At 34.9% G+C, this 50856-nt stretch carries 49 protein-coding genes; 17 read left to right on the forward strand and 32 right to left on the reverse strand.

What is annotated here, in order from left to right; genetic code table 11:
* On the reverse strand, window positions 1–513 hold a 513-nt coding region (locus AACZ92_RS08775), incomplete at its 3' end, for a short-chain dehydrogenase (protein WP_339699889.1).
* Between the two features lie 203 nt (window positions 514–716).
* Here AACZ92_RS08775 and rlmF point away from each other — a divergent pair.
* On the forward strand, window positions 717–1574 hold the full coding sequence (gene rlmF / locus AACZ92_RS08780; protein WP_339699892.1) for a 23S rRNA (adenine(1618)-N(6))-methyltransferase RlmF: 858 nt from the start codon (window positions 717–719) through the stop codon (window positions 1572–1574).
* 7 nt (window positions 1575–1581) lie between these two features.
* Here rlmF and AACZ92_RS08785 read toward each other — a convergent pair whose 3' ends face one another.
* Together AACZ92_RS08785 and AACZ92_RS08790 are read right to left on the reverse strand one after the other, a co-directional pair.
* Complete coding sequence (locus tag AACZ92_RS08785; protein ID WP_339699895.1) at window positions 1582–3135, reverse strand: DEAD/DEAH box helicase family protein; 1554 nt, start codon at window positions 3133–3135, stop codon at window positions 1582–1584.
* A 99-nt stretch (window positions 3136–3234) separates the two neighbouring features.
* On the reverse strand, window positions 3235–4032 hold the full coding sequence (locus tag AACZ92_RS08790; RefSeq protein WP_339699898.1) for a glycerophosphodiester phosphodiesterase family protein: 798 nt from the start codon (window positions 4030–4032) through the stop codon (window positions 3235–3237).
* A gap of 501 nt (window positions 4033–4533) precedes the next feature.
* On the opposite strand from AACZ92_RS08790, the gene AACZ92_RS08795 reads away from it, so the two are divergent.
* Window positions 4534–4668: a hypothetical protein gene (locus AACZ92_RS08795; RefSeq protein ID WP_255592594.1), complete on the forward strand. Its 135-nt coding sequence runs from the start codon at window positions 4534–4536 to the stop codon at window positions 4666–4668.
* A gap of 55 nt (window positions 4669–4723) precedes the next feature.
* Here AACZ92_RS08795 and AACZ92_RS08800 read toward each other — a convergent pair whose 3' ends face one another.
* From AACZ92_RS08800 to AACZ92_RS08850, 11 genes are all read right to left on the reverse strand, one after another.
* Window positions 4724–4981 (reverse strand): phosphopantetheine-binding protein, encoded by a 258-nt coding sequence (locus AACZ92_RS08800; RefSeq protein WP_339699905.1) that lies wholly within the window; start codon window positions 4979–4981, stop codon window positions 4724–4726.
* Complete coding sequence (locus tag AACZ92_RS08805; RefSeq protein ID WP_339699908.1) at window positions 4978–6258, reverse strand: beta-ketoacyl-[acyl-carrier-protein] synthase family protein; 1281 nt, start codon at window positions 6256–6258, stop codon at window positions 4978–4980. The genes AACZ92_RS08800 and AACZ92_RS08805 overlap by 4 nt, the downstream gene beginning before the upstream one ends.
* A complete protein-coding gene (locus AACZ92_RS08810) occupies window positions 6248–6712 on the reverse strand; it encodes a hydroxymyristoyl-ACP dehydratase (RefSeq protein ID WP_339699910.1) in 465 nt (154 codons plus the stop codon). The genes AACZ92_RS08805 and AACZ92_RS08810 overlap by 11 nt, the downstream gene beginning before the upstream one ends.
* On the reverse strand, window positions 6712–7488 hold the full coding sequence (locus tag AACZ92_RS08815; protein ID WP_339699913.1) for an SDR family oxidoreductase: 777 nt from the start codon (window positions 7486–7488) through the stop codon (window positions 6712–6714). The genes AACZ92_RS08810 and AACZ92_RS08815 overlap by 1 nt, the downstream gene beginning before the upstream one ends.
* Window position 7489: 1 nt before the next feature.
* Window positions 7490–8542 carry a 3-oxoacyl-[acyl-carrier-protein] synthase III C-terminal domain-containing protein gene (locus AACZ92_RS08820; protein ID WP_339699915.1) on the reverse strand — a complete coding sequence of 351 codons (1053 nt, stop codon included), beginning with the start codon at window positions 8540–8542 and terminating at the stop codon, window positions 7490–7492.
* Complete coding sequence (locus tag AACZ92_RS08825) at window positions 8539–9255, reverse strand: methyltransferase domain-containing protein (protein ID WP_339699918.1); 717 nt, start codon at window positions 9253–9255, stop codon at window positions 8539–8541. The genes AACZ92_RS08820 and AACZ92_RS08825 overlap by 4 nt, the downstream gene beginning before the upstream one ends.
* Before the next feature lies 1 nt (window position 9256).
* Entirely contained in the window at window positions 9257–10378 is a 1122-nt protein-coding gene (locus AACZ92_RS08830; protein WP_339699921.1) for an NAD(P)/FAD-dependent oxidoreductase, read from the reverse strand.
* Window positions 10379–10468: 90 nt separating this feature from the next.
* Window positions 10469–11182, reverse strand: coding sequence for an OmpA family protein (locus AACZ92_RS08835; protein WP_339699924.1), 714 nt, complete (start codon window positions 11180–11182; stop codon window positions 10469–10471).
* Complete coding sequence (locus tag AACZ92_RS08840) at window positions 11182–11661, reverse strand: lipocalin family protein (RefSeq protein ID WP_339699927.1); 480 nt, start codon at window positions 11659–11661, stop codon at window positions 11182–11184. Before AACZ92_RS08840 ends, AACZ92_RS08835 begins: the two co-directional genes overlap by 1 nt.
* Window positions 11662–11707: 46 nt before the next feature.
* Window positions 11708–11869, reverse strand: a complete 162-nt coding sequence (locus tag AACZ92_RS08845; protein WP_117160067.1) for a DUF1328 domain-containing protein — start codon at window positions 11867–11869, stop codon at window positions 11708–11710.
* 98 nt (window positions 11870–11967) lie between these two features.
* A complete protein-coding gene (locus AACZ92_RS08850; RefSeq protein WP_339699931.1) occupies window positions 11968–13974 on the reverse strand; it encodes a dehydrogenase E1 component subunit alpha/beta in 2007 nt (668 codons plus the stop codon).
* 123 nt (window positions 13975–14097) lie between these two features.
* Between AACZ92_RS08850 and AACZ92_RS08855 the strand changes: the two genes are divergently transcribed.
* From AACZ92_RS08855 to AACZ92_RS08870, 4 genes are read left to right on the forward strand one after another with little or no spacing between them, the layout of a single operon-like run.
* Window positions 14098–15048, forward strand: a complete 951-nt coding sequence (locus AACZ92_RS08855) for a 2-oxoglutarate and iron-dependent oxygenase domain-containing protein (RefSeq protein ID WP_339699934.1) — start codon at window positions 14098–14100, stop codon at window positions 15046–15048.
* A 3-nt stretch (window positions 15049–15051) separates the two neighbouring features.
* On the forward strand, window positions 15052–15375 hold the full coding sequence (locus AACZ92_RS08860) for a translation initiation factor (protein ID WP_339699937.1): 324 nt from the start codon (window positions 15052–15054) through the stop codon (window positions 15373–15375).
* A complete protein-coding gene (locus AACZ92_RS08865; RefSeq protein WP_339699940.1) occupies window positions 15372–16241 on the forward strand; it encodes a nucleoside phosphorylase in 870 nt (289 codons plus the stop codon). Before AACZ92_RS08860 ends, AACZ92_RS08865 begins: the two co-directional genes overlap by 4 nt.
* Window positions 16238–17095: a substrate-binding domain-containing protein gene (locus AACZ92_RS08870; RefSeq protein ID WP_339699943.1), complete on the forward strand. Its 858-nt coding sequence runs from the start codon at window positions 16238–16240 to the stop codon at window positions 17093–17095. Before AACZ92_RS08865 ends, AACZ92_RS08870 begins: the two co-directional genes overlap by 4 nt.
* A 246-nt stretch (window positions 17096–17341) precedes the next feature.
* Here the strand turns inward: AACZ92_RS08870 and ung are convergent, their stop codons facing one another.
* Window positions 17342–18007 (reverse strand): uracil-DNA glycosylase, encoded by a 666-nt coding sequence (gene ung, locus AACZ92_RS08875; RefSeq protein ID WP_339699945.1) that lies wholly within the window; start codon window positions 18005–18007, stop codon window positions 17342–17344.
* A 51-nt stretch (window positions 18008–18058) separates the two neighbouring features.
* Here ung and AACZ92_RS08880 point away from each other — a divergent pair, with 51 nt between their 5' ends.
* The 3 genes from AACZ92_RS08880 to AACZ92_RS08890 all read left to right on the forward strand — a co-directional run bounded on the left by AACZ92_RS08880 (window position 18059) and on the right by AACZ92_RS08890 (window position 22883).
* On the forward strand, window positions 18059–20248 hold the full coding sequence (locus AACZ92_RS08880; protein WP_339699948.1) for a DNA mismatch repair protein MutS: 2190 nt from the start codon (window positions 18059–18061) through the stop codon (window positions 20246–20248).
* A gap of 172 nt (window positions 20249–20420) precedes the next feature.
* Window positions 20421–20828 carry a thiol-disulfide oxidoreductase DCC family protein gene (locus tag AACZ92_RS08885; RefSeq protein WP_339699951.1) on the forward strand — a complete coding sequence of 136 codons (408 nt, stop codon included), beginning with the start codon at window positions 20421–20423 and terminating at the stop codon, window positions 20826–20828.
* 186 nt (window positions 20829–21014) lie between these two features.
* Complete coding sequence (locus tag AACZ92_RS08890; protein ID WP_339699954.1) at window positions 21015–22883, forward strand: mucoidy inhibitor MuiA family protein; 1869 nt, start codon at window positions 21015–21017, stop codon at window positions 22881–22883.
* Window positions 22884–22897: 14 nt separating this feature from the next.
* Here AACZ92_RS08890 and AACZ92_RS08895 read toward each other — a convergent pair whose 3' ends face one another.
* The 8 genes from AACZ92_RS08895 to AACZ92_RS08930 all read right to left on the reverse strand — a co-directional run bounded on the left by AACZ92_RS08895 (window position 22898) and on the right by AACZ92_RS08930 (window position 31358).
* Window positions 22898–24061 (reverse strand): flavohemoglobin expression-modulating QEGLA motif protein, encoded by a 1164-nt coding sequence (locus AACZ92_RS08895; protein ID WP_339699957.1) that lies wholly within the window; start codon window positions 24059–24061, stop codon window positions 22898–22900.
* 1 nt (window position 24062) lies between these two features.
* A complete protein-coding gene (locus AACZ92_RS08900) occupies window positions 24063–24893 on the reverse strand; it encodes an N-formylglutamate amidohydrolase (RefSeq protein ID WP_339699960.1) in 831 nt (276 codons plus the stop codon).
* Window positions 24893–25921: a glutathione synthase gene (gshB, locus tag AACZ92_RS08905; protein WP_339699963.1), complete on the reverse strand. Its 1029-nt coding sequence runs from the start codon at window positions 25919–25921 to the stop codon at window positions 24893–24895. The genes AACZ92_RS08900 and gshB overlap by 1 nt, the downstream gene beginning before the upstream one ends.
* A gap of 95 nt (window positions 25922–26016) precedes the next feature.
* Window positions 26017–26808, reverse strand: coding sequence for a hypothetical protein (locus AACZ92_RS08910; RefSeq protein ID WP_339699966.1), 792 nt, complete (start codon window positions 26806–26808; stop codon window positions 26017–26019).
* 99 nt (window positions 26809–26907) lie between these two features.
* The gene (locus tag AACZ92_RS08915; RefSeq protein ID WP_339699969.1) at window positions 26908–27789 is read right to left on the reverse strand and encodes a hypothetical protein; all 882 of its coding nucleotides are present in this window, start codon (window positions 27787–27789) and stop codon (window positions 26908–26910) included.
* A gap of 132 nt (window positions 27790–27921) precedes the next feature.
* Window positions 27922–29223 (reverse strand): dicarboxylate/amino acid:cation symporter, encoded by a 1302-nt coding sequence (locus AACZ92_RS08920; RefSeq protein ID WP_339699972.1) that lies wholly within the window; start codon window positions 29221–29223, stop codon window positions 27922–27924.
* A 55-nt stretch (window positions 29224–29278) separates the two neighbouring features.
* The gene (gene aroC / locus AACZ92_RS08925) at window positions 29279–30343 is read right to left on the reverse strand and encodes a chorismate synthase (protein WP_339699975.1); all 1065 of its coding nucleotides are present in this window, start codon (window positions 30341–30343) and stop codon (window positions 29279–29281) included.
* 148 nt (window positions 30344–30491) lie between these two features.
* Complete coding sequence (locus AACZ92_RS08930) at window positions 30492–31358, reverse strand: hypothetical protein (RefSeq protein ID WP_339699978.1); 867 nt, start codon at window positions 31356–31358, stop codon at window positions 30492–30494.
* Window positions 31359–31492: 134 nt separating this feature from the next.
* On the opposite strand from AACZ92_RS08930, the gene AACZ92_RS08935 reads away from it, so the two are divergent.
* Window positions 31493–32368, forward strand: coding sequence for a UDP-2,3-diacylglucosamine diphosphatase (locus AACZ92_RS08935; RefSeq protein WP_339699981.1), 876 nt, complete (start codon window positions 31493–31495; stop codon window positions 32366–32368).
* Here AACZ92_RS08935 and AACZ92_RS08940 read toward each other — a convergent pair.
* Window positions 32355–35273, reverse strand: a complete 2919-nt coding sequence (locus tag AACZ92_RS08940) for an FAD-linked oxidase C-terminal domain-containing protein (RefSeq protein ID WP_339699983.1) — start codon at window positions 35271–35273, stop codon at window positions 32355–32357. The two genes, AACZ92_RS08935 and AACZ92_RS08940, sit on opposite strands and share 14 nt — an antisense overlap.
* 142 nt (window positions 35274–35415) lie before the next feature.
* Here AACZ92_RS08940 and AACZ92_RS08945 point away from each other — a divergent pair, with 142 nt between their 5' ends.
* Both AACZ92_RS08945 and AACZ92_RS08950 read left to right on the forward strand, forming a co-directional pair.
* The gene (locus AACZ92_RS08945; RefSeq protein ID WP_339699986.1) at window positions 35416–35913 is read left to right on the forward strand and encodes a hypothetical protein; all 498 of its coding nucleotides are present in this window, start codon (window positions 35416–35418) and stop codon (window positions 35911–35913) included.
* Window positions 35914–36047: 134 nt separating this feature from the next.
* On the forward strand, window positions 36048–37502 hold the full coding sequence (locus tag AACZ92_RS08950) for a membrane dipeptidase (protein ID WP_339699989.1): 1455 nt from the start codon (window positions 36048–36050) through the stop codon (window positions 37500–37502).
* 144 nt (window positions 37503–37646) lie between these two features.
* On the opposite strand, the gene AACZ92_RS08955 is transcribed toward AACZ92_RS08950, so the two are convergent.
* From AACZ92_RS08955 to AACZ92_RS08985, 7 genes are all read right to left on the reverse strand, one after another.
* Window positions 37647–38096: a protease complex subunit PrcB family protein gene (locus tag AACZ92_RS08955; RefSeq protein WP_339699992.1), complete on the reverse strand. Its 450-nt coding sequence runs from the start codon at window positions 38094–38096 to the stop codon at window positions 37647–37649.
* Between the two features lie 38 nt (window positions 38097–38134).
* Complete coding sequence (gene bshA / locus AACZ92_RS08960) at window positions 38135–39265, reverse strand: N-acetyl-alpha-D-glucosaminyl L-malate synthase BshA (RefSeq protein WP_339699995.1); 1131 nt, start codon at window positions 39263–39265, stop codon at window positions 38135–38137.
* A gap of 16 nt (window positions 39266–39281) precedes the next feature.
* The gene (locus AACZ92_RS08965) at window positions 39282–42200 is read right to left on the reverse strand and encodes a glycoside hydrolase family 3 N-terminal domain-containing protein (RefSeq protein ID WP_339699997.1); all 2919 of its coding nucleotides are present in this window, start codon (window positions 42198–42200) and stop codon (window positions 39282–39284) included.
* A gap of 18 nt (window positions 42201–42218) precedes the next feature.
* On the reverse strand, window positions 42219–42704 hold the full coding sequence (locus AACZ92_RS08970) for an ABC transporter ATPase (protein WP_339699999.1): 486 nt from the start codon (window positions 42702–42704) through the stop codon (window positions 42219–42221).
* Between the two features lie 42 nt (window positions 42705–42746).
* Window positions 42747–43397 (reverse strand): hypothetical protein, encoded by a 651-nt coding sequence (locus AACZ92_RS08975; RefSeq protein ID WP_339700001.1) that lies wholly within the window; start codon window positions 43395–43397, stop codon window positions 42747–42749.
* Window positions 43398–43485: 88 nt separating this feature from the next.
* A complete protein-coding gene (locus AACZ92_RS08980; protein ID WP_339700003.1) occupies window positions 43486–44433 on the reverse strand; it encodes an aldo/keto reductase in 948 nt (315 codons plus the stop codon).
* Window positions 44434–44498: 65 nt separating this feature from the next.
* Window positions 44499–44711 carry an adenylosuccinate synthetase gene (locus AACZ92_RS08985; protein WP_339700005.1) on the reverse strand — a complete coding sequence of 71 codons (213 nt, stop codon included), beginning with the start codon at window positions 44709–44711 and terminating at the stop codon, window positions 44499–44501.
* Between the two features lie 135 nt (window positions 44712–44846).
* Between AACZ92_RS08985 and AACZ92_RS08990 the strand changes: the two genes are divergently transcribed.
* The 5 genes from AACZ92_RS08990 to AACZ92_RS09010 all read left to right on the forward strand — a co-directional run bounded on the left by AACZ92_RS08990 (window position 44847) and on the right by AACZ92_RS09010 (window position 50073).
* A complete protein-coding gene (locus AACZ92_RS08990) occupies window positions 44847–45713 on the forward strand; it encodes an RNA polymerase sigma factor RpoD/SigA (RefSeq protein ID WP_116693672.1) in 867 nt (288 codons plus the stop codon).
* Window positions 45714–45782: 69 nt separating this feature from the next.
* Complete coding sequence (locus AACZ92_RS08995) at window positions 45783–47606, forward strand: SLC13 family permease (protein ID WP_339700013.1); 1824 nt, start codon at window positions 45783–45785, stop codon at window positions 47604–47606.
* 27 nt (window positions 47607–47633) lie between these two features.
* Window positions 47634–48527 carry a mechanosensitive ion channel family protein gene (locus AACZ92_RS09000; protein ID WP_339700015.1) on the forward strand — a complete coding sequence of 298 codons (894 nt, stop codon included), beginning with the start codon at window positions 47634–47636 and terminating at the stop codon, window positions 48525–48527.
* Window positions 48528–48688: 161 nt separating this feature from the next.
* Window positions 48689–49531, forward strand: coding sequence for an OmpA family protein (locus tag AACZ92_RS09005; protein WP_339700018.1), 843 nt, complete (start codon window positions 48689–48691; stop codon window positions 49529–49531).
* Between the two features lie 173 nt (window positions 49532–49704).
* Window positions 49705–50073, forward strand: coding sequence for a hypothetical protein (locus tag AACZ92_RS09010; RefSeq protein ID WP_339700021.1), 369 nt, complete (start codon window positions 49705–49707; stop codon window positions 50071–50073).
* Window positions 50074–50153: 80 nt separating this feature from the next.
* Here the strand turns inward: AACZ92_RS09010 and AACZ92_RS09015 are convergent.
* Window positions 50154–50856, reverse strand: a 703-nt coding sequence (locus AACZ92_RS09015) for an SDR family oxidoreductase (protein ID WP_339700023.1), incomplete at its 5' end; no start/stop codon positions are given.

Genomic DNA, 50856 nt, shown 5'->3' on the forward strand with positions numbered 1-50856 from the left:
CGCCATACTAGTAATTGAAAATGGGATGGGTAATAAAGCACCTACAATAATTAAAAAACCTCCCCATTTACGAACATTTTTAAGGTGTTTTTTCATGCGCACTTCAACATAATCGTATACGGATGGAATTTGTAAAATCCACTTTCCAATAAAATAGCTACAGATTCCGCCAAGGTATGATAAGCCTGCTAGAAAAGATAAGTAAACAACAGGGTCTGACATTTTGCTTGACCAAGCAATGAAAATTTCAGGTGGAATTAACCCTAGTAATGTTTCACTAGCAAAAAAGACTAGCAAAACACTTAACGGTGGATACGTTTCAGTTACATGTGTGAAAAATGCACTAAAATCAATTAATAGCCAATCCACTAAAAATAATACTCCTACAAATAAAAGTATAGGAATAATACTTTTCTTTAAGCTTTTACCTACAAAAGAGTAAAACCCTGTGAGGCTGTAATATTTGTGCATTCGCTTTAAGCCATTTTCTTTTTTCTGCTCTGTCTTTTCCATACGTCGTCTTCCTTGTCTTATAATATAAATACTTTTATTATTAAACGTTGCAAATATAATGCTAAAAAAGCTTTTTGAAATTATAAATATCTCTTAGATTGGTTAAACTTTGTTAATAAATAACAGTCTAATTATGTAAGTGTTTGTACGTATTACATAGTTTTATAACATACACTAATTTTAGAAAATCTAACTAACAAAAAATGCATCCAAAAAATAAACATAATAAATCTTACAATTTTCCAGCTTTAAGTGAATCTCATCCTGAATTATTTCCTCATATTTTTATTAATGGATATGGTATTAAAACAATAGATTTTTCCGATAGAGAAGCCGTCTTTCATTTAAATAAAGCCATATTAAAACGAGATTATAATATCCAAGATTGGCATATCCCGAAAGATTACCTGTGTCCACCTATTCCCGGAAGAGCAGATTACATACACCATATAAACGATTTAATTTCAGAAAAGAGTACCGAAAGCTCTATTATTGGATTGGATGTAGGGGTAGGCTCTAGCTGTATTTACCCTATTTTAGGAACACGCCTTTACAATTGGAATATGGTAGGCTGCGATATACATGAAAATTCAGTTAAAGCGGCATTACAAAATATTGAAGCTACACCGGATCTAAAACATAAAATTAAAGTACTACACCAAAAAAATAATGCCGCTATTTTTGAGGGCATTATAAAAAGTGACGAGTATTATCATTTTTCTATGTGCAATCCGCCTTTTTACAGTTCAGAAAAAAAAGCGGTTAAAAAAGCAAAAGAGAAAATGGAAAACCTGAAGTATTCTACAACAAATACCTCAAACTTTGGTGGTCAAGCAAATGAGTTATGGTGTAATGGTGGGGAAAAACTTTTTATAAAAAGGATGATTAAGCAAAGCGTGGGTTTTAAAAATCAAGTAGGATGGTTTACCTCTTTGGTTTCAAAAAGTAGTAATCTACCTAAAATAGAGAAGTACCTAAAAAAGGCAAATGCTACTCACAAAATTATTGATATGTCACAGGGAAATAAAAAAAGTAGAATTGTAGCTTGGACATTTAAATAAAAACAAATTACTCTTCCGGTGGATGTCCGTGGATTTCTTCAAAAATCTGATCAAAATTCTCTCGTAGATACGAACGCAACTTTAATCGGTAATCATTTTTTAACCAGCTTACAAAGTTGTGAGTACTTTTACTAATACACTTGGTATATCGTTCAATACGATGGTCTATGTCGTCTCCTAACTCTTTAGCAAGAATTAGTGCATCAAACACATCCTCACTGTTTTCAATACATATCTTAGCGTGATGCTCAATAGAACGTTCTAAAATAACTTTGGTGGATTCACCATTTTTAACTGATTCTATGTATGCCCGTTTAACGTTGAAGTAAACATCATCAGAATTCGAAAACTGTTCGCGCAACTCATCAGGCATTTCATACTTAAAATTACTTTCAAGCTCTTCGTCATCAATTAAGTTATCTAAGAAATATTTTGGCGACTTAAAAATACGCTGCCAATCTAAGTCTTCTCCCCAAGCTCCAAAGCGGTAAAAGTTATTACCTAAGTCAATTACATTAAAAGTGGATTTATTATTGGTAACTCGCGATCCACGCCCAATCATTTGATAGTATAAGGTTAGTGATCTTGTAGCTCTATTTAAGATAATAGTATCTACCGTAGGTTCATCAAAACCTGTTGTTAATATACTTACTGAAGTTAAAATAGCATCTGGCGTTTCCCGAAACCATTTTAATATCATTTTACGTTCTTTTTTTGAAGCAGTATTATCCAAGTGCATAACAGGATATCCAGCTCGCTTAAACGTATCATAAACATATAGTGAGGTATTAATACCGTTGTTAAAAATCAATGTTTTCTTGCCTTTGCTACGTTCTTCATACGCTTGAAGCAAACGACTTAACATATCGGTTCCTGTATAGAGATCGTCTGAAGATTGTACGGTGTAATCACCATTAGAACCAACTACCAAAGAGGTTAAACCTACATTATATGAATAGTTAAGAGCGCGCGCCAAAAATTCGTTTTCAATTAAGGATGGAATACTTTCTCCCACAATAAGCTCATCATAATTATCCTTCATAGGAAGCTCAATATTCGAACTTAACGGAGTTGCGGTAACACCTAATAAAAATGATTTTTCAAAGTATTTAAATAACTTAGTAAAAGAATTGTAGTGAGCCTCATCAATAATAACCAACCCAATATCTGAAATATCTAGCATATTATCACGCAAGCGGTTATTAAGGGTCTCCACCATTGCGACAAAACAGCTGTATTGATCTTGGTCATCAAGATTGGCAGTGCTGTTTATTACTTTATTAACCACACCAAATTCGGTTAACATTTTCGATGTTTGCTTGCAGAGCTCAATCCGGTGTGTTAATACCAATACTTTTTTATTTCGAGTACGAAGGTATTCTCTAACTATTTCAGAAAAAATAACCGTTTTACCACCACCAGTTGGTAATTGGTACAATAAGTGGTAATCTTCTGGAGCTTCTTCAAAACTCTTAAAAATCTTGCTTATAGCTCCTTTTTGGTAGTTATATAGGTCTTTATCAGTCTTCTTTTCTTTTAAAACAGTATTGTTGCTCGCCATGGTAATTTATATTCCTTTCTGAAAATGAGGTTGCAAAAATAAGGCCTTTTAAGCGTTTTAAAGGAATATTTTGGAAGAATTCTGATATAATTTTTTTACTTAGTTGGTAATAGTACTTGCTTCTCGTATTTTCATGCTTCTTTTTGGGTAATCTGTGGCAATACCATCTATACCACTATAAATTGCAGCTTGTATTTCTTGGGAGGTATTTATAGTGTAGGAGATTATTTTTATATTCTTACTATGCGCTTTTTGAACTTGTACGTATGTTGGGACTCCCGAGGGACCAATATATTCTCCCCCAATACTTATAATTTTTTCAATCTCAGCCTCTCCCCAATTTCTTCCTACTAAATATTTAACCGAAATGGAAGAATCTAATTCTTTTACCTTCTTAAGTTCATTAAAGTTAAACGCTATTACCAAAACTTCATGCTCCATATCTAATTTTTTAATTAAAGCTACAACATCTTTAGCCATGTTCGTATCCTTAATCTCAATTTCAACTTTTATCTTTCCTTTAGCTAATTCTAAAACTTTTTTTAATGTTGGGATATGCTCATTTCTATACCTATCACCAAATCTATCAGGATACCCTGCATCGATTTTTGAAACTTCATTATAGGTTTTTGAAGAGAGTAAACCAACATCATTAGTCGTTTTATCAAGCGTACTATCATGCAGTGTTACTATTTTTCTATCTTTTGTGTAACGAACGTCACACTCAAAATAATCAGCTCCCACATCAATAGCCTTTTTAAAAGCACTTAATGTATTCTCAGGAGCAATACTTGAATATCCGCGATGAGCACTAACAATAAATTGTTGTTTAACCGGTGCATACTCAAATGACATAACTCCTACTACTACTATTATTAATAATGATACCTTTTTCATGGTTTTAATTTTCTATGAAAATAGAAACCATATATAACTTTAGCGTTATTTCAAAGTTACCCTACTTTTATTGTATTTCACTTAAAATTAAAAAATGAATTAATTAGAACCTGTTGTAACTTTATTTTGTTAAATATCTGTTAAATTACTACTTTGCAATACATAGTACTGTAACAAAACGAATAGTACGTCGTCTATTTAATATAACCCGATAAAAACTATTTATTATGAGAACGTTAGACAGCAATCAAATTTCAGAAAGATTACAAAATTCCAACAGCTACGCTTGGAACCAAAAAAGAAGATATCGATAACAATCGATAGATATTAAAAAGTATAAATTAAAAATTCATTATCAATTACATAAAACAAATTATCATGAGAACATTAGACAGCAATCAAATCACAGAACGATTACAGAACTCAAACAGCTACGCTTGGAACCAAAAAAGAAGGTACCGATAAGTGGAGGTCATCATCAATCAATAAAAATCAACTACCATGAAAATTCAAAGAAACGTTAGAAAAAGGCTGATAAGTGCTGCTAGAAAACAGCATTCCTTCTTCCCTTTTAGAGAAAACACCCACACGTATGAAGATCCTTATTTTGAAGAAACAAACCGTTACGCGTACTAAAGTGCGGTTAGTTAAAACGTAAAAAGCTGAAATTTAAAGTAATTTCAGCTTTTTTTTATGATGTTGTTTCCAACTTCTCTTTTATAATTTTAATTGCATCATTAATTGTACGTAGGTTTTCCATATCGGCATTGGCAAATTCTATATCAAATTCATCTTCTACATCGAGCACCACATCTACTAAATGTGCTGAGTTTATATTCAATTCGCCTGTAAGATCTTTATCTGGCGTTACTTCTTCTTCTGAAACATCTTCCGGTAAATACGTTTTTACAATAGGAAGCAATTTTGCATAAATTTGTTCAGTAGTCATAGTTTAATTTTTCTTCTAAAGATAAAACACGCATTCACGTCACCAAAACCGAAACTTGCTTTTATCGCGGTTTGAATATCTGTTTTAATTATTTTCTTCGGAATCCTTTCTACTGCGACCAATTTTTCAATTTCTGGATGTACCGTCTCACAGTTAATATTCGGAAACACAAAGCCTTCTTTAAGCTGAAGTATAGTTGAAACTGCTTCAATACTGCCACTCGCAGCCAAACAATGCCCCGTCATTCCTTTCAAAGAATTTATATATGGAAAATCAGTTCCTTTTCTTCCCAAGGCTTCACTCCAATTTTGTATTTCCAAAGCATCTTTTGTAGTTGCGGTAAGATGGCCATTTATATAATCGATTTCTGAAGCTTCAATTCCCGCCTGATTTAAACTCTCGGTAATACATCGTTGTACCGCAATGCTATTTGGGGCAGTCATGCTACCTTCTCCCCTTTGTCCGCCGCTATTTACATTTCCGCCTAAAATTTCTGCATAAATAGTCGCACCTCTTTGGTGAGCGCTTTCTAGTGATTCTAAAACCAAAGCTCCAGCACCACAGCCTGGGACAAATCCGCTGGCATCTTCACTCATAGGTTTAGAAGCAGCCGTAGGGTTTTCATTGTATCGATGCGGTAGTATTCGCATGGCATCAAAACCACCCCAAACGTAGGGTCCGCCATCGTTACTACTTCCGCAAAGCATTTGAGTTGCTTTTCCCGAAGCAATATGATCATACCCCATTACAATCGCTTCAGTTCCGGTGGCACAGGCCGAAGCATTACCCGTAACACGGTTTCCAGCACCAATCATTCCTCCTAGATATGCCGCCACGCTACTCGCCATAGTCTGAGCAACACTCGTACTTCCCAATCGGCGAACGCTGCCATCGTCAATTTTGTAAAAGGATTCCCTAAATTTTTCTACGGAACTATTTCCTGAGCCAAAAATAACGCCGAAATTCCATAGTGGTTCATTGTCTTTAGCTGCTGGTTGTATTCCAGCATCTTTTAACGCATCCATTCCAGCAATAACGCCATATAAAATATTGTCGCTATTGAAATTTTTAAGTTGAAGATCCGAAAAGTATTCCTTTATTTTTTCTTCTGAAATGTTCGGAACACCACCAATTTGGCAAGAAAATTTTAATTCTTTTAATTTTGGATGAAATGAAATCCCCGATTTTCCATTTTTAATTGAATTTGTAAAGTCTTGCAATCCCACTCCATTGGGAGCCACTACGCCAAGCCCAGTAACGACTACCCTATTCTTCATCTTCTGAAACTTTAATCATTCCACTAATGGTTCCTTTACAAATAACTTCATCTTTACTATTCAGCATTTTTACAGCACATTTCAGCTTATTAAACCGAAAATATTCTTTTTTAGAAACTACAGTAACCGTTTCTCCGGGATAAACTGGCTTTAGAAAATCGATATCCGTATTGCTTAACGCTACTTGTAAGTTTTCTATGTGTTTTTCAGAAGTTGTTTTTGAAAGTAAATAAATACCGAGGCATACCAAACCAATTTGCGCCATGCATTCAGTAAGGATAACACCGGGTGTTACAGCCATTTCTTTAAAATGTCCTTTATAAAAATATTCTTCTGGGCTAAACGTATAAGTTCCTTCTACTTTTTCTTCAGAAATAAAATTGAGTTTCTCCACAAAAAGAAAAGGTGTTTGATATGGTAGTGCATTTAATATTACTTCGGTTTCTTTTTTCATTACTGTAAACTTTCTCCTCCGTCAACTGTTAAAACAGTGCCGTTAATCCAATTTGCTTCGTCTTTACACAACAAATAGACAGCATTTGCAATATCTTCAGGTACTGTCAACCTATTAAACGGACTCCTTTTTACTGCTTTTTCAGTTAGAATTTCACTTCCTGGAATCAATTTAAAAGAAGGTGTTAACGTAGTTCCAGCTTGTATGCAATTAGTTGTAATTTTTAGTGGCGCCAACTCTACAGCCATTTGTCGCATTAAGGCTTCCAACGTAGCTTTAGCAGCTGAAACTGCTCCATATCCTGGCCAAACTCTTGTATTCCCTTCACTAGTAAAAGCAATATTTCTTGCGTTTTCACTAAAAATATTTTTGGTAATTAATGCTTGCGTCCATTCGTACCAACTAGTGGCCATTCCGTGTAGCGTAATATCAAGGTCTGTGATAGAAAGCATATTTAGTTGTGCGGCTTGCATTGTTTTTAAACTCCCTTTGGCGATACTATGCAGCAATAATTTACATTGATTTTTAGGTATAGACGCAAGTACAGATTTGATAGTAGCTTCTTTTAAGGCATCTTTATTAAAATCAATCACTTCGACCCCACAATCCTTCATTTTTTGCAACTCTTGATTCAATTCTGCCATATTGCTTTTCCGAGTACGATGCACGACACAAATATTCATACCGTACATAGCGAGCTTTTGAGCGGTCGCAAGACCTAAGCCGCTACTGCCGCCTAAAATTAATGCCCATTGATTGTTAAATTCTTTTTTCATATTAAAATTCTAAAAGGATTCGTTGCGCTGAAAAGCCAGGTCCAAAACTTAACATGAGTCCTAAATCACCTGAATTTGTCTTATTATTCAAAAACCGTTCTAGCACAAAAAGCACAGTTACACTACTCATGTTACCATACAATTTAAGAACTTCTTTGGTATCATCTATGTTTTTTCCTAAACTTCCGAAGAGTTCCTCTACGGTTTGTACTATTTTCTTTCCGCCAGGGTGGAAAATTAAATGCTCTACATCTTCAATTGTTTTATCATTTTGTTTCAAAAATGGATGTACAATATCAGGAAAATGGTTAGCTATAGTTTGTGGCACCTCTTTATCTAAAATCATTTGCAAACCAGTATTTACCAGCTTAAATCCCATTAAATTAGTTGCATCGTAAAAATGATACATGGCTTCATCTAGCAAAGTAGGTCCAGAGTCTTCTTTGTTAGAGGATAGTAATACACAGGCCGCTCCATCTCCAAAGATAGCGGCACTCACAATATTAGCCATCGAATAATCATCCAGCTGAAATGTTGCCGTGGGTGCTTCTATCGCAATAACGGCTGCACGTTTTCCAGGATTGGCTTTTAGAAAATTTTTAGCATAAATCATTCCTGAAACACCTGCTGCGCATCCCATTTCAGTAACTGGTAAACGTACTACATCTTGCCGAAGTTGCAATTCGTTGATTAAATATGCATCAACAGAGGGAATCATAAAACCAGTACAACTTACAGTGATAATGTAATCAATATCTGTTGCTTTCCAATTAGCTTTATTAAGCGCTTTTTCTAAGGATTGCTTTCCTAATTTTTTTACTTCTCTTACGTAAATTTCGTTTCGAGATTCAAAATCGGAATGTGTAAAAACCTCTTCTGGATCCATTATAGAATAACGCCGATCTACACCTGCTCCTTCAAAAATTTTTATCACCTTTCGTTGGAAGCGAGACTCCTGACCTTCTAACCACAATTTAACAAGTGGCAAGGTTTCTTGTGTAGTTTGTGAGAAAGGGGGAAGTTGCGTAGCTACCGATTTAATTTTTACGCTCATACATTATTTTTTAAAATCCATTGATAGCGAAACGCCCATTTCCAACGAATTAGAGATTGTTGATTGTCGATGTTTTTTGATAGGTTTTCCAATTCTTCTTTTTTAAATCCTCTTGCTACCGACACCAATCCATCGTGACGAGCAATTTTGGTTTTCAAAAACACACTACTAAACCCTCTAAATAAGGTAAAAGCCACTTTGCTCCTATGAAGGTCGTTTACCACCACACCTAATTTCGAATTTTGTATTAAGTTTTGAAGTATGTTTACAATATCATCATTTTTAAAGTGATGTAAAAACAAATTACATACGGCAATATCTGCTTTTGGAATTTGTTCTTTCGAGGAAATATCAACAGTCTTAAAGGTAACGTTTTCAAAATTCTTGGAACGAACTCTAGCTTCAGAAATAATATTTGCGTTGGCGTCTACGCCAACTAAATTAAAAGTATAGCCATTTTTTTTTCCGAAGCGAGCACATTTTCGGAGCATTTCGCCGTCTCCACATCCTACATCAATAATGGTAATTGGTTTGTTTTTAGGACATTTAGCTAACAGTTTTTTAATTCCTTTTAATGTTATACTTGCTCCCCCCAATAAACTACTAACGGTTTTTAAATCGGTTAACACCGCTTGCATTTCTTTGCCTTGCAAGTTGAAATCATCCATAATTTCAACTTCGGTTGAGCGATGTTTTGATGAGTATTTAGGCATTTTATATCGGGTTTCCGTGTGTTTTTTTAATAATTAAATTCAGCATACTTGGAAATTTGTTTAATAATGAAAAACCAACACTGGCAGTAGTTTCATTCATAAGCAGTCTCTGAATATATCTCCCTGTTTTTATACGTTTTGAAAACTTGTTATTCCACTGTTTTTCATATTCTTTCTCCAAGATAGTTCTATTTATATTTTTAGTTTCGTATTGTTTCAGAAATAATTCAGAAAACAACTTTGCACTATGGATAGCCATAGCCATTCCATTGCCACACAAAGGATGAATTAAACCGGCGCTATCCCCAATCATAAAAATATGGTGTTCTACTGGTTTTTTGGGTTGAAATGAAATCTGTCCAATCGTTAACGGCGAATCAAACAGCGGAGCGGCTTCAGAAAAGAATTTATTCAAAAAAGGGTTTTCACTCATATTGTTCTTTTGAAAATCCTCTATATGATTATATTTCTTGAAAGCAGAATAGGTTGTTAGGTAGCAAGCGTTAACTGCCCCTGTTTCAGTTTTTGAAAGTCCACAATAGCCGCCTTTAAAGGTGTGCAAAGCAACTGTATTTGCTGGAAAATCGTAGTTATAATGTTTTTTGACAGCCAGCCAAGTAGATTTCTTTTCAATAAAATCTCTATTCAATTTTTTATCGATATTTGATCGTTTCCCGTGAGCACTTACTACATACTTTGTTTTATACTCTGTTTTATCTTGTGCTGTAACCGTGAATTTTTCAGAAATAAACTCAATTGCTTCCACTGTTTTGAAAACAACATCACACGTTTCATTTACTTTTTTAAACAACAAGTTGTCGAAATAATAACGGCTCATCCCGAAACCTCCTAAAGGTAAGGTAGATTCAATTTCTTTATGATTATAATTTGAAATTTTAAGTTTTGAGATGGGTACAGCACCTTCAGCTAAGGGATCAATGCCAAGTGAATTCAAATAAGGCAACACTTCATTTGAAACATATTCGCCACATACTTTGTGATGTGGAAAAGTGTCTTTCTCTATTAAAAGAACATCAATACCTTGTTTTGAAAGATGCAATGCACAAGTTAGCCCAGCCAAACCACCTCCTACTACTATAACATCATAAATTTTATTTTTCATCACTAGGTAAAGAAACCGTGAATTTTTCACATAAAAAAATCCTGCTTTTATATAAAAGCAGGATTAGTTGTGTATCAGTGTTGGGGACTATTAATTTCCTCCTTGCGCTTCCTGTTCGGCTTCGTCAACCATTTTTTCATTAGGAACGATTGCAACATTTACACGACGGTTTTGAGCACGACCAGCTTCAGTACTATTGTCTGCAACTGGAGTTTGTTCTCCAAACCAATTAGTAGTAAATCTACCACTACTTAACCCTTTAGTTTGGGTAAAGTAATTGGTTACAGATTGTGCACGTTGTTTTGAAAGTGTCATGTTATACGCTTCAGCCCCTGAGCTGTCGGTATGTCCAACAACTAATACATCTGTATCTGGGTATTCACGTAATACATTCGCTAATTTATCTAACGTTGCTTGTGATGCAGCATTAATATTATATTTTTCAGTATCAAAATAAACACCACTATTCTCATCAAAAGTTACTACAATACCATCATCAACACGTTCTACTTGCGCTCCAGGTATTTCAGTTTCAATTTGCTGAGCTTGTTTATCCATTTTATTACCAATAATAACTCCAGCAGCTCCACCTGCAACACCGCCAATTACGGCTCCAAGTTCTCCATTACCACCTTTACCAATATTGTTACCTAAAATGGCTCCTAATACAGCTCCTCCAGTAGCACCAATTACAGCACCCTTTTGCTTGTTATTTGCATTTTTAACAGCTTCACAATTAGTAAATGCAGTTAAAAAAAGAGCAGTTAAGCCAATTATTGATATTTGTTTAAGTGTTTGTCTCATTATTCATTAATTTTAGTAAAGTTCATATTTATTGTAAAAGGAGATCCTTCTAAGTTAACTGTTTGCTCCCAACGCATTGTTGACTCATTTAACTGTATCAATTGTAAGCGGAAACCGGCATTATCAGCAGATTTTCCTTTTGCATTGGTGGGTTTTAATAAGAAATCATATAACCCTGTAGTAGGATCTATTTCTTGTATTGTAAAGATGAAATTTCTATCTCCAGTAGGGCAATCAGAATTGTTTATAGTATAAACCCCTGTATTGTTATTAGGAATGAATCTCCACGTGCTACCTTCAAAACATTCTTTTGAAGTGTCTCCTAATAAAGAAACATTAAACTCTCCAGATTCACTATAAGAGATGTTATCTAAAGCCCAATATCCTTTTATTATTTTTCGAGATTCTGTAACTGTCTTGGGGGTACCGCAAGACAAAGCGGTCATAGCCACTACGGCTAATACAATTAGTTTTTTCATACTTGGTAATTTTTAAATTTTAAAGGTTAGTAATTTTAAAATAATTTTATCTTCTAAAAAGTCTAGATAATAAGGATAGTACAAGAAGTACTAAAAATATCCAAAAAATAATCATTGCGATATCGGTTGCACCTTCTGCAATGCCTCCAAATCCAAATACTGCCGCAATTAATGCGATTACTAAAAAAATAACGATCCAACGTACCATAATTTATAAGTTTTAATGATTAGTATATCACTAAGGTACGTAACAATCATTCTTGAAATGGAATGTTTACAATAAGTTTAACAGCAAATGTTAACATTTTAATAAGCCACTAATGAACCCAATTCTTCCTTAAAGCGTTCCTTAGGAAGGTACTGCTTTTCAAGGTTTGCAGCAAATGGCACAGGTGTTTCCATACTTGCTACTCGTTTAATTGGAGCATCTAAATGTTCAAAACAGTTTTCAGAAATTAACGCTGAAATATCTGAAGCTAATCCCCCAAACATGGAATCTTCTTGAAGAATAATAACCTTATTTGTTTTCTTTACGGAAGCAAAAATAGTTTCAGTATCTAACGGTGAAAGCGTACGTAAATCAATTAAATCTGCTGAAACTTTAGGCATCTCATCTAAAGTTTCCAAAGCCCAATGCACACCTGCGCCATATGTTACGATAGTAATATCGGCTCCCTCTTTTAGTAAGGAAGCTTTTCCTAGCGGTAGGGTGTAATAATCTGTTGGCACCTCTTGGCGAATACTTCTATATAACGCTTTGTGTTCGAAAAATAATATCGGGTTTGGATCTTCAATTGCTGTGGCCAATAATCCTTTTGCATCATATGGAAAAGCTGGATACACTACCTTCAGTCCAGGCGTATGTGTAAACCAAGCTTCGTTTGTCTGACTGTGAAATGGTCCTGCCCCCACTCCTGCTCCACAAGGCATACGGATAACTACATCTGCCTTTTGGTTCCAGCGATAATGACTTTTTGCTAAATAATTAACGATAGGATTAAAACCAGAAGTGGCAAAATCACCAAATTGCATTTCCATTACTGATTTAAAACCATTAATAGAAAGGCCCATACTTGCAGAAATTATTGCCGACTCACAGATAGGTGTATTTCGTACACGGTCTTTACCAAATTCTTCTACAAAGCCATCGGTAATTTTAAAAACGCCGCCGTATTCGGCAATGTCCTGTCCCATTATCACCAAGTTATCATGCCGTTGCATAGATTGTTTTAAACCTTGGGAAATAGCATCAACTAGACGTATTTCTTCTTTATTTGAATTTTTTTTAACTTCTTTATAATCAAAGTTTTCAAACAAATCATGTAATTCATTAGTTTTAGTTGAAGTTATAATTTCTTCAGAAAAAGCTAAATCAAGATTTTCATTTATTTCAGCGATTATGTCTTCTTTAAACTCAATATTTTCTTTTTCAGTAAGTATGTTTTCATTCCGAAGAAATTCAGCAAAATTTTCTAAAGGATCTTTAGCTGCCCATTCATCCATCAGCTCCTGTGGAACATATTTAGTACCACTAGCCTCTTCATGGCCTCGCATTCTAAAAGTTTTAAACTCTAACAAAACAGGACGTGGATTTTCTCGTATATCTTCAGCAAGCTCTTTCACTTTGGTATACACCTCCAGAATATTATTACCCTCAATAATATGCGCTTCCATTCCGTAACCTTTGCCGCGATCTGCTAGATTTTCACAATTGTACTGTTCATTAGTTGGTGTAGAAAGTCCGTAGCCATTATTTTCAATGCAAAACAAAACAGGCAACTGCCAAACAGAAGCTACATTCAACGCTTCGTGTATATCACCTTCGCTGGTTCCTCCTTCACCTGTAAATACAGCGCAAACCTGTTTGTTGTTTTTTAATTTGTTCGCTAGAGCAATTCCGTCCGCTACGCCAAATTGGGGTCCTAAATGCGAAATCATCCCAACTATTTTAAACTCTTGGGTTCCGAAGTGAAAACTACGGTCGCGGCCTTTAGTAAAACCGTTGGCCTTGCCCTGCCACTGTGAAAATAATCGATACAAAGGAATATCACGGGTAGTAAAAACCCCCAAATTTCGGTGCATAGGGAGTATATATTCTTCTTTATCTAAAACTGAAGTAACCCCTACTGAAATAGCTTCCTGCCCAATCCCGCTAAACCATTTGGATATTTTACCTTGTCGTAATAAAATAAGCATCTTTTCCTCTATTAATCGAGGTTTCAACATTCTTTTATATAATGAAATTAAGGTATCGTCATCAATAGTGCTACGATCGTAATCAAATTGAATAGTAGGTGCAGTTTCGGAACTCATAGTTTGTTTTTAGTACTTTCAAATGTAGAAAAATTTGCTGTGTAGTAAAGCGTTTAATTCACTTTTTTAACTTCGGAAATGAGCGCTATATTTGGTATATTTGTATTTTGAAAATAAAAACTTATGAATAATATACCTAGCGTGGATCTTGCAGACTTCTTGTCTGATGACCCAAAAAGAAAACAAAAGTTTGTAGATGAAATTGGTACCGCTTATGAAGAGATAGGCTTTGTATCTTTAAAAAATCACTTTCTAAGTGACGATTTGGTAGAAAACCTATATAAAGAAATTAAGGCTTTCTTCGCATTACCAGTTGAAGACAAAGAAAAATATGAAATTGAAGGTTTAGGCGGGCAGCGCGGTTATGTTTCTTTCGGAAAAGAACATGCAAAAGGTAAAAAAGAAGGTGATCTTAAAGAGTTTTGGCATTTTGGACAAAAACCTGATGCAGAAGCTAATTTACCAGAGGAATATCCTGAGAATGTTGAAGTAAAAGAGCTTCCAGATTTTAACCCTACTGGAATGGAAGCCTATAGAATGCTTGAAAAAACAGGAATCTATGTACTTCGTGCTTTAGCGCTTTATATAGGTATTGAAGAAACCTATTTTGATAAATGGGCCACCAACGGAAATAGTATTTTACGCCCTATACACTATCCACCAATTACCGAAGAACCTAAAGGTGCTGTTCGAGCTGGAGCTCACGGGGATATTAACCTAATAACCTTATTAATGGGTGCTTCGGCCGGAGGACTGCAAGTATTAAGAAAAGACGGGGAATGGATTGATGCTATTCCGCAAGAAGACGAGTTGGTAATTAATGTTGGCGATATGCTAGAACGCCACACTAATAATAAATTACGCTCTACTATTCATAGAGTTGTAAACCCTCCAAAGGAAGATTGGGACAACCCACGATACAGCATTCCATTTTTTATGCACCCGCGTAGCGATATGAAATTAAACTGCTTAGAAGAATGTGTCGATGAAGAGCACCCAAAAGCATTTCCAGATATTACCGCGGGCGACTTTTTACACCAACGTCTAGTTGAAATTGGATTGATTAAAGAGTAACTTATGGATTTAAAAGATCAATTAAAAGACCTATTTCCCGATCACGAAGGGCCTGAAGAACCCAAAGAAGAAAAATCGAATGTTTGGCTTCAAGACGATCCGTTACATTGTAAGTACGAAAAACGCCGTGGCAAACCTATTACCATTATTGATAATTATAATGGAGCACAAAGTGATTTTAAGCAACTAGCGAAAGAACTTAAAAAGCTGTTAGGTGTTGGTGGCAGTTTCAAAAACGAACAGATTATCATCCAAGGTGATTACCGAAAAGAAATTATGGAGTTTTTACAAGATAAAGGCTTCAACGTAAAACGTGTTGGTGGATGAAAATAGCTGAATCTGAATTGATTTTAAACCCTGATGGTAGCATTTATCACCTTAATTTAAAACCTGAAGACCTTGCGCAAACTGTCATTACAGTTGGTGATCCCGATCGCGTAGAGAGTATTTCCAAGCATTTCGATGCCATAGAGGTTAAAGTTCATAAAAGAGAGTTTAAAACACATACCGGCACCTATAAAGGCAAGCGAATTTCAGTAATTTCTACTGGAATAGGAACCGATAATATCGATATTGTGTTCAACGAATTAGATGCCTTAGTCAATATTGATTTTGAAACAAGAAGTGTAAAAAAAACCCATACACAGCTCACTATTATTAGGGTGGGAACCTCTGGAGCTATTCAGACAGATATTCCTATGGATAGTTTTTTGATTTCTGAAACAGCTATAGGACTAGACAATTTGCTTCACTTTTATGGAAATACTTCGTTTTTAGATGAATCTTTTTCCGAAGCATTTATGCAACACACTGATTGGTCTGCCAAAAAATCAGCACCGTATGTAGTAAATGCAGATTCATCACTTTTAAAGCTTTTTTCCGAAGAAAAATTTATAAAAGGTGTAACAGCAACCAACGTAGGTTTTTACGGCCCACAAGGAAGAGTTTTGCGTCTTTCATTACAAGATGCTGGTTTAAACGACAAAATTGCTTCATTTTCATTTAATAATAAAAAAGTTACCAATCTAGAAATGGAAACTTCTGGAATCTATGGAATGGCACATTTATTGAATCATAAAGCCATATCATTAAACGCCATTTTGGCCAATAGAGCAAATGGTGAATTTAGCCAAACACCACAGCAAACTGTGGAAAACCTTATTTTAAAGACATTAGAAACAATTACGGGATGAAAAAACTGCTCATAGGTGGTGTACCTGAACACTTTAATTTACCTTGGTACTTAACACTTCGCGACAAAAAGTATCACGATGAAAATATTAATCTTCGTTGGAAAGATTATTACGGCGGTACCGGGGAAATGTGCAAAGCGCTTCGTGACGGCACCATTGATATGGCTGTAATCTTAACCGAAGGAATTGTTCGTGATATTATAAACGGAAACGATTCAAAAATTGTTCAGGTTTTTGTGAAATCGCCATTATTATGGGGAATTCATGTTGCTGAAAATTCAGATTACGAAAAGGTTTCAGAGTTAAAAGGAACCGAAGCAGCTATAAGTCGTTATGGATCTGGATCACATTTAATGGCGTATGTAAATGCAGAAAATCAAGGCTGGGATTACGAAGATGATTTAGAGTTTAAGGTCATTCAGGACTTAGATGGAGCTTTAAAAAACCTTCCTGAAGGAAATGGCGACTATTTTATGTGGGAAAAATTTACTACAAAACCCTACGTAGATAATGGCCCTTTTCGCTTGGTGGGAGAATGTCCAACACCTTGGCCTTGCTTTGTAATTGCTGTGCGTAATGAAGTTTTAGAAAAAGATGGGGAGCTAATCTCTTCTATACTAGAAACGATTAACCAAACAACATATGAATTTAAAGAAATACCGTCAATTGATAAAATGATATCTAATAGGTATGATCAAAAATTAGAGGATGTTCAGCAATGGCTATCATTAACCGAATGGAGCCAAGAAAACCTTACTGAAGAAGAGCTTAAAAGTGTTCAAGAAAAATTGGTTGAATTAAATTTAATTGACAAAAAAATCCCTTCAAAAGAGATCCTTTGGAAGCCTTCTTAAAAAAATAATAATTTTTTACGCAACCTTTTTAAACATAGTTCATCTTACTATTGTAAAGTAAGAACACTATGACCACATTTTTAATAATTTTAGGGGCGTTATTAGTAACAAACTTCTTGTTACTACAATTTAGTTGCAATGATGTTGCTGAGCCCGAAACACCGAAAGACGAGTAAAATAACTCGGTCTAAAAACTTAAGTTTAAAGTAAATCTCAAAATTGAGGATAGTCTATTCAATAAATAGATTACCACTCAATTTTTTCTTTTCCAGCTTTTTCTAAACACAAATTTGTCTTACTAAAATGCTTATTACCAAACCAATACCCTCTGTTCGCGCTCAATGGTGATGGATGTCCGCTTGTTAAAACTACATGTTTATCTGTATTTATTTTAGCGCCTTTCTTCTTGGCATAACCACCCCATAATAAAAAAACGAGTCCTTTCCTATTTTCAGAGAGTTTTGAAATAACGGCATCAGTAAATTGCTCCCATCCCTTTTTTTGATGACTTCCAGCTTCATGTGCTCTAACTGTCAAAGTTGCATTTAAAAGCAACACGCCTTGTTCTGCCCACCGTTCAAGGTTTCCGTTTGTAGGCATAGAAATACCGATATCAGTCTCAATTTCTCTAAAAATATTAACAAGCGAAGGAGGTTTTGCAATACCATCGGCCACTGAAAAACATAAACCGTTAGCTTGTCCCACTCCGTGATACGGATCTTGCCCTAAAATAACTACTTTAACCTCATTAAATGGTGTGTGATCAAAAGCAGAAAATATTTGTTGTCCGGGAGGAAAGCAGGTGTTGTTATCATACTCTTCTTTAACAAAATTGATTAGCTTTTTAAAATATGGTTTTTCAAATTCATCTGCTAATTGCTGCTTCCAACTTTCTTCAATTGTTACCTGCATTATATGTATTTTTGTAATCAGTAAAACGTAAAATTACAGTATTAAAGGCGAATGGTCCGTATTGATTTAAAAACATTGCAAGATTTAGAGTTCCCCTCTGTTTTGCAGCAAATAGCCAATAATTGCATTACCGAACCTGGTACAGAGCAAGTTTTAAAAATAAAACCGTTTAAAAGCACCGATAAAATCACTCCAGAGTTGCATCGGGTAAAAGAATTCACCGCTTCATTCGAGAGTGACAGCCCCATTCCCAATCACGATTTTGAACCTATTGACAAAGCACTTCAACTACTGGGTATTGAAAACAGTGTTTTGGAGATTTCGAGTTTCAGAAGAATTCGTTCCGTTACTGACACGACAATCGATTTGCTGAAATTCTTTAGAAAATTTGAAGAGTTTTATATCTATTTGAATCGTTTTTCTTCAACAGTAAGTTACACCTCAATCATTTCTGAAGAAATACAACAGAAAATAGACCGTTTTGGTGATGTAAAAAACGAAGCTTCGGAAGAATTAGCTGCTATCCGCAGACGATTAAATCAAGTAAAAGGACAAATAAACTCTTCATTTACAAAAGCACTTAATAATTACTCACAAGCTGATTATCTTGATGAAATTAAAGAAACCGTTGTTGACAACCGTCGGGTATTAGCGGTAAAAGCAATGTATAGAAAAAAGGTTCGAGGTGCTGTTTTAGGAAACTCTAGAACTGGAAGTATTGTTTATATGGAACCTCAAGAAACCCTTGAGTACGCTAATGAGTTAAGTAATTTAATTTACGAGGAGCAGGAAGAAATTAAACGAATTTTAAAACAGCTTACCGAGTTTGTACGTCCCTATAAAAAACTGTTGAAGCAATATCAAAACTACCTATCCAAGATTGATGTTTTGTATGCAAAAGCAAAATATGCCCGCACTATCAATGGTGTTTTACCGGTTTTGACCGAAAATAAATTTCTATTATTAAAAGATGCATACCACCCATTATTATGGGTTGCCAATAAAAAACGGAACGAAAAAACCTTTCCGCAGACCATTTCTTTGGAACCTGAAAAACGAATTATCGTAATTAGTGGACCCAATGCCGGTGGAAAGAGTATTACTCTTAAGACCGTTGGTTTATTGCAGGTTATGCTGCAAAGTGGATTGTTGGTCCCAGTAGATTCGTTGAGTGAATTTAGTTTTTTCGATAGAATTTTAACCGATATTGGCGACAATCAATCTATTGAAAACCATTTGAGTACGTATAGTTACCGATTAAAAAAAATGAATCAATTTCTTCGGAAATGTAACAATAACACCCTCTTTTTAATAGATGAATTTGGTACCGGAAGTGATCCGGAATTAGGTGGAGCCTTGGCTGAAACTTTTTTAGAAGTATTTTACGAACGTGAAGCCTTCGGGATTATTACAACACACTATGCCAATTTAAAAGTATTAGCGAGTGAATTACCGCATGCCATAAATGCCAATATGCAGTTTGACAATCGAAGCTTAGAGCCCTTATACCAATTGCATTTGGGAGAAGCCGGAAGCTCTTTTACATTCGAAGTAGCACAGAAAAATGGCATTCCATATAGCTTGATCAATAAATCGAAAAAGAAAATTGAACGCGGAAAAGTTCGATTTGATAAAACCATTGCCAAATTACAACAAGAGCGCTCCAAGCTTCGGGAAACTTCAGCTAACTTAAAAACTGAAGAACAGAAAGCACGAGAAGAAAGTAAACAGTTAGAAGAAATAAATAGTAAAGTGCAAGAAAAACTGGAAAGCTACCAAGAATTGTATGATAGCAACCAGAAAATGATTTCTATTGGTAAAAAGGTAGATTCTTTAGCCGAGAAATTCTTCAATAATAAGAAGAAAAAACCACTGCTCGATGAGCTTTTTAAAATGGTTTTAAAAGAAAATAGCAAACGTAAAAAACCAAAACCTAAGAAGCAGAAAGTTAGTAAGGCAAAAAAGGAAGCTGAGAAAGAAGAAAAAGCTAAAAAACACGAAGTAAAGCAAGAACTGGAGCAAAAAGTGGCGGTTATACGCAAACGTAAAAAGAAAGAAAAGGCCGAAGCCAAAAAAGCACCACCCCCAAAACCAAAAGTGACTTTAAAACTAGGTGATCGCGTTCGGATGGTTGATGGAAGAGCCATTGGAACCATTGACAAGATTGAAAAGAAAAAAGCAATTGTTAATTACGGTATGTTCACTGCAGATGTAAGCTTGGATGAGTTGGAGAAGGTTTAATGGTAGATGCTATGCCTTCGATACACCCCTCCTATCGTGGGGCACTCAGGCATCGAGAAGAATAAAATGAAGCAGGTGTCTGAGTGTTTTATGCTTTTTAAATAGGGCATTAAATAGAACTGTTTTGATTTAGCGTAAAATGTATCGAAGACACCGAGAAATATGTATTTAAATGAGAAGTAATTATAACCATAAAATAATCCTTTTTGACGGGGTTTGCAATCTCTGCAACAGCTCGGTTGTATTTGCTATAAAACGAGATAAAAACGACGTGTTTCGGTTTGCTGCGTTACAAAGTGAAATTGGGGAGCAGCTTATTTCAAAATTTAATATAGATACTTCAAAAACCGATTCCATTATTTTAATTGATGGCGAAAAACAGTACGAAAAATCTTCGGCGGCACTTCACATAGCTAAACATCTTTCCGGTGGTTGGCCACTTCTCTACGCCTTTATCATTGTTCCAAAATCTATAAGAGATTTGGTTTACAACTTTATTGCAAAAAACCGCTACAGATGGTATGGTAAAAAGGAAAGTTGTATGATCCCTACCCCTGCATTGCAAGCTAAGTTTTTGTAATAATCGGTTTATTTCAGATACAAACGAAAATACGTTAAATACACTTATCTACTCCCCTAACACAATAACAGATGTTATAAACTTAAATGTTACAACAACTACTGAACTAACAAGAAACTGTCCGCTTTTTTATTCAATGTTTCATTTAAAATTTTATAGTAGATTTGTGAGTATAAATCATACTTCATGAAAAATATTTTCTTCCTGTTTTTTTTATTCCCGTTATTAATTTTTGCATCAGATAGCGACTCAAAACCTTCAACAATAAAAAAAGTGACTGTCTACCTTAATGGGGCCTCGATTGAAAGAGCTGCATCTATAAATCTCCTTTCAGGGGAAAACACGGTTGTATTCAATGATTTATCGCCCGATATAAACGAAAATAGCATACAGATTTCAGGATTAAAGAACGCGACGGTTTTATCCTTGGGCTATGCAATTGATTATCTTGAAAAAGGAAAGCTTTCAGAAGACTTTAAACTTTTGGAAACCAAGCTAGATAACCTAAAAAAACATAAAAATGAAATACAAAATAGTATTTCTGGCTATCAAAAGGAATTGGAGTTATTGGAAAAGAACCAGCGTATAAATAGTGATGCCACCGACCTCTCATTGGTTAAAGTCAAAGAAATGTCAACTTATTACAGAACCAGAGTAACTGAAATAAAAAATACGATTTATAATCAAAATTTGACTCTTTCTGAGGTAAACAAAGATATACAAGATTATTCCAATGAGCTTTATAAACTAGAAGATGACAGAAAGAAAAGACGTGGCAAAATAACTGTTAAGCTTGACGCGAAACAAACCACCAATCTTTCTTTAATAATTAAGTACAATATAAATAACGCAGGCTGGTTTCCAGTATATGACATAAAAGCTAAAAATACCAACTCACCAATTGAGATTTCATATAAAGCAAGCGTATATCAGCAAAGTGGTACAGACTGGGAAGATGTAGCCATTACTTTGTCCACTGGAGACCCAAACACCAACAATCTAAAACCTGAGCTTTCAACAAAATACCTGAATTTTGTAAATAGACAATATAGAAGCCAGACTCCCATTAGCCGAAGCAATCACAAATACAATCCGACAGTAAAACGGGTAAGTGGAACGGTGCTTGATAATACAGGATTGCCTCTTCCCGGTGTAAACGTTATAGTAAAAGGTACTTCTCATGGAACACAAACCGATTTTGATGGAAATTATACTTTAGAAATTAGAGATGGAGAAAAATTAGTCTATAGTTATGTTGGTTTTGAAACTATCAATCTGCCTGTATATGCAAGTATTATGAATGTGCAGTTACCGCAAGGTGAAACACTTGAGGAAGTAGTTGTTACGGGATATGGCGGGCGTGCAAAAAGAAGGAACGATAATGATCTCAATAGAGCAGTTCAAGCAATGGAAGAGCCTGTTCCTAGTTTTACAAAAGAAACTGGAATTACCAATACTCAGTTTAAAATCAAAAAATCTTACTCTATCCCTTCTAGCACGGAAGTGACTAGTATCGAAATTGAAACCATTGACCTGCCAGCCACATATCAACACTACGCTGCCCCAGAGTTGAACGAAAACGTATTTTTAACGGCCATTATTAAAAACTATGAACAGTATGATTTTTTACCAGGTGAAGCCAATGTTTATTTTGAAGGCAATTATGCTGGAAAATCCATTATAAACCCACAAGTAGCTACTGATAGCCTAAATCTTTCACTGGGGACAGATCCGAACGTAATAGTAACTCGTGAAAAACTTAAAAACTATAAAAGTAAATCCTTTTTAGGAGGTAACCGCATTATTGAAAAAGGGTTTAAAATCGAAATAAAGAACAACAAAAACACTACTATAAATCTACTTTTAGAAGATCGTATTCCCATTTCCCAAAACGAAAAAATTAAATTGGACGATATTAGTATAGGGGCAGCAAAATACAACAAAGAAACAGGCATTTTAAAATGGAACCTAACGCTGTCCGCCAATAAAAAAGACGAAAAGGAATTTTCATACACCGTGAAATACCCCAAGGATAAACGTATAAACTTGAATTGAGTTTATAAGTAGTATTATTTCAAATTCTGAAGAATAAAATCAAGCTTGGAATTCGTGTTTTCGTTACTATCAAAGGCAAAGTTTTTATACCGATTTTTTTCGGCCAACCCTTGCTGCTTCCAGTTTTGAATTATAGATTCATTCTCTAAAGTAACTTTTCCAGCTAAAAGGTTGTCTAACGATATTTCTTTTTGATACAAATTATACACTTTCTTTAAACCCGTAAGATATAAATGATCTTTGGTAAAACCGCCACCTCTATGGGCGCGTAGGGTTATATTATAGGCCTCTTCCCTATTTAGTTTGTATTGATTGTGTAACAAATCGAACGTATCACAAAAATTAAAACCTCTTCGCAAACTATCGGTTGCCAATACGCGGTAGCTTAATTCTTTTAAGCGGTATAGGGTTAAACATCCACTCATATATTCACTAAAAACAGCCAAACCTTCTTGCGTTTCCACATTTTTTGGAAACCCATTATGGAAAATTTTAAGCGGTTGATTTAGACTATTAAAAGTAGTAACTAGATGAACACCTATTTCGTGATTAGCCAATACTTTAAGTTGGTTGGTGCTAAAGCGATGATTTTTTTTAAGTACTAAAGTCTGCTTGTTATTTAAAACCATAGCAGCGGCTGAAATCTTATTGGAAAGTTTAATGTTGAATTGAAAATCATACTGTTTGGTAAACGTTTCAAAATAATCGGCTGCTTCGTTTGCATTAAAAACAGGAATCATTTCTTGATTGTATTCTTCATCTTCAAAATGAAGAATAAAACGTGCATTATCTACATCTTTTTCTGTAGGTGTCCCAAATGATTTTAATGAATTAAAGTAAAATTTCTCCTTTTGTCCAACGGTTTCTACACATTGTACTAAACCCGAATAATCATAAATTACTTCCCTATAAAAAGCACGAGTCTCTTCATCTTTGATACTATCAATATCTTGTGAAAAAAGTTCTTGTTGCAGCTTATGTGCATTAAAATCAAGTTTTCGATACTTAAAGTTAGGATTTACATTGTATTTTGAAGCAAAGAAGTTGCGCTTTTCTTGTTCTATATTTATAGGGTTTACAAAGTTTAACACCTCAATTTTTTGAACTAATTTGTTCAAATTATAATCAATCCTAAATAAGTTAGGATAGGTATCTATGTTAGCTTGTATATGTGTCATGTTATTTGTTGAACGTCTTGTAAAACAATGCAGCGTGCTCTTTAACTTTTTGCTGAAGTTGCTGTTCAATGGCTGAAACTATTTCAGGATAGATCACTTCTCGCAGCTCGTCACAATAAATTTTCTTAAATTCAGTCGCCAAAACTAATGTATTTTTAAAGTTTTGGGTGATAAATTTTAAAAAATAACCATTTCCGAAGAAGGTATCGTTAATTTTTGAAGTAGCTTTAATATCATGCGGAAGTTTTAATTCTGATAGGGATTGTCGCCAGTTTTCCACCATTTCGCCAAAACGATCATTATCAATATTTGAAGTCCCCAAATTAATTACCGGCACTTCCCTATCCCAACGACGCCAGTTATAGCTGTGCATATCATACACCACAATAGAGCCAAACTTTTCTTCTAGTTTTGAAATCAAGGCATGAACTACCGAATAAAATGCGGTATGCTTTTCAAGGCTTTGTTTCTTTTCTGAAGGGCTTAATGGTTCTTTCCACAATTGTTTTCCCCAAGCCAAATCGAATATTGCATTGTCTGGATCGCGGTTCAGGTCATATTCAAACCGACTATCGCAACCAGCAATTACAATAGGATGTGTTTTTACAAACTCCTTAGTACAGGGATCTTCCTCAAACCAACGTTCAAATTCAGTATGAATACAGTTTTCCCACAATTCTTTCCGAAATTGATGTCCATCATGCACCGCTCCACAAAAGTAGGGTACATATTCGTCAATTTTTAAGGTGAAAGAATAATTGTCTGCCACGGCTTCAAATGACTCTTCCGCTTCAATTTTTTTAATAATTTCTGAAACTGCTAATCTTTCCATTAGGCATCACTTACGTGTTTACGTAATTTTTGGCGACGTTCGAAGGCATTTACTCGTTCTACTACTTTATCTTCAACAAAGTCAATAATTTTTTCTTGTATCTTGCTTTTGTATACTTTGTTCATATAGGTGATTCCTCCGGGCGACATCACATTTACCTCTACCAATTTACCACCAATAACATCAATCCCTACAAAATAAAGTCCGTCTTTTACCAGTTTTGGGCCAATACGACGGCACAACTCTTTTTCTTGTTTACTTAAGGTATGTTTTTGCACACTACCTCCAGCACTCACATTACTTCTATGGTCCTCATCACCCGGTACGCGACGCATCGCACCAATAGGTTGGCCGTTTAACAATAAAATACGAACATCTCCTTGGTCGGCTCCTTCAATATAATCCTGTAAAATCACATAATTTGTAGTCCCGTCTTTATTATCAATATAAAAATCCAGCAAAGAGTTGATACTTTTCATCGCGCTTTTTTCAATTAATATTACCCCGGAACCACCAAAACCATTTAGAGGCTTTAAAATCATACGATCGGGACCTTCTTTAATTATTTTCTTTAAATACTGTTTGTTTTTTGTAACATGAGTTCGCGGAATCATTTCGTTGTTTTCATCCTCAAAGACAGCCGTGTACAATTTATTGTTCGCACGGCGGATACCGTCAAGATCGTTCATAATAAAAACATCGTCCTTAACAGAATCTAAAAAGTTAAGCATAATCATATCTAGCGGAGGATTGCTACGAAGGATGATTACATCAAAACCTGCCATAGGCAGCATTTCGTCATAAAACTCAGCTTTTGAATGAAACCCTTTTAATCCTTTTGGCAATTTTTCTTGTCGCTTTAAACATCTCGAGAATGCAAAAGCCACACTATCTCTAATAGTTAAGTTTGCAGGTGTTGTCGTTACTATGCCGTGGCCTCGCTTGGCAAATTCTTTTATTAACGCTAAGGTAGAGTCGTTTTCAGGATCAATTTGATCCCAAGGGTACATGATAAAGCAAACGTTCATGAGGGTCAGTTTTAATTAGTATTTTAAATATACTAATTATGAAGTAACCTGAAAGGCTTTTTTAAAGAAAGGTTAAAGGATAGTGAATAACGGTTTTAATCTATAGTCTGCCCGTTGTTAACACTCCCAAAAGTTTCATTAATATCTTCACCCCAAGTAAAGTCAATGTATTCATTTCCTATTCCAATTAATTGTAAAGAAGTTCTAACTGGTGCTCCTCCATATTGAGAAACACCAATATCAACAGAAGCTCTTCCAGCTGCAGGACCATTATTAGCAGTAAATGTACCCCCGTAGCTTAAAAATTGAATTACATTTCCTGTAGATATTTTTACTAAGGCAATTCCATCGGGGTTTCCATTTTGTATTCCGCTATAAGCAAATGATTGAAACCCATATCCATTAGCTTGATCCATTAATACCCCGCTAAGTGATATACTAGAACCATATGTGTTTCCATTTGATCCATTATAAAGTACAATTTGATAATCTGACAAATCAACACCTGAAGTACCTGCTACTTCTATAGCTTCATTAGCATCTGTACCATTATTATCATAATGTATTTCATTGATCCAAATTTCAGGTGCCGCCACAGTTCCATTCCATACATTCTCCCAAGAGTCCCCATCCCATATTTGTAAACTACCTGATTGTTCAACAAAAACCAAAAGACCAAAATCACTATAACCAGGGTTTATAGCATCTCTTGCATCATCATTTGGTACCCGTGGTGGCATAAAACCTTTATAAACAGTGCCTCCATCTGAGGTACTACTTACTTCAAGCATAGATGTAGGCGATGGGTTTGTTGTACCAATACCCACTTGGGCGGATACAACGCTTAATAAAAAACTAAAAATGGTGACTAAGTAATACTTTTTCATAACTATGATTTTCAAAGTGAATCATAGCATGTACTAGGCTAATTTTTAAGATTTTGGGTATAAATAATTACTGGGAAGTATTCAAATATAAAACTTTTTTTAATTATTTCCATAAATTTCTACATTATCTATAACCCATAATTCATTTGAGTGATTATTACTTAAAACAATTCCTACAACTAAATTCATTGAGTTTGGTATTCCGGTTATTTCTACATAAGAGATACCTGAACTTCCCGTAGGTGTCGTTGTAGAAATAGCGGAGTTATTACCATCATATGCAATTGAGTTAGACCCTGTAGCTGAAAAATCATATTTAGCATTACTACTACCATTTATCTCCATTTCATAAGAAAAAGTAGTTCCGCCATCTGTACTAATATAAACATCAACATAATCTGAAACATCAGCTCCATTGCTAGTGGAGTTTAAAGAAAAAGATGCTAGTCGAAATTTTAGACTTGCTGTTGTATAAGATGAAGCGTCTACTGGACCAAAATCTATATCTGCATCTCCATTAATAACGCCATAGCTTCTACCATCAATGTAAGTATTAGTGTTAGGACTAGTTCCATTACCTGCTTGATAACTTCCGGCAGTATTAATTGAGATTGGTAATACTGGACTTGCAGGCGTTGTTTCAAAGTCTTGAATACCTAATAAAATAGGGCCTGAAGAGTGACCCGTCATACAATAGACGTTTTCCCAAGTACTCTCAACCCCATTCCAGGTTTGCAAACAGCGAGTATCTTCAAAAAAAATTAATAAACCATCATCTGTAGCGGTAGCCTTTAAAGCAATATCAGCTCTTCCAGCTGCATTTACTCTAGGAGGAAGAAATCCGCCATAATTGACTCCATCGTTAGAACTTTCTACATCTAATACTGAAGCAGTACTCGGTGAAGTTGTATTAATACCAACTTGAGAATAAATTGGTAGTGCAATTAATAATACTACATTTAGAATAATTAATTTTTTCATTTACACTTTACTTTAGTTAGTTTAAATACTAGCCTAGGTTAAGTCTGTTATAATAAAACGGGGACTGCTAAAGTATAGCAATCCCCGTTTTTAAAAATTATCTAAATATTATGTTTAGAAAATATCTCTTAACTATTTCTTATAATTATCATCCCAATCTTTTACAATAGGATTTCCTAGTTTTCCTTGTGATTTTGCCACCATCATAGAAACGGCAGCATCACCTGTTACATTTACCGTGGTACGGCACATATCTAATGGTCTGTCAATGGCAAAGATTAAAGCTAATCCTGCTTCGGGGATGCCCGCTTGGGCCAATACAATAACCAACATTACCATCCCGGCACCCGGAACTGCTGCTGAACCTATTGAAGCCAACGTGGCTGTTGCAATAATCCCTAACTGAGTTCCAAAAGAGAGATCCATACCAAATGCTTGTGCTATAAACACTGCTGCCACAGCTTGATATAAACTAGTTCCGTCCATATTGATAGTTGCACCAATTGGTAACACAAAACTGGTAACCTCACGCTTTACTCCTAAATGCTCTTCTACCCGTTCCATAGTAACCGGTAAAGTTGCAGCACTTGAACTTGTAGAAAATGCTAATAATTGAGCAGGGCCAATTCCGTTGAGAAAGCTCTTTGGGGTATGTTTTGTAAATATCCATACTAATAGAATATAAACACCAATCATTAAAGCCAGTCCTCCTACTACACATAGTGCGTACATTCCTAATGCAGCAAATAGGTCAGCACTTGGAGCTTCGACTACTAAAGCTGCCAATAAGGCAAATACGCCATATGGTGCGGCAAGCATAATAAGATCTATCATTTTGAGGATGACTTCATTAAAGCCATCAAAAAAATCTTTTACGGGTTGTGCTGTTTTTTCGGGAATCAATATCAGTCCAATTCCGAAGAAAATAGCAAAAAAGATTACTTGAAGCATATTTCGGTTACTTGAAGAAGCCCCAATTATATTATCAGGCACTAAATCTACCAAAGCTTGTAAAGGCCCCGCATCTTTTTGACGCTGAGCATCTTGACGTTTCATTTCGGCTTCGCCCCCATAAGCTTCTACTAATTCAGAACGAGTTTCTTCAGTTATAGTTTTTCCTGGTTTTACCAAATTAACAACCCCTAGGCCAATAGATACGGCAATTACAGTTGTAATTACATAGGTTACAATGGTACGCAACCCCATTTGTGATAGACTGGAAATATCTTTTAAGTCGGAAACACCTTTAATTAGTGAAGCAAGTATTAATGGTACAGCTATTAACTTTAAAGCATTTATAAAAATGGTTCCGAAAGGTTTTATCCAATCTTCAATAAAGCCAGGTCCCCAGCCAAAATTGGTTAATAAAAGGGCAAAAACTACCCCAAGCGCCATTCCTAATAAAATTTGCCAGTGTAAAGCCAGTTTCTTCATATATGTAATGCTATTGTTCTTTTATTTTGATGTTTCGTAATATACAGATAATCTTTTAGAGTTTGGCGACTTTGTTCAGCAGCCAAAAATCTGCTAATACTAATGCTGCCATCGCTTCTACTATAGGTACTGCACGAGGTACTACACACGGATCGTGACGCCCTTTTCCCTGCATGTTAACCTGCTCTCCTTCACTATTAATAGTTTGCTGTTTCTGCATAATTGTGGCGACAGGTTTAAAAGCAACATTGAAATAGATAGGTTCGCCATTGCTTATTCCTCCTTGAACACCACCACTATAATTGGTTTTGGTGCTTCCGTCTTTGTTAAACAAATCATTATGTTCACTTCCTTTCATTTTCGTTCCTCCAAAGCCACTTCCATATTCAAAACCTTTCACGGCATTTATGGAAAGCATCGCTTTACCTAATTGAGCATGTAGTTTATCAAAAACAGGCTCGCCTAGACCAACAGGAATATTCTCAATGACACACGTTACCTGCCCTCCAACGGTATCGCCTTGTTTTCTAATTTCTTTAATATACGTCTCCATTTTTGAAGCCATATCAGCATCTGCACAGCGAACAGGATTGTTTTCTATTTCGTTGAAGTTGACTTCTGAATATTTTTTCTGAAGAGACAATTCGCCAACAGCAGATACATAGGCTGTTATTTTAATATCTTTTAAAAGCTGCTTTGCTATTGCTCCAGCAGCCACTCTACATGCGGTTTCTCTGGCTGAAGAACGTCCTCCTCCTCTATAATCACGATTGCCATACTTTTTATCATAGGTATAATCTGCATGCGATGGCCGGTAGGTATCTTTTATATGTGAGTAGTCTTTGGATTTCTGATTGGTATTTTCAATAATAAAGCCAATAGGTGTTCCCGTGGTTTTTCCTTCAAAAATACCACTGAGAAATTTTACAGTATCAGGTTCTTTTCGTTGTGTAACAATAGAAGATTGACCCGGTTTTCGCCGTTGCATTTCTGCTTCAATAGCATCTAGATTTATTGATAACCCTGCTGGGCATCCATCAATAATTCCGCCTAAGGCTTCGCCGTGCGATTCGCCAAAAGTGGTAAGCTTAAAAATGTTTCCGAAGGAATTGCCTGCCATATTCTGTTTTTAGCGTGTTTGTATAAATTTAATTGTGTCTTTTAAGCATCTAATTTTGCAAGTACAAACCGAATAAAAAATCCCTGAAGATTTTTGAAAATAGACTTGCAGTAGCAATTAATTTTATACGGTGTTTACAAGCGTTATTTTAATAATATGTAATAATCAAAGAGTCTGGATTGGACAAAAAGTTATAATTGATTTGTTCAGGGTAATTATCGGAATCATAAATATAACTATAGTTATTAGAACTATTTCCCGAGCAAGAAACAACATTGTTTTTGTTTAAAAATCCAAAATAATTATCATCATCGCCAATTGTAATAAAGGGGTAATTAGAGTTGAGAATAACAGCCTCAATCTTTTTTATACTCAAATTGTTCGGCAAATTATGGTCGAACACAACAAATGGATTATTCTTATTATCATATTCAAAAGAATATGATATATTTTGAGAATTTTCATTAATATTAATTTCAGTAATATTTTCGCCCTTATAAATATATTCTTTAAAAGTATAGAATTCATTATTAATGTCTTTTCTTTCAGCGGACAATATTTTATTATCTGAATCTAGGTTAATTCGAATTTCATTACCTTGATTACGGTTGAGGATAATGACATTAGATTCATACTCAAAGTGGTCCGTATAATTTAAATCATAGCCAATATAATTTCTAGATTTTAAAGTACCGTTAGAATAATAAGTGTAATTAACTTCTACTATTGGAATATTAGAGGTAGAATGAATTCTATAGGTTTTTATCAAGTTATCATCTGAATCGTATTGGTAATGTGTAGCATAGTCTAATTGTTCTATGTCAATATATTCTTCTTTTAAAATTAGTTTGTTGCTTTCATTATAATACAGACTATCAACACTTGTTTCATTATCAAAAGAAAGACTTTCGATTAATTTTCTTGATATATCTTTCTCTTCTTTAATTGCTTCCTCATCAGAGGAACAGGAATAGATCAATATACTGAAAAATAACAAGCAAAATACTCTTTTCATAAGGATGGGTTCAAATGTTTTTAACAAATGTAAATCTTACAACTGAAACTTAAAAACAAACGTTCTTCTTAATAATTTAAAAACACAAGCTATAATGCATAACCATTTCACCAACTATTGGTAACCTTGTCTTAATGAGAATATTGACAAATTTGAAAATCTTTGTATCCCAAATTGACCTCTTGAAAAGAAAAGTAGAAATTGTTGTATTATCAGACATTCATTTGGGTACGTATGGCTGCCACGCCAAGGAAGTATTACACTATTTGAATTCTGTAAAGCCTAAGAAATTAATTCTTAATGGTGATATTATCGATATTTGGCAATTCAGAAAACGCTATTTTCCAAAAGCCCATTTACAGGTTATTAAAAAAATAATTGCTTTAGCCACAAAAGGTACCAAAGTGTATTATTTAACAGGGAATCACGATGAAAAGTTACGACGCTTCAGTGACACCAAGATGGGGAACATTCAAATATTGGATAAGCTTATTTTAAATATCGACGGAAAAAAGGCTTGGTTTTTTCACGGTGATGTATTCGATGCTTCTATTCAACACACCAAATGGATTGCTAAATTAGGTGGTTGGGGATACGATTTACTAATCCTATTTAACCGCTTTGTAAATCACTGTTTGGCAAAATTTGGTAAAGACAAATATTCGCTTTCCAAAAAAATAAAAAACAGTGTAAAAGGTGCCATTAAGTTTATAAGTGATTTTGAAACCACTGCAACCGATCTTGCCATCGATGAAGGGTACGATTTTGTTGCTTGTGGCCATATACACCAGCCTGTCATAAAAAAAGTGACAAACAGTAAAGGGAGTTGTACGTATCTAAATAGCGGCGATTGGATTGAAAATTTAACCGCTTTAGAGTATAATAACGAACGTTGGATGTTATACAAGCACGGTGAAAAGAACCCGTTTTTAAAACCGGTTCTAGATGAAATTACCGACGATGATACAGAGGCCTACCCTGAGTTTCTATCAGCTTTTATTCATGAGTAAGGGCTTGCTTTAATATAGTAACCGGATGTAAGGCTTGCACGCCTGTTCCATCTTTTATTTGATGTCTGCAGCTTGTGCCATTAGCAGCAATAATGGTGTCTTTTGTAGCTTTCCTAACTGAAGGAAATAGCTTTAACTCGCCAATTTGCATACTTACTTCGTAATGTTTTTTTTCATATCCAAAGCTACCTGCCATGCCGCAACAACCCGACGTGATAATTGTTGGTTTATAGTTTTTAGGCAAATTCAGTAAATCGAATGTGATTTTTTGGTTACTCAGTGACTTTTGATGACAGTGATTATGAATTTTAATACTCTTGACTTCGGAAGTAAATTGACCTGCGGTTATATTCCCTAGTTTAATTTCTGAAGTTAGAAATTCTTCCACTAAAAAGCTGTTTTTTGAAATTTCTTTTGCCGAATCCAAATCATCAGTCAAACGAAGATATTCATCCCGAAAACCTAAGATAGCTGAAGGTTCAATACCGAGCATTGGTATTTCTTCTGAAACAACATTTTTTAAATAATCAATATTTTTATTCACTTCAACTTTTGCCTCTTTTAAAAAACCTTTGCTTATCAAGGCTCTTGCACTGTCCAAATGATCAATAACCGCCACTTTATATCCTAATCCAGTTAGTAAATCATACGCATCTTCAGCAATCTCAGCATCTAGGTAATTACTAAATTCATCCACAAACAAGATAACTTCTTTATTATCTATATTTAATTGATTTTCTATTGATTGAAATATTTTACTAAAACTTTTACTTGAAACAAGGGGTAAGCTTCTTTCCGAAGCCACACCACTTACTTTTTTTATTATTTTTGAAGTAAATTCATTTTTATAAACCGCATTTGTTAGCTTCGGAAACCGTGCTCCCATTTTGTTCAATCGGCTACTTTTTGCAAACAATTTATTGGATAGTGAAACACCGTTCGCTTTATTATATTGATATAAAAACTCTGCTTTTGCTGTGGCCATATCCACATTACTGGGGCATTCATTTCCGCAGGCTTTGCAACTAATACAAAGATCAAGAACCTCTTTTAGTTCCTCGCTGTTAAATTTATTTGCAGAAGTATTATTAGTTAAGACCTCGCGCAACATATTAGCTCGGGCTCTTGTGGTTTCTTTTTCATTTTTAGTCGCGTGATAACTGGGACACATCGCTCCAGCAGTTTCGGCTGTTTTACGGCAATCACCACTCCCGTTGCACTTTTCAGCTAAACGAAGAATACCTTCACTATCTGAAAAATCTAAAATCGTTTCAATTTCTGGTTCTTCTCTATCTATTTCATATCGAAGTGATTCGTCCATATTCCAGGCATCGGTTATTTTCCCTGGATTGAAAATATTATTTGGATCGAAGGCGTTTTTTATATTTTTCAGAAGAGAAAAATTTTGCTCACCAATGAGCATTTCTAAAAACTCGGCTCGTACAATTCCGTCGCCATGTTCGCCTGAAAAAGAGCCTTTGTACTTTTTGGTCAACTTAGCAACATCGGTCGTAATCTTTCTAAAATAAGCAACTCCTTCCCCATCCTTCAAATTTAAAATAGGCCGTAAATGCAACTCTCCCGCCCCAGCATGGGCATAATACACTGCTTTTTGGTCATATTGCTGCATTAATGCTGTAAAATCGGCTATATAATTGGGCAAATTCTCTAACGCTACTGCGGTATCCTCAATACACGCCACGGCTTTTTTATCGCCTACCATATTCCCTAGCAAGCCAAGTCCGGCTTTTCGGAGTTCTAGCGCCATGCCTATTTCTTTCCCTTCTAAAACAGGCATTGTATAACCTAAACCTGAACCTGAAAGAGATTTTAACAAAGCTTTCGTTTGCCGCTCAAGATCTTCAACCGTATCAGCTTTTAACTCAAGCATCAAAAGGGCTTTAGGCTCTCCTTCTACAAAAAAACGATAGGGTTCATACTTTTTACTGTGTTTGGTACAGTTTAAAATAACATCGTCCATCATTTCGCACGTATGCAGGTTGTGCTGCATAGCCACTGAAACATCATTTAGGCAATTCTCAAGGCTGTTGTATTGCGACACCACCATTGCAGTATATTGGGGCGGCAAATCGTCTAATTGAAGCGTGATTTCAGTCGTAAAAGCGAGGGTTCCTTCACTTCCGCAGAGTATTTTACAGAGATTTATTTCTTCCGAAGAAGTTTCATCAAATATTTCAGTATCTATTAATCCATCAACAGCATAGCCTGTGTTTCTACGGTGTATTTCGGGCTTTGGGAATTGTCGTTTAATTTCCGCACGAGTTGCTTCCGAAGCTAATTCAGAATAAAGGGTTTTATAAATAGTTCCTTCAAAGCTATCTTCTTTTATTTTCTGAAGAAATCTCTCTTTAGATATTGAATTAAAAACTGACGTTTCACCATTTGCCAAAATTGTTTTTAACTGCAACACTTTATCACGCGTAACCCCGTATTGAATAGATGTTGTTCCGCTACTATTATTACCTACCATTCCACCGATCATGCATCGATTGGATGTTGATGTATTGGGACCAAAAAAAAGACCGTATTGTTTTAAATAAGTGTTCAATTCATCCCGAATAATGCCTGGCTGGACGGTTACCGTCTTATTTTGAGTATCTACTGAAAGTATATTAGTAAAATATTTAGAAACATCTACCACAATTCCATCACCCACACATTGCCCTGCCAAAGAAGTTCCCGCTGTTCGTGGAATAAGCGAAGTATTGTTTTCTTGAGCAAACTCAATTAACTGTTTAATGGCATGCTCCGTCTTCGGAAAAGCTACTGCTAGCGGAATCTTACGATATACCGAAGCATCGGTGGCATAGATTAATTTATGAAGGTTATCAAAATGGAAATCACCTTCAAAAGTATCTTTAAAAAGGGAAAGCTTTTTTTTCATAGGTTTCTGTAAATGTAAAAAAACAACCTCTTCTTCTTTAACAAAACTTTCTAAAATACGGTTTTAAAGTTAGGAACGCGTTAACACATACGTGCACTTAATCAACCTACATTTGTTTAATTAACATTATAAAACAACAATTATGAAGAAACTTGTATTGATTTTAATAGCTATTGGAGCCTTTTCTTTTTCTGCTAATGCACAAGAAATAGCCGACAATGCAATTGGTCTACGTCTTGGTGGTAGTGATGGTTTCGGACCCGAAGTTAACTACCAGCGTGCGCTTAGCGACAACAACCGTTTGGAGTTAGGTTTAGGCTGGAGAAGCAATAATGATTTTGATGCCTTTAAACTAACTGGTTTGTACCAATGGGTATGGAACATTGACGGTGGTTTTAACTGGTATGCAGGTCCTGGTGCAGGTATTGCTAGTGTAGATTATGACGATGATTTTTTTGATAATGATGATAGATTTGATGATTCTGAAACCTACTTATTCATAGCAGGGGATATTGGTATAGAGTATAATTTTGATATTCCATTATTATTGTCTTTAGACTTTAGACCAGAATTCGGTTTTGGCGATTACAACGACGATGTAGATTTTGACATTGCTTTGGGCGTTCGCTACCAATTCTAGACAGCATAAAACATAGAAAATTTAACCCTTGTTAGTAGCGAGGGTTTTTTTATGTCAAATTTCAGGATAAAACCCCTTTCTGTTTTAGAATATGTTAAGTAACTTTATGGAATACAACACGATACAAACCAATCATGGAAACTCACTATACAGACATCCATTGCCATCCTTCCTTAAAACCCTATAGTAAAAGCTTTAAATACAATCCGCAAAAGCAAAATCCACTCAATTCTGGGCGGAAAAACTCTATTTGGCATTACAGTCCGCCAAACTTTTTTGAAAAGCTTATAAACCGTATTGTCACTCTTACAAAGTTTACACAAACCGATATGACTGCCTTGGCAAAAGCGCGGACTAAAACAGTCATCGTAAGCCTCTACCCTTTTGAAAAACACTTTTTAAGCCGAAGAATATGGGGATGGAAAGGCTTGACCGATGTTTTGGTAAACCTCGCAGCCAGTATTAGCCAAAGCCGGATTGATTATGTTTTAAGCCAAAACAATTATTTTGAAGATTTGCTTTCAGAATATAACTTTCTCCTACAATTGGACAATCAAGTTGAAAAAATTGATGGCATTTTCTATACCTATCGAATTGTGAACAGTTATACAGAAATTGAAGCCAATAAGCAACTAGAAACCGATACTAAAAAAATTATCAATATAATAATCAGTATTGAAGGCGGGCATGCATTCAATACAGGTTTAAAGATGGATGTAAATACCGCAAACCCTACTGAAGTAAAAGAAAACGTAAAAAAAGTAAAGCAATGGGAACATCGACCTTTGTTTCTTACCTTGGCACATCATTTTTATAACGAATTGTGTGGACATGCAAAAAGTATTAGCATCGGGGCGTTAGAGGATAACCAAAAACGAGGCCTCAACACAGGTATTACTCCTTTGGGTTTTGAAGTAATTGAGCTATTATTAGACAACACCAATGGCAAGCGTATTCCAATTGATGTAAAACATATGAGCGAGGATTCCCGGAAAACATATTATGGTTTGCTAGACACTACTTTTAACACTGAAAATATACCTGTAATCGCTAGCCACGGAGCAGCCAATGGATATCGCTCTTTAGTAGAGAAAAACAAAACAGATTATCCGGAACGAGCTGAATATTTCAACCAAATAGATATTAATTTTTTTGATACTGAATTTATACGAATAGCAAGGAGCAATGGAATTTTTGGCATACAGTTAGACGAAAGACGTATAGGAAGCCCCAAAGCGATTAAAGAATCTAAAATATACTTACCGAATAAACGGAAACAGCTTCAAAAAAAATCGTTATTGGTTTGGCGACAAGTGGAACATGTGGCTGAAGTTTTGGACAAAGAAGGTTTGTTCTGTTGGGGCATACAATGTATTGGTAGCGATTTTGATGGAATTATCAACCCTTTAAAAGGTATTTGGACCGCTGAAAACATTCGCGACCTGGCTGATGAGCTAGTTAAACATGCCGACACATATATGTCCAAAAATCGAAACAATTTAAAGGACTTTAATAGAATTACCGGCGAAGCAATTGTAGAACGTGTGCTTCACGGTAATGCCATGGAATTTATTGAACGTTATTATTAGTGAATTTGTCATTCCGATACAGGTACAACGAAAAATTACACTTGAGAGGAAAGCTAAAAGCAAAATAAAAAAACATAATACACCAAACAATTTGCGACTAACAGAATGTGTTAAGTAGGACGTGCTTTCTTCCAGTCGAAATGACTATTTGTCAAAAACTATTGGTAAGTTCTGTTTGTTGAGCTTCACAAGTGTAAAAGGAGTTGTGAGCGCCATAGTAACATTATCTTTAGGTTTAGGGGAAGTGCCACCAATATGAATAATCACTTCATCTTCTGTTTTTTCAATGTTTTTTACAGCAACAGTAAAACCTCCTGTAGAGGTTTGTCCAAGATTCACAAAAGCTAAAATTTCTTTATTAAAATCAACTTCAGGTATGGGGATTCCTGGTTTTCTAGTTTTATTAATTTCAGCAAAAAGAGTTTGTAGCTCTTCTTGGTCTTTAATGATTTTACGCTGTGGTTCTTCAATGTTACTTTGTGATGACGAAACCAACACTTGAAAAGGAACATTATTAGATGTTTCATCCTGAGGTGATTGACCACCTTTACAGGCAGAGAATAATATTACAATAGATAGTAAGAGTATTTTCATCTCTATAGATTTTTATGAATCAATTGACTGCGGGTGCTTTACACGATCATTTTTACAGCTTGCTCATAAACTGCTTCGTATAAAGGTACAATATTTTTAGTATCGAAGGTTTTGGCAGTTTCTCGAGCCTGTTTTTTAAATTTTGCAAGAGTTTCTTCAGAAGAAAGTATTGAGACGGCATTTTTAGCCATTTCATCTACGTTACCAACGTCACTTAAATAACCACTCACTCCATTTTTATTAACCTCTGGAAGTCCGCCGGCATTACTTGAAATAACAGGAACACCACTGGCCATTGCTTCTAAAGCTGCCAGACCAAAGCTTTCTTTTTCCGAAGGCAATAAAAACAAGTCGCTAAAACACAAAATTTTACCTACTTCACTACTATTACCTAAGAAAACGACCTGATTTTTTATTCCTTTTTCAATACAAAGTTCTTCACAAGCTTCTTTTTCGGGACCTTCCCCAACCATTAATAATTTCGCAGGAATTTCTTTCTGAATACGGTCAAACACCTCAATAACATCGGCTACTCTTTTTACCGTTCGTAAGTTACTAACGTGTGTTATAATACGTTCTTCTGGTTCTGCCATTAATTCTCGTTGGCAATCGGTAAATGAAGGGTTATGCTTTGCTATATCTATAAAGTTAGGAACTACCTTAATATCATCTTCAACAGTAAAAAGACGGTTAGTATCGTCTTTTAAGCTTTGTGAAACCGATGTAACCACATCACTTTTATTGATACTGAATGTAACGGCAGGTTTATAAAACTCGTGATTTCCTACTAAGGTTATATCTGTACCATGTAAGGTAGTAACCATAGGCAAGAAAATCCCTTCTTCTTCTAGCATTTTTTTAGCCATATATCCTGCATAAGCATGCGGAATAGCATAATGTACGTGTAATAAGTCTATGTTATGCAGCTTAACCGTATCGACCAATTTACTAGAAAGTGCCAATTCGTAAGGTTGATAATGAAACAAGGGATAGTCTGGTACTGACACTTCGTGAAAGAATATTTTTTTTGAAAGTAGCTCTAATCGAACTGGTTGTTTATAAGTTACAAAGTGAACTTCATGACCTCTTTCGGATAAGGCAATGCCCAATTCGGTAGCAACAACACCACTACCGCCAAAAGTTGGGTAACATACAATGGCTATTTTCATAATTTACTTTTCTTATTTAATAATCAATGGCATCATAAATAGCTTGCTGTATTTTGGTACGCAAATTACTACTTATCAACTTTCTATTTCGGGAATCAGGGTACGTTCTGTTAGATAAAAATATATAAACTATTTCCAAGTCGGGATCTGCCCAAGCAAACGTTCCTGTAAATCCGCTATGTCCAAAACTTGTCATGGAAACACACCCACAAGTTGGTCCAACATCGCCCAATTGGGGTTTATCGAAACCTACTCCTCGCCTTACATCGTCCTCACAATAATAGCAGGTATTAAAAGCATCTAAAGTTTCAGGCTTAAAATAACGGGTTCCGCCGTAAAATCCTTTCCATAGGTACATTTGCATGATTTTGGCAATATCGTTAGAGGTACTGAATAAACCAGCATGACCACTTACGCCACCTAACATTGCAGCTCCTTGGTCATGAACGTAACCTTGTACTTTTTGCATACGGAATGTGTTATCTTCTTCCGTAGGAACAATGTTGCTTTTTGGAAATTTATTTAATGGCAAATATGTAGTATGATTCGCTCCTAATGATTCATAGTAGTTACGTTGCACGAGCCTTTCTAGAGGAGCACCATAAAATTCTTCTAAATATTTTTTCAAAATATAATAAGGTAAATCGCTGTACTTATAGCCTTTGACCGGTCTTAACTCACTATCCTTAATTATTTTAAAAATACTGTCTTGGTAATCACGGCGCATGTAAAGATCCTCGGCGACCTCCACATTAAACTTTTCAGTTGCTGTCGTACTATAATATTTAGCAGCCGGCTTATTAGTAATGGTATCTAATGTATGGGTATAAAACGGAATCCACGCTTTAAGGCGGGCATAATGTGACAGCATTTCTTTGAGTGTGACATTAGCTTTGTTTGAATTTTTATACTCCGGAAGCATTTCGCCCAAGGTAGTATCCATAGTAAGCACACCTTGATCAAATAAATTCATTACCATAGGCAACGTGGCTAAAATCTTTGTAAGTGACGCCACGTCGTACATATTACTATCTTTAATAGCGCTCTTCTTTTGCTGGGTTTGATGCCCAAACGTCTTATTATAGATTACCTTTCCTTTTCTAGCTACTAATATTTGGGCTCCAGGCATCATATTGCTCCACAACCCAACTTGTGCTAAAGAATCTATTTTTTTAAGCTTATAACTGTTTACCCCTACACTTTCAGGTGTTCCGTATTGTAGGCGTTTTAAGGATTTTGTTTTAAAATGTGTATTAAGCGGAAATGATTCTCCTAATGTTACCGGTAACTTTCCATTTGCCTCTCTGGCTCCAAATATTAATTGTGCAGAAAGTTGCTGCGAAACCTCACTATTTTGATATGATAAAATTACTCCTTCAAAATTAGCAGCTGTTTTAAGATCTGAAAGTGCATAAGGTCTCGCAAATACATCTAAAATAACCGTGTTAGTTCGAGCAATTTCGTATATCCACACTAATTCTTTTTCAGTAAACTTGTAACCCTTCCAAGGGTTTTCATTGCTTTTATGGAAACCAATAACTACATAATTATAATCTTTCAGCTTTTGCACATAGCCATCTAAGTTATTCGCTTTTACCCAATCTATTTTGGCATATTTCCGAAGTTCTTCTAAGAAAGGTTTTCCTGATTCATCACCAAAATTTACATATGCGATTTTCTTTTTCTGTAGGTCTTTAATAGGTAACGTTGCTTTGTCATTTTTAAGCACGGTTAAAGCATTTTCCATCGCTTTTTCGTATAAAGCATCGTCATTTACAGTGTTTAACTCTTCAACCAAATAAGTAGTGTCAACAGGTTGGTAATCGTTTAAGCCTACCTTGTATTTGGCGTACATAATTTTTTTAACGGAATGTGCTAAGCGCTCTTCAGTAATAGCCCCTTCTCTATATGCGTTAACCAATAAGGCGTGAGCTTTCGGAATGTCTTCAGAAATAAGCAACACATCATTTCCTGCCAAAAAAGCTGCAAGGTCTATCTCTCCAGGTTTATCAAAATTGGCAACACCTCGCATATTTAAAGCATCGGTAAATATTAAACCATTAAAGCCGAGTTCTCCTTTTAATATATCGGTTACAACTGTTTTTGATAGTGACGACGGAAAATTCAATTTATCCTCTAGCGCTGGAACATTTAAATGGGCTACCATCACACTGTTCAACCCTTCTTTAATTAACTCTCTGTATGGATATAATTCAATACTGTCAATTCGCTCACGAGTATGGTCTATAGTAGGTAATACTTTGTGCGAATCGTCTTCGGTATCACCATGGCCGGGAAAATGTTTCGCACTACCCAAAATACCTGCTTGATGAAAACCTTTCATAAAAGCTAAAGCTTTTTCAGTTACATTCCCCTTGTCTTCTCCAAACGAGCGGTTACCGATAATAGGATTGTTAGGATTGGTATTAATATCTACCACGGGCGCAAAGTTTATATGTACTCCTAATCGTTTACTTTGCTCTCCTATTCGTTTTCCAACTTGGCGAACAATATCGTTATCTTCAATAGCTCCCAAAGTCATGTTCCAAGGGTATGCGAACGTTGTGTCAAGTCGCATAGCGAGTCCCCATTCGGCGTCCATACCAATAAGTAAAGGTGTTTTTGAAAGTTCTTGAAACTCGTTATTTAATTTTGCTTGCCTTTTAGGACCTCCTTTTGAAAATATAACACCACCAATATATTGGTTGTTTATTAGGCTTTTTACTTTATCAATTTTAGCTTTTGGTGCACTCGAAAAAACATCGACCATAAATAATTGACCAATTTTTTCTTGTAACGACATATTACCATAAATACTATCCACCCATTTCTTTTGATTCTCAAAGTCTTCTTTTATAATCAATGGATTGATTTGCTGGCTATAAGCGGATGTAAAAAGTAATGTAAGCAGTGAGGTTAAAAGCAATTTTTTCATAAACCGAAAGTACTAAAACTATGATAAAAAACGATTGTGCCAAGACTCTTTTGCAGGCACTTCCCAATTCTCCAAATATTCCTCTTTAGTATTGACTAAATTATTAAAGACAATCGTGTTTTTAGAAACTGATTTACTTTTAGCCATTTTTCTGAAATCGGAAAGCGGTTTATGAGCTATATAATCGCCAGAATAAAAAGTAACATTCATTTTATCCATTAAATCGACATCGTATTCTTTTTCCAAGGATTGAATAAAATGAACAGAAGCATCAATACTACAGCCTGATGCCGAAGCTATCGATTGATTTAAACCTATAACTATAAACCGATTATGTTTAATTTCAAAACCAGCTTGTAAATCGGAACCATGAGCGGTCCATTCTTTTAAAAATGAAGCTGTTTTTGGTTCAATTTCAGCTATTTCTTCGTCGGTAAATTTACGATTGGTTTGATATATCCAGATACGAGAATCACCTGGTAAGTTTTTAAAATCTGTAAGCATATTTTTTATTTTTTTCAGAAGTAAAGATACTTCAGAAAATTATTATTCTTTAATAACTATGAAAGAAGCTTGGTAACCGGTGCCTAAATTCCACTCTTTTGCTGAAATCAATTGAGCCTTGTCATCATAAACGTGCAATTCGGCTGTGTTAGGACCTGAAGTTCCTTGATTTAATGCTTCAAAGACTACGGTGTTAATTCCTTTTTGTAACGGTAACTTTATTGTTGTAAATGAAGACGTTAAAGAAATATCTGACCGTACTACATCATCATTGACAAATACTCGAATGCGATCACCATCAACAAATTCGTGATCGCGACACATAACGTTTACAAACTCCCCATTGGTTTTAACGTCCCCTAATTTTTGGTCTTGTAAATAAGAAGCCAAAACGGGTTTGTCTTTTTTCTTAAAATATTTTGGAGCTTCATCGGTTTTATAGTCCAACAAACCATCATCTGTATTAAAGTCAATATCAGGGTCTTCTTCTCCTAAACCTGGGTTTTCATCATTTGGTTTTCTTGGATTGGTAAGGCTCGGGGTATCGAGATCTGGAAGCTCAAGTCCTGTTGGAGTGTCATCTGGAGTGTTATCAATAGATTCAAAACGTACACTTGTATTCTGATTGTCAATTTGTCCCACGCAATAAAAGGTCGTGAAACCAATACATATAAATACCAAAATAAATCTCATAGTCGCCATAAATTTCTTGAAATAGATAAACAATAAGCACGCCAAAGATATACAAGCGTACAAATCATTTTCTTAAAAAAAACAGAAATTAAGCACTCACATTGTTTAAAGTTTCTATTTCTGTAATAGTGAGCTCCAAGATGGCTGCTTCTTTAAAAGCTGTAAGATGTTCTTTTTTTGTTGCACTTACAATAGGAGCCGATACGGCTGGCCTGTGTAATACCCAAGATATTGCAACAGCGGCAGGAGATACTTTATGATTTTTTGCTATAGTATTTACAGTCTGGATTATCTTTTTAGTTTTTTCATTCCAGTGTTTCTTTACATAACTTGCTCTGCTGGAGTTTTCAATATCTTTTTCAGAAGTATATTTACCTGTAAGTAATCCACTTGCTAAAGAAAAATATGTTGCGACACCAAGATTCACTTCTTCACAAATTGTTTCTATGCCTCCTTCAAACTTAGAACGTTCTAACAGATTATATTCTGGTTGAAAAACAGAGTAAGCTGGTAAATCATTTACTCTTGATACTTCTAAGGATTTACGTAATCGTTCTGCCGAAAAATTTGAAGCACCTATATATTGTACTTTTTTTTCGGCAATTAAGTCTTTAAAGGCTCCTAACGTTTCTTCAGGAGGTGTTGTTTCGTCATCTTTGTGAGCATAGTACAAATTAACATAGTCGGTTTGCAGACGGTTTAATGAATTGTCAATTGATTTTTTAATATGTTTTTCTGAAATATCAATACCGCCTTGCCCAATATCCATTCCGGTTTTGGTACAAAGAATGATATCTTTTCGGTTTCCGCGTTCTTTCATCCATTTTCCAATGATTTTTTCAGACTCGCCACCTGAATTGCCATCAATCCAACGTGAGTAAACATCGGCCGTATCTATGCAATTAATGCCCAATTCGGTTATGGCATCGAGCATTTCAAAAGATTCTTTTTCGTTTAAGGTCCAACCGAAAACATTTCCTCCAAAAATTATCGGTGAAATCTTTAAGATTGTATTTCCTAATACATTTTTTTTCATAAAAATTAATTTTTTATACTAAACTTGTAAAATACGTGTTATTTTTGCGACTAACTTTCGACTAATTATTTGTTCTTCTTTTTTCGCCTACTGCGCCAAACGAAGAACAATATTATAAAAACCACAGGGATTACAATATAAATTATAATGTCGGCGGGACTTGATAAATCTAATGGTTTATTATTATCCGGATGCGGAACTTCTTTCGGAATTTGCGCTTCTGCCTTTGAAATGAAGAACATTAATGCCGCAAATAAGCTTGAAATATATTTTTTCATGACTTTATTTTAGCTTGAATGTACTTATTTTAGTCCTTTTCGGCATAATATTTAACAAAAGGTGTTAAGAATTTGGATTTATGGATTCTAAGCCTTATCATGCCCTGTTATTAAAATTAAACATAGGCTATATATATGAGACAACTAAAGATTACGAAGCAGGTTACCAATAGGGAAACAAAGTCTTTAAACAGTTATTTACAAGATGTAAGTAAAATAGACATGATTACCGCTGAAGAAGAGGTAGAATTGGCACAACGTATTCGAGAAGGTGATCAAGCGGCCCTTGAAAAGCTAACGCGTTCTAACCTTCGTTTCGTGATTTCGGTAGCAAAACAGTACCAAAATCAAGGGTTAAGTCTTTCAGACCTTATAAATGAAGGAAATGTTGGCTTGGTTAAAGCTGCAAAACGTTTTGATGAAACTCGTGGTTTCAAGTTTATTTCATACGCTGTATGGTGGATTAGACAATCTATCCTACAAGCAATTGCAGAACAAGCTCGTGTAGTTCGTTTACCACTTAACAAGATTGGTGATATCAGTAAAATAAATAAGGCTGCTATTCACTTAGAGCAAGTACACCAACGTAAACCCACCGCAGAAGAAATTGCAAAGGAGTTAGATATTTCAGTACGTAAAGTAAAGAGTTCTTTAAAAAACTCTAATAAAAGTTTATCGATGGATGCTCCTTTTCAAGAGGGTGAAAACGATAATAACTTATATGATGTTATTAGCTCTGGTGAAAGCCCAAACCCAGATAAGTCACTTATACACGAATCACTTAGAATTGAGATTGATCGTGCTTTAGATACTCTTTCTCCAAGAGAGGCAGATGTTGTAAGACTTAATTTTGGCCTAGGCGGACAACCAGTAATGACTTTACAAGAAATTGGTGATACGTTTGATTTAAGTAGAGAGCGTGTTCGTCAAATTCGTGAAAAAGCGATTCGTAGATTGCGTCAACAATCTAAGAGTCATATCTTGAAAAAGTATTTAGGATAATATTTTAAGAATATTTTAGAAGCGAGTATAATTTCTAAATGTATCTTTATGTAAATCAACTAAAGATATATGACAATAGAAATTATACTCGTTTTTTCTATTTTGCTTATTACCATCGTGCTTTTTGCCTTCGAGGTTTTTCCCGTTGATAAAATTGCACTCTTCATTATTGTATCTTTAGCTATATGTGGTTTGGTAAACCCTGAAGAAGCAATTTCAGGTTTTTCAAATACAGCAACTATTACTGTACTCGCATTAATGATTGTCGCCATCGGCATGGAAGATACGGGGGTGATATCTACGCTCGCGCGTTTTTTAAAAAAGCTTCATATTCTTCCTTTTATTATACTGCTGCCTGTTTTTATGTTTATAACGGCAGGGATTTCAGCTTTTATAAGTACTACAGCTGTAGTGATTGTTTTTATCAAGATAATTTCTGAAATATCTAAACGATTCAAATTACCTGAATCTAAACTCCTACTTCCTATATCATTTGCAGGAATATTAGGCGGGAGCTGTACTTTAATGGGAACTTCTACTAACTTAATTGTGAATTCCGTAGCCTTGAATCTAGGTGCCGAACGCTTTTCTTTCTTTGAATTTTCCCTCTACGGTATTGTTTTCTTAGCGGTTTCAATCGTAATAATAACTATTGCTTCAAAATGGTTACCTGGTGAAAAGAAAGAGACGATTGAAGATGAATATAAAATTGAAAATTATGTAACTTCGGTTGTAGTTACTGAAAATTCTTCTCTTATCGGAAAGAAAATAGAAGATACCTTCTTGTTTAATAATGAAGATATTTCCCTTTTAAAAATTTCAAGAAACAATCAAACCAATAATGCTCCGGGGCGTTATATGACACTTAAAAAAGGGGATAAACTACTACTACTCTGCAACCTTGATAATCTAATGCGTCTTAACGAATTTAAAGGATTAGATATCCATGAACGCTTAAATGTAAGTGAAACAGTTTATAAACTTGAAGATGTTGAAGAAGAAGAGAAAGACAATCCAGAGAATTTGGGATTTGCCGAATTATTAATACTTCCTGGTTCTGTATTAATTGGAAAGTCACTTAAGGAAATAAGAAGACAATCCATTCAAAATGCTACACCCATAGCAATTAGAAAAAGAAAAAATATTAGAAATACTAGAGAAAGACTTATAAGAAAAGATATTAAACAGATAGCGCTTAAACCAGGAGACAGATTATTAGTGGAAATACCCAAGCAGGACATTCCTCGGTTAGAATTACTAGAAAACGTCGCTATTTTACAAGAACATGAAATTCCTACGGAAAAGAATAATTTTAAAAAAAGCATAGCTTTTGGTATATTGTTATTAATAATAGGTTTAGCTGCAAGTGGACTATTGACTATTTTAATTAGTTCATTATTGGGGGTTGCATTACTATTACTCTCCAATTGCATTAAACTAACTGATGTATATCATCGTGTTAATTGGCAAGTTGTTTTCCTTTTGGCAGGCATGATACCATTAGGAGTGGCGATACATAACACCGGTGCAGATCAATGGATATCAGATCAATTATTAATGGTTTTAAGCGGGAAATCGAATATTATAATAATTGGGCTTATTTTCTTAATAACAATGATAATGAGTGGGGTTATTAGCAACAATGCTACAGCTATTATTATGACGCCTATTGCTATATCGGTAGCTGTCGGCTTGGAGTTACCTTTTAAGCCTTTTATATTAGCGGTATTATTTGGAGCTAATTTTAGCTTTTTTACCCCAATGGGGTATCAAACTAATACTTTAATATACGGTATGGGGTTTTATAAGTTTAGGCATTTTTTAATCATAGGGGGCATTTTATCCTTAGTCCTTTGGATTTTGGGTACCTTTATGCTTTCCTCGCTACTTTAATTCAATAATAAAAAATTACAATAGACTATGGATGAGAAAACATTTTCAGTTAACGACGCAATTACAGGCTTATGGGATAAATTAGGAGGCTGGTTAGATGCCATCATTTTAAAGTTACCCAATTTTGCTGTAGCCATTTTGGTTATGGTTGTTTTTTACTTTTTAGCAAAAATTCTTACTAAAGTATTTAAAAAGGTTCTATTGAAAAAAATCAATGAAGAATCAATAAGACAAATGCTCAGTAAGATTGTTTTTGCTGTTATTGTAATTATTGGTTTCTTTATTGCTTTGGGTGTTATGGACCTCAATAAAGTGTTGACGTCTGTGTTAGCTGGTGCCGGTGTTGTAGGTTTAGCCATTGGTTTAGCACTACAAGGAACACTAAGCAATACCTTTTCTGGATTATTACTTTCCTTTTTACCAAAAATAAGAATTGGAGACTTTGTAGAGGCTGGAGACCATAAAGGGTATGTTACCGAAATTAGTCTTCGTAATGTTACCATTCGTCAAACAGACAACGAATATGTTATCATACCCAATTCTATAATTGTTGACAATCCTTTCACTAACTATTCACTAAGTGAACGTTCTAGAGTAGATGTTAGTTGTGGTGTGGGATATGAAGATGATTTACAAAAAGTAGAGGATATCGTTTTAAAAGTTATTACTGAAAACTTTAAACCTCAAGAAGGAGAAGCGATAGACTTTTTCTTTACCGAATTTGGTGACAGCTCAATTAATTTTGTTACTAGGTTTTGGATCGATAGTAAAAAACCAAAACCAAAATTAGCTGCACAGCATAAGGCTATTAAGCTAATTAAACAACACTTTGACGAAGCTGGTGTTAACATTCCTTTTCCAATACGTACGTTGGATTTTGGAAAAAATAAACTTCAAATGGCGTCTAAACAGGAAGACTAATATCTATTTAAACACTTAAAAACAAAACGGGTACAGTAGTATCCGTTTTTTTAATGTTCTGATTTTAAGTTTTTTTAACAAAACAATAGGAAACCTTAACTATATCGTTATACGTGTTTACACGTATATTTGTCCCAACAATAAACCTAAAACTAATTACAATGAAAAAGTTAATCACACTAACCTTACTTTCGGGCGCATTCATATTTACATCATGTGTTTCGAAAAAGAAGTATGTCGAACTACAGAACGATTATAATGAAACTCGTTCAGAGCTAGCTAAAACACAAGTTGAAAAAGAAGAAATTGAAGCTAAATATGCTAAAATTGAAGACAGAGTTGCAGATTACAATTCCAAAATACAATCTTTAAAAGATACTAACGACAGCCGCTTACAATTAGAAGATAATATTGTAGTTTCAAATAAGGATAAAGAAAAAATGAGAGCTGCATTGGCTAATGTAGATCAAGAAGAATTAGCTCAAGCTAAAACTTTAAAGGATAGTATGAATCTAATCGTTTCATATAACTTAAAGAAAAATCTTGATAGCTCTTTAATTGGTGAAGGGGAAGAAGATGATATTCAGATTGATATTGACGAAACTGTTGTAATGATTACCGTTTCAGATAAATTATTATTTAATTCTGGTAGTGCTCGTGTTAACCCAAAAGCTGATAATCTTTTAGAAAGATTAGCTGGCGTTATTAACAGTGAACCTGCTATGGAAGTAATGATTGAAGGTCACACAGATTCTCAAACTGTAAAACCAGGATCGTATGTTAAAGATAACTGGGAGTTAAGCGTTAAACGTTCTACAGCCGTTATTAGAAAATTACAAAACGACTTTGGTGTAGCACCAGAAAAATTAATCGCAGCTGGTAGAAGTAGCTTTCACCCACTTACTGAAGAAGAAACCAAAGAAGCGTATTCAAAAAACAGAAGAACACGAATTGTGATTCTTCCAAACCTTGATAAATTCTTAGCATTACTTTCTTCTAATTAAGAGTATAAAAATAGACACAATAAAAAGCGGCTTTAAAGCCGCTTTTTTTATTTAAAACATATAATTATTTGAAATACAATGATTTAAAAATGTTAATATTATTATAAATAAATGTTAAACAAATCATAATATTCTGTATATTTACTTTACTTCTTAGATGAAAGTAATTAGTTATGATACACAGAATAAATACTGACTTTTGTGAACTTAGTATCTTTGCTAAGTATGCTATTTTAAAGGTTTTTGAAAATGTTTTTTACGATATTGAAAAAGCAACCATAGTTCATCAAAAATTTCAAGAGTTTTTTAAAAACGAACCATTTGTATTAATTACCGATCGTAACTTTAAACATGAAGTAGACCTGAACCTTTATAAGAATAAAAGTATTTCAATTACTAATCTAAAAGGATTAGCAATCGTTTCGGAAAATCCAGAAGAAAGAGAAAGAGCTATTAATGAACAATCTCTCTTTGAAAATAGTTTCGCTTTTTTTGAAAAGTTAACAGATGCTGAAAATTGGGCGGAAGCCTTTTTTAGATAATTAGTTACAGAAACAAAAAAGCTGCTATTTTATGATAGCAGCTTTTTTGTTTTATTCAATTCTAATAATAAAGTTTACAATTATTTTTTTGCGCTTGGCGGCACAGTTGGCCGTACTTCAATTTTACTCGGCAAAGTACGTGGATGCATTGTTAATAGATCTACCACCAACTTACCTATATCTTCAATTTGAATTTTCCAAGCTTCATCACCTTCAGTAGGTTCGTTTCCGTTAAAATACGTAGAAACACTTCCCGGCATAATGGTACTTACTTTTACATCATGCTTTCTAAGGTCTAACATTGCAGCTTGTGTAAAACCAGTAATTCCAAATTTACTAGCATTATAAGCCGCTCCTCCAGCAAAGAAATTAGTTCCCGCTAAACTAGAAATAGTTATAAAGTATCCTTTTTCCTTTTTTAGGGAATCTACACTCGCTTTCAATGTATAAAAAGGACCGGTTAAGTTAGTGTCAATGGTTTGTTGCCACTGCTCTACCGTTAAGTCTTCTACTGAGCCAAAATGACCTAACCCAGCATTTGCAATTACAATATCAATCTTTCCAAGCTGTTCTATCACTTGATTTACAGCTTTTTCCTGACTTTCATAACTACGAACATCTGCTTCAATACCAATGGCTTTACCATTATTGTCTTTAGCTTTATTTAATGTGTCTGCTGCTTCTTTTGCAGTATCACCATTTCTTCCTGTAATGGCAACGTTAATTCCTTGTTGCAATAAACTTACAGCAATTCCGTATCCTATTCCTTTTGTTCCACCAGTT

The organism is uncultured Marixanthomonas sp. (genome assembly GCF_963974425.1).
GTDB lineage: Bacteria > Bacteroidota > Bacteroidia > Flavobacteriales > Flavobacteriaceae > Marixanthomonas.

What these genes read in the sequence shown, in the direction of transcription:
- rlmF (WP_339699892.1), top strand. Translation starts at nt 717, where the DNA reads ATGCATCCAAAAAATAAACATAATAAATCTTACAATTTTCCAGCTTTA.
- AACZ92_RS08785 (WP_339699895.1), bottom strand. Translation starts at nt 3,135, where the DNA reads ATGGCGAGCAACAATACTGTTTTAAAAGAAAAGAAGACTGATAAAGAC.
- AACZ92_RS08790 (WP_339699898.1), bottom strand. Translation starts at nt 4,032, where the DNA reads ATGAAAAAGGTATCATTATTAATAATAGTAGTAGTAGGAGTTATGTCA.
- AACZ92_RS08795 (WP_255592594.1), top strand. Translation starts at nt 4,534, where the DNA reads ATGAAAATTCAAAGAAACGTTAGAAAAAGGCTGATAAGTGCTGCTAGA.
- AACZ92_RS08800 (WP_339699905.1), bottom strand. Translation starts at nt 4,981, where the DNA reads ATGACTACTGAACAAATTTATGCAAAATTGCTTCCTATTGTAAAAACG.
- AACZ92_RS08805 (WP_339699908.1), bottom strand. Translation starts at nt 6,258, where the DNA reads ATGAAGAATAGGGTAGTCGTTACTGGGCTTGGCGTAGTGGCTCCCAAT.
- AACZ92_RS08810 (WP_339699910.1), bottom strand. Translation starts at nt 6,712, where the DNA reads ATGAAAAAAGAAACCGAAGTAATATTAAATGCACTACCATATCAAACA.
- AACZ92_RS08815 (WP_339699913.1), bottom strand. Translation starts at nt 7,488, where the DNA reads ATGAAAAAAGAATTTAACAATCAATGGGCATTAATTTTAGGCGGCAGT.
- AACZ92_RS08820 (WP_339699915.1), bottom strand. Translation starts at nt 8,542, where the DNA reads ATGAGCGTAAAAATTAAATCGGTAGCTACGCAACTTCCCCCTTTCTCA.
- AACZ92_RS08825 (WP_339699918.1), bottom strand. Translation starts at nt 9,255, where the DNA reads ATGCCTAAATACTCATCAAAACATCGCTCAACCGAAGTTGAAATTATG.
- AACZ92_RS08830 (WP_339699921.1), bottom strand. Translation starts at nt 10,378, where the DNA reads ATGAAAAATAAAATTTATGATGTTATAGTAGTAGGAGGTGGTTTGGCT.
- AACZ92_RS08835 (WP_339699924.1), bottom strand. Translation starts at nt 11,182, where the DNA reads ATGAGACAAACACTTAAACAAATATCAATAATTGGCTTAACTGCTCTT.
- AACZ92_RS08840 (WP_339699927.1), bottom strand. Translation starts at nt 11,661, where the DNA reads ATGAAAAAACTAATTGTATTAGCCGTAGTGGCTATGACCGCTTTGTCT.
- AACZ92_RS08845 (WP_117160067.1), bottom strand. Translation starts at nt 11,869, where the DNA reads ATGGTACGTTGGATCGTTATTTTTTTAGTAATCGCATTAATTGCGGCA.
- AACZ92_RS08850 (WP_339699931.1), bottom strand. Translation starts at nt 13,974, where the DNA reads ATGAGTTCCGAAACTGCACCTACTATTCAATTTGATTACGATCGTAGC.
- AACZ92_RS08855 (WP_339699934.1), top strand. Translation starts at nt 14,098, where the DNA reads ATGAATAATATACCTAGCGTGGATCTTGCAGACTTCTTGTCTGATGAC.
- AACZ92_RS08860 (WP_339699937.1), top strand. Translation starts at nt 15,052, where the DNA reads ATGGATTTAAAAGATCAATTAAAAGACCTATTTCCCGATCACGAAGGG.
- AACZ92_RS08865 (WP_339699940.1), top strand. Translation starts at nt 15,372, where the DNA reads ATGAAAATAGCTGAATCTGAATTGATTTTAAACCCTGATGGTAGCATT.
- AACZ92_RS08870 (WP_339699943.1), top strand. Translation starts at nt 16,238, where the DNA reads ATGAAAAAACTGCTCATAGGTGGTGTACCTGAACACTTTAATTTACCT.
- ung (WP_339699945.1), bottom strand. Translation starts at nt 18,007, where the DNA reads ATGCAGGTAACAATTGAAGAAAGTTGGAAGCAGCAATTAGCAGATGAA.
- AACZ92_RS08880 (WP_339699948.1), top strand. Translation starts at nt 18,059, where the DNA reads ATGGTCCGTATTGATTTAAAAACATTGCAAGATTTAGAGTTCCCCTCT.
- AACZ92_RS08885 (WP_339699951.1), top strand. Translation starts at nt 20,421, where the DNA reads ATGAGAAGTAATTATAACCATAAAATAATCCTTTTTGACGGGGTTTGC.
- AACZ92_RS08890 (WP_339699954.1), top strand. Translation starts at nt 21,015, where the DNA reads ATGAAAAATATTTTCTTCCTGTTTTTTTTATTCCCGTTATTAATTTTT.
- AACZ92_RS08895 (WP_339699957.1), bottom strand. Translation starts at nt 24,061, where the DNA reads ATGACACATATACAAGCTAACATAGATACCTATCCTAACTTATTTAGG.
- AACZ92_RS08900 (WP_339699960.1), bottom strand. Translation starts at nt 24,893, where the DNA reads ATGGAAAGATTAGCAGTTTCAGAAATTATTAAAAAAATTGAAGCGGAA.
- gshB (WP_339699963.1), bottom strand. Translation starts at nt 25,921, where the DNA reads ATGAACGTTTGCTTTATCATGTACCCTTGGGATCAAATTGATCCTGAA.
- AACZ92_RS08910 (WP_339699966.1), bottom strand. Translation starts at nt 26,808, where the DNA reads ATGAAAAAGTATTACTTAGTCACCATTTTTAGTTTTTTATTAAGCGTT.
- AACZ92_RS08915 (WP_339699969.1), bottom strand. Translation starts at nt 27,789, where the DNA reads ATGAAAAAATTAATTATTCTAAATGTAGTATTATTAATTGCACTACCA.
- AACZ92_RS08920 (WP_339699972.1), bottom strand. Translation starts at nt 29,223, where the DNA reads ATGAAGAAACTGGCTTTACACTGGCAAATTTTATTAGGAATGGCGCTT.
- aroC (WP_339699975.1), bottom strand. Translation starts at nt 30,343, where the DNA reads ATGGCAGGCAATTCCTTCGGAAACATTTTTAAGCTTACCACTTTTGGC.
- AACZ92_RS08930 (WP_339699978.1), bottom strand. Translation starts at nt 31,358, where the DNA reads ATGAAAAGAGTATTTTGCTTGTTATTTTTCAGTATATTGATCTATTCC.
- AACZ92_RS08935 (WP_339699981.1), top strand. Translation starts at nt 31,493, where the DNA reads ATGAGAATATTGACAAATTTGAAAATCTTTGTATCCCAAATTGACCTC.
- AACZ92_RS08940 (WP_339699983.1), bottom strand. Translation starts at nt 35,273, where the DNA reads ATGAAAAAAAAGCTTTCCCTTTTTAAAGATACTTTTGAAGGTGATTTC.
- AACZ92_RS08945 (WP_339699986.1), top strand. Translation starts at nt 35,416, where the DNA reads ATGAAGAAACTTGTATTGATTTTAATAGCTATTGGAGCCTTTTCTTTT.
- AACZ92_RS08950 (WP_339699989.1), top strand. Translation starts at nt 36,048, where the DNA reads ATGGAAACTCACTATACAGACATCCATTGCCATCCTTCCTTAAAACCC.
- AACZ92_RS08955 (WP_339699992.1), bottom strand. Translation starts at nt 38,096, where the DNA reads ATGAAAATACTCTTACTATCTATTGTAATATTATTCTCTGCCTGTAAA.
- bshA (WP_339699995.1), bottom strand. Translation starts at nt 39,265, where the DNA reads ATGAAAATAGCCATTGTATGTTACCCAACTTTTGGCGGTAGTGGTGTT.
- AACZ92_RS08965 (WP_339699997.1), bottom strand. Translation starts at nt 42,200, where the DNA reads ATGAAAAAATTGCTTTTAACCTCACTGCTTACATTACTTTTTACATCC.
- AACZ92_RS08970 (WP_339699999.1), bottom strand. Translation starts at nt 42,704, where the DNA reads ATGCTTACAGATTTTAAAAACTTACCAGGTGATTCTCGTATCTGGATA.
- AACZ92_RS08975 (WP_339700001.1), bottom strand. Translation starts at nt 43,397, where the DNA reads ATGAGATTTATTTTGGTATTTATATGTATTGGTTTCACGACCTTTTAT.
- AACZ92_RS08980 (WP_339700003.1), bottom strand. Translation starts at nt 44,433, where the DNA reads ATGAAAAAAAATGTATTAGGAAATACAATCTTAAAGATTTCACCGATA.
- AACZ92_RS08985 (WP_339700005.1), bottom strand. Translation starts at nt 44,711, where the DNA reads ATGAAAAAATATATTTCAAGCTTATTTGCGGCATTAATGTTCTTCATT.
- AACZ92_RS08990 (WP_116693672.1), top strand. Translation starts at nt 44,847, where the DNA reads ATGAGACAACTAAAGATTACGAAGCAGGTTACCAATAGGGAAACAAAG.
- AACZ92_RS08995 (WP_339700013.1), top strand. Translation starts at nt 45,783, where the DNA reads ATGACAATAGAAATTATACTCGTTTTTTCTATTTTGCTTATTACCATC.
- AACZ92_RS09000 (WP_339700015.1), top strand. Translation starts at nt 47,634, where the DNA reads ATGGATGAGAAAACATTTTCAGTTAACGACGCAATTACAGGCTTATGG.
- AACZ92_RS09005 (WP_339700018.1), top strand. Translation starts at nt 48,689, where the DNA reads ATGAAAAAGTTAATCACACTAACCTTACTTTCGGGCGCATTCATATTT.
- AACZ92_RS09010 (WP_339700021.1), top strand. Translation starts at nt 49,705, where the DNA reads ATGATACACAGAATAAATACTGACTTTTGTGAACTTAGTATCTTTGCT.